We start from the raw sequence: 56,548 nt of genomic DNA, 5'->3' as shown, positions 1-56,548 counted from the left end.
GACCGGCACGGCTGCGTCCTGGTCTTCGACGAGATGATCACCGGCTTCCGCTGGTCCGAGGCCGGCGCCCAGGGCCTCTACGGCGTCGTCCCCGACCTGTCCACGTTCGGCAAGGCGCTCGGCAACGGGTTCGCCGTCTCCGCGCTGGCCGGGCGCCGCGAGCTGATGGAGCGCGGCGGACTGCGCGACTCCGGCGACCGGGTGTTCCTGCTGTCCACCACGCACGGCGCGGAGACCCACTCGCTGGCGGCCGCGATGGCCGTGCAGGCCACCTACGTCGAGGAGGGCGTCACCGCGCGCCTGCACACCCTCGGCGAGCGGCTGGCCGCCGGTGTCCGCGACGCCGCGGCCGCCATGGGCCTCGGCGACCACGTCGTCGTCCGGGGCCGGGCCAGCAACCTGGTCTTCGCCACGCTCGACGAGGACCTGCGGCCCTCGCAGCAGTACCGCACGCTGTTCCTGCGCCGGCTCCTCGCCGGCGGAGTGCTCGCCCCGTCGTTCGTGGTGAGCAGCGCGCTCGAGGACGCGGACATCGACCGCACCGTCGACGTGGTGGCCGAGGCCTGTGCGGTGTACCGGAAGGCGCTGGACACCGGCAACCCCGCCGCCTGGCTGGGCGGGCGACCGGTGAAGCCGGTGTTCCGCCGCCTGGCGTGACGTGACGTCAGAGTGCGGTGCCGGGCCTGCGCGCGGCGCTCCGGTCGACCGTCCGGTCGACCAGCCACGCGGTCGCCGGTGTCACCACCAGCGCGGTGCACCAGCCGCCGAGGGCGTCGGTCGGGTAGTGGGCGCCCAGGCCGACCTCGGCCCAGCCCATGGTGGCGCCGGCGGCCAGCGCCGCGGCGAGCACGAGTGACAGGCCGGCCGCCCTGCCGAGGCCGAGCCGGCCTGCCGCGGGCAGCGCCACCATGAGGGCGAGCGCGGTGAAGAAGGCCGTGTGCCCGCTCGGGTAGGACAGGTTGCCCGGACCGTGGATGGTGCGTCCCACCACGTGCTTGAGCAGCGTGGTCGTCCCCACGGTCAGGCCGGAGCCGACGGCGACGAGCACCGCGGCGCGGGGCCGCCGCACCAGCAGGCAGCCCGCCACCCCGGCCACGATCACCAGCGCCGACCCCACGGGTTCCCCCAGGAAGTCCAGGGCCAGGGCGACCTGTCGCCACGGCCCCCGCACGCTGTCCGCCGTCGGCCGGACCAGCCACCGGTCCACCCCGCCCGGCTCGCTGTGCCCGGCGTACCGCACCCCGAGGACGACGACCACCAGGGCGGCGGCCGCCGAAATCGGCCCCAGCCACACGCGCAGCGACCGGGGCACCAGCGCGCGCGACGCGGACCCGGCCGGACCGATCTCCAGCTCCGCTCCTGCCGGCCGATCCAACGTGAGCCCCCCGTCATGTCCGAACGCCCCCTCAGCGACCATAGCCGCCCGGCGCCGAACCGGTGGCCGGACCGGGGGCACGGTTCAAGCCGGTCGGGTCCGAGGCACGGCCGCCGGCGTCGGCCGTCCCGATCACGGTGCCGCCGCACCCGCCGGTGGCGAGGTCCAGCGCGCCGCCCCGGACCCAGTACAGCGCCGCCGGCCGGGCCGGTTCGCGTCGAGCCGCACCCATGCGTCGCCGAACCTCGGCAGCCTGCGCGGCCCCGTGCCCCCACTCCCCATGTGCGGCCTCCGCGCCGGCACGTTCGGGCGTCCGGCGGGGCGCCCGCCACCCGACCGACGCCGCCCGGCTCTCCGCCGGGCCGCGCCGACAGCCTTATGCCCAGCAGCCGTTGACCGTGGCCGCCAGGCCGTCGAGGGCGTCCTTGGTGGCGGCCGGGTCGGCGGTGGAGTTGTTCTCGATGAAGGAGAAGACCTTCCAGCGGCCGTCCTCGGCCTTGGTCAGCCCGCTCAGCGCGATCGCGCCGGTGAGCGTGCCCGTCTTCGCCCGGACCTTGCCGACGGCGCACCGCGAGTCCGCGGTGTCGAAGCGTCCCCATTCGGGCCCCAGGGTGGAGCCCGCCTCTCCGGCGACGGGCAGGCCCTCGATGATGTACGCGAGGGTCCGGGCGTTGCGCGCGTCGTCGGCGACATCGAGGATGGCGGCGACGGCCTGTGCCGGGATGCGGTTGGCGCGGGACAGACCGCTGCCGTCGTGGATCTCGTAGTTGTCCAGCGAGATGCCGTACCCGCGGAGCACCTCGCGTACGACCGCGGTGCCGTCCTCGAAGGTCGGCTGTCGGCCGGCACCGATCGCGGTCATCCGCAGCAGGGTCTCGGCGATGTCGTTGTCACTCACCTTGAGCATGTGCTCCACGATGGCGGACAGGCGGTCGGACCGGTGCTGGGCGACCGGCACGTCGCCCGGGCCGGCCGTGCCGCGGGTGACACCGCCCGTGACGGTGACGCCTTGCTGGGCGAGGAACCCGGCGAAGACCCGGCCCGCGTCCAGGGACGTGTCCGTGACCTGGTGTCCGTCGACCACCAGTGCCCGTACCGGTGCCACGGAGTCCGGGTAGTAGCCGTCGTTCCAGCCGGTCGCGAGCGTGGGCTCGGGGAAGAGGCTGTCGTCGACCCGGACCTTGACCGAGGTGAGACCCGCGCTCCTGAGTCCCGCGACGGCGGTCGTCGCCAGCGCCTGGAGGTCGGCGCCGGTCAGGGTGCGGTCGCCGCCGCCGACGAGGGTGAGCGTGCCGGCGCCGTAGACGGCTCTGGTGGTGAACCGGTGGTCGGGGCCGAGCACCGTCAGCGCGGCGGTGGCGGTGCCGAGTTTGGTGTTGGACGCGGGCATCAGCGCGGTGGTCGCGTCGTGGCCCCAGACGGTCTTGTCGGACGTGGCGTCGATGACGACGCCGCTCAGCGTGGAGCCGAGACGGCTGTCCTGGACACGGGTGCCGAGATTGTCCGCGATCTTCTGTTCGGCGGGGTCGAGTGCCGTGGCCGTGGCCGGGGAGACGGTCTCGTCGGCGGCGAAGGCGCTCGTGCCGAAGAGGAGCGTCCCGGCGATGGGCGCGGTCACGGCGACGACGGCGACCCGGCGGAGCACGGCGTGGCGGGTTCCGGCCCTGCCGCGACAGTCGGCCGGGAGGGCGGAGAATGGGGGGTTGGACATGCGGACCTCGTTGAAGTGCTTGCGGAACAAGGGGAGTTGGCAGAAGTCTTCGGAGTTCTCAGAAGAGAAAGCTACAGCCGTGATCCGGTTCCTCCGCCGCAACACGAAGGGCACCCCGCCTCGTGGCGAGACGGGGTGCCCTTCGTCCTCCCGCTTGAACGGCGCACCTGGCCGGCGATCCCGGCCGGCCGTCAGGGACAGTCGTACGAGAAGCGGGCGGCGGTCACCCGGTGACCGGGAGACAGGATGCGCAGTTCCGCCCGTGCCGCACGGTGGCCCGGTCCCTGGTAGGTCCATCGAAGGTGCAGGCGCGCGTGTCGCTCTCCCCGGGCCAGCACTTCGTGCAGGACGCCGGACGCGGTGCCGTCGCTTCGGACCCATCGGTAGGAGAGGGTGCCGGGACGGCCGTTGGTGGTGACCAGACCGACGATGTCCGCGGTGCCGTCGCAACCCAGCGCCGTCGGCCTCGCCGTGACGGCAACCTGGGTGACCGCCACGGGCTGCCCGAACCGCTGCCAGGCCAGGAGGACGAGGACGGCCACCACCAGCAGCGCCGGCAGAGCGTTCTTGCGCAGCCGCCGCCGACCGGAGGGGGCGGGAGCCGACGACGTGGCGGCAAGTGCCGGGACGGTGCGGTGCGCGACGGCGGCCGTGACACCGGGTCCGAAACGCAGCACGCTGCCCTCGACACGGTCGGGCCGGGTCGGGGAAGCGCTCGCCGGGACCGGTTCGACGAGAGTGTGGTCCGTTTCGGGTCGCTGGATCCAGTGGCTGTCCAGCACGGTGGCGCTGTACTCGCTGTCGGGGCCGGCGGTCCGGTCGTCGGGGACGTGGCCTTCGGTGGGTCCCGGACGGAGTGTGGGGCTGTGCGCGTCGGCGGGTGCGAGCGCCCGCGTGGGCTCCTCGTCCTTCGCCGACGGCGTGGGCGTGTTGTCGCTCTGAGCGGTCATCCGATCTCACACTGCCTGGTCAGGATCTGCTGCGAGGCGTCGCCGGAAGCCGGCGCCGGAGTGGTCGTGGCCCGGACCGTCCAGTAGCAGCCGTCGTTCTGGACGGTGTGGTCGACGGTGAGCGTGTACTGGGTGGCTCCGCTGCGCTCGAAGGTCTGGGACGCACCGTCGGGGGAGCCGGCCACTCCGCCCGTCGTGCCCGTGAACCACGAGACGGTGACGGAGATCGGCCCGCTGCCGTCCGTGGTGACGGTGATGGTCGCGCTGGAGGTCGTGGGGCCCGTCTGCCGGAAGGCCGATACCGCGACGTTCTTGACGGCGGGAGCGACAGGCGGGGTGGAAGAGGCGGCCGTCGGTGTGGCCGACGTGGAGGAGGCCGGCTCGCTGGGCGTCGCCGACTGCGTGGGTGAGCCGGTGGCGGAGGCGGAAGGCTGGGCGGTCGGGGTGGCAGACGGGCCCGAGGGGGAGACACCGGGTGCCGGGGAGACTCCGGGGGTCGGCGACACGTCACCTGACGGGGTGGGCGCCGTGGGCGGGGAGGTGGGCGGCGCCGCCTCGGCGCCGGCCCGGGCCGTGGTGGTGGCCACGGCCTCGGCGGTCCGCTCCGCGGCGCCCGCCGAGGCGTGCCGCATTCCGTAGGTGAGCAGGAGGCCCAGGAGTACGGCGGCGGCCGCGACGAGCATGCCGGGCCGGCCGGGTCGCCATGACCGGGCCCAGCCGTGGCGTGGTGCCTGGCCGAGGACCGTACGTGCGGTGTCCGTGGTGGAGGACCGGGAGGAGCGGGCCGAGGGCAGCAGCAGCGCCAGAAGGGCCACCAGGGCGGCGAGCCGGGCGCGGCCGCGTTCCTCCCAGTCGGCCCCGTAGGCGGCGCCGGCGATCGCCTCCAGTTCCGTCACGAACGCCTCGGCCTGTGCCGGCCGCCGGTCCGGTTCCTTGGCCAGACCGCGACGGACCAGCTCGCGCACCGCCGCGGGGACCTCCTCCACGGGGACGGGGGCGTCGACGTGCTGCAGGGCCAGTTCGGCGATGTTGTCGCCCGAGTACGGCTTGTGCCCCGTCAGGCACTCGAAGAAGGTGGCCGTGGCCGCGTACACGTCCGCGGCGCAGGAGGCGGGGGCGCCGGTCCACTGCTCGGGGGCCATGTAGGACGGGGTCCCGGCCACACCCGCGCTGGTGCCGGCGTCCACCGCGATGCCGAAGTCGACGAGCTTGGACGAGCCGTCCGTCTCGACCAGGACGTTCTCCGGCTTGTAGTCGCGGTGGACGACGCCGACGCGGTGTGCGTCGGCGAGACCGAGCAGCGATCCCTTGAGAAGGACGAGCGCGGCCTCGGGACCGAGCGGTCCCTGACGGCTCAGCAGCGTCCGCAACGAGACACCGTCCACCAGTTCCATGACGATGGCGGCGCCCTGCGGGCTCTCCACGTACTCGTACAGGCCGGCCACGTACAGGCTCCGCAGTCCGCCGAGCAGGCGCGCCTCCGCCCGGAAGTCGTGCACGAAACCAGGCCGCGTGCGCAGGGAATCGCTGAGGTACTTCACCGCGACCCGTACGCCGGTGTCCGCGTGCACGGCCAGCACGACGCGACCGCTCGCACCCGCCCCGAGCTCCAGAGACTCGGTGTATCCGGGCACCACCCATGTGCTCACGTCATCCCCCCAGACGCCGTGCCGCCGTACCTGACCAACTCCAGAAGCGGCTGGACCACGCGTTGAGAGACACATTTTCAGCCGCGGCGGTTGCGGGACAGGACGATGCCGGCCACCCGTCGCCGGCGTGAGCGTTCCAGTCTGCCGATGGCGACAGCGCGGTCATACCGAGGGCGCTCGCCACTCGTCCCCATTGATGACCCGTACCGCTTCGCCGACCGGACGACCCGCACCGCATCGCCGACCTGACGACCCGTACCGCTCGCCGACCCTTGTCGCGCATCGCATCGGCCAACCCAGCCCCCCACCACCACGAAAGAGGCCTGCATGCTCCGCATCCACTTCACGCCGCAGGACTTACAGAGCATCCGCGTGGCCCGGCGTCCCGATCCGCTGTGGGAACTCGTCTGCGCCGCCTGCCGGCTGGGCACCCGTCAGGGGCCGCTCGAGTTCGGGGCATGGCGCCGCGGCGTCCTCGAGCGGACGGCACAGGACCTGGAGGCGCGCCGTGCGCTGCGCCTGCTGGGGACGCTCGTCCCGCCCGTCGGCTACATCCCCGACTTCCTCACCCCGTCCGTTTTGGACGGGGGCCTGCCCGCCGGGCTCGCACAGGTACGCGCGACGCCCCGCGGCCGTCTGCAGCGGGAGTTGGGCGTCCTCGCCCAGGCCCGCCCTCTCCCGGCGTGGACGACGGCGCTCGGCAGGCCGGGAGACCGCGGAATGGGATCGCTGGTCAGGGCGTTGGAGATCTCCTCCCGAACTCTGCTCGAACCGCGGTGGGGGCAGATTCGCAGGGCCGTGCAGGACGAGGTCGACCTGCGCGCCCGCACCCTCCTGGACGGCGGTGTCCGCGCTCTGCTGGAGAGCCTGCCGTTCGCCCGCTGGCATGCCCCGGTGCTGGAGGTGGACTACCCCGTCGATCGGGACCTGCACCTGGAGGGCCGGGGTCTGCTGCTCCTGCCCTCCTACTTCTGCTGGCGCAGGCCCACCGCGCTCGCCGACCCCGCCCTCGGGCCGGTCCTCGTCCATCCGGTCACCGCACGGCCGTTGGAGACGGCGGTCCCCGAGGGCGGCGGACTGGAGCGGTTACTGGGCCGTACCCGGGCCACCGTGCTGGTCCAGGTGGCACGTGGCCGTACCCGCACCACGTCCGAAGTCGCGCAGGCCGTGGGCATCGCCCTGCCCAGTGCCAGCTACCAGCTCGCCGTCCTGCGGGACGGAGGACTGGTGGCGAGCCACCGGGAGGGCCAGTTCGTACGGCACTCGGTGACGTCCACGGGCCACCGGCTGCTGGGCGCGGACACCGGACGGCGGACGGAGACCGATCCGGCCTGTCGTCCCTGAGCCCCGCTCTGTGCGCTGGGCCGCGGAGGCCGTCCGGCTCGGCAGCCGGCCGTCCGGCTCAGCAGTTGCGGATCGAGTACACCGGCGACCAGTTGACGGCGTAGACCGCGTTGTCGGCCGGGACGGTCTGCAGCAGACCGCCTCCGGAGCCGTAGAGACTCGCGACGGCACCTCCGGTCTGGCTGTTCTGGGCCTCGGCCCAGTCGATCCAGTTCGAGAGGGTGTAGCGGGTGCAGGAGTAGAAGAAGAAGATCTTGAACTTGCCGGCCGTCGGATCCCAGACGGAGGCGCAGAAGTAGCCGCTCTGGCAGTACACGCCCCCGCCGGCACCGGCGTAGGCCGTACGGACGGCCGGAGAGGTGGAGGGGGCCACGGCCAGGAGCGGCGCGGGGCGGGCCGCCTTCGGCGCCGCGGGCATGGTCATGACGTGTCCGTGGCGGGTGCCGGGCGAGGCCGGGACGGCCTGCGCGGTTCCGGTGCTGAGGAGGGCGGCCCCCATCGCGAGAGCGGCGCACAGTCCGACAAGTGAGCGCTTGACAGGCACGGTTCGGTAGTCTCCCGTCCGGCATGGCGGTGTCCGCGCATGCTCGTGTCATGGTTGTCCCCGGTCCGACGGCCGTGTGCGGGTCGCGCACGGCCACCATGTGTGGCTGGACCACGGTGGCGTCCGGTACGGGCGACGTCAACGACGCCCATGGGCCGTAGCGATGCCGTCCAGTGGGCCTGTCGCGCCCTCAACGGGCTTGCGACCTGCGACAGTCGGCCGTCCGTGGACGTGATGCGGCCGTGCCCGGGGGCAGCGGCCTTTCGAGGACGTTCGAAAGGCTTCTGCCGGGCCCGCGCGATCGGCGATCGTCGCCGTCAGGGCACGTTCCGTGCCGCTGTCCCAGCTGTCCCGCTGCCGTCTCGACGGAGGTCTCATCCATGCGCGCGAAGCGCTCGCTGCTCGGCATCATCGGCGTGGTGGTCTGCCTGCTGATGGCCGCCCTCGCCACCGGTCCGGCACAGGCGGCAACCGCCTCCGGCCCTCGTACCAGTGCCTCTGCACAGGTCGCGGCCGCCGTCTCCCCGACGATCTCTCCCGCCACCACCGTCAGCTACCGCACGGACGACCAGACGTTCACCTGTGGGGCGGGGAACCTCTGCCTCGAGGTGCGGGATCCGACCGTGTCCAAGTGGAAGATCTTCTACCTCTACAACTGCAACCGCTACTACCTGTCCAACTGGTACGGCAACGGCTACTACCTCAACAAGCAGACCGGGTCGGTCACTTCCTACCTCTACGACGCCAACGGGAACGTGCTGCGCGCCTTCTCCCCGCCGCAGGTGGGCGACCAGGACTGGAACCCCGTCTGGTCCGTCCGCAACTGCTGACACACATGCCGGGGCCGGCCCCTCCGACGGTGGCCGGCCCCGACTCGTGCCTCTTCGGCTCCGTCCGAACCGACGGACGTGTCCCTCGTGCAGCCCCGCTCGCCGTCGCCGGCTTCCCCGTGTGCCCTCGGCGGCCGTCTACCAGCAGGCCGGCAGCGTGTTGGTCTCGCTGCTGATGGCGGTGTCCTTCATCCAGCCCCACTGGCCGTTGTCGGCCTCGGTCCACTCCCAGCGGTATGGGTGTGGTCCACCCACATACTCCTCGGGCAGACCGCCGTCGTAGCGGAAGTCGAACCAGCTGGGGTTGGAGTACATGTACCCGACGATGCGGCTGGAGTCGGGGTAGAGGCGGGCGAGGTCCTTGTAGCCGTAGACCGGCGCTCCCACGCGGTTGTTGCACCACCAGTGGCTGCCGCTGTACCAGCAGCCTGATGCCGCCGAGGCGCCGGGCGCGGTGGTGGTACCGAGCCCCAGCACCAGTGCCGTGGCGCCGAACAGGGCAGCAAGGGTGTTCCGTGTACGCATGTGACGGGGCTCCAGGGTGCGTTGCAGGAGTGGACCATGGAAAAGCAGCCGGTGGCGCCGCGCGGCCGTCCCCGATCACCCGTAGCAGTCGGGGAGCGGGTCCGTCTCGCTGGAGATCGCGGTGTCCTTCATGAAGCCGAGCCGGCCGTTGTCCGCGACCGTCATCTCCCAGCGTGTGGAATGCGGCCCGCCCACCCACGCCTGGTCGTCCTCCTTGCACCAGAACCAGCTCGGGTTGGAGTACATGTAGCCGACGACGGTGTTCGGGTCCGGGTAGATGTGGTTGTCCCCGACCGTGCCGTACACCCGGGCGCCGGAGACGTTGTTGCACCACCACTTGGTGGAGCCGTCGTTCCAACACGGGCTGGCGGCAGCCGCGGAGGGCGCGGTCGCCACCGCGACTCCCACGGTGAGCGCCGTGGCCGCCAGCAGAGCGCCCACCCTCGTGGCCTTCATGCCCCTGCCCGGCCGGTTTTCCTTGCGCATGTGCTCCCCCTCGGTTTCACAGGCTGAGTCCGTTCGTCCGAGTCTGGAGCGGTCACCGCACTCCGGTCACACCTTTCGAACACGGTCGAAAGGCTCGCCGGGCACCATCACGGCGGGCGGCGCGCAGTCAAGGACCCCCGCCCGGTTCCCGCGCTGCCCGAACAATGGCCGAAAACGCCGCCTGACGGGAGACTCCCCAGCTCAGGCCCTTCTCGGCGCCTCCGCAAGCGAGGGCACGGACCGGGGGCGCCTTGGGACGGAGGTTCTCGGGCACGGCGCACTTCTGCCCGGCGACTTATGCCATGTGGTAGCCTCACGTGTTTGCGCGGTCGTCGCGGTGGGCAATTCTGCCTGTTCCGGTCGTCCTGTGCGCGGGCTGTTCACACCTGCCGGGCCTTCCTCGGTACGTCCCCCTGCGGAAGGCTGTTCATGAAGCATCCCGATGACTCCGGCATCGCTCACGGCGGTCCCGCCCAGCCCGAGGCAACGGCCCCGGCGCTGCTCCCGGCCGTCACCTTCGCCGGTCTGGAACTGCCGACGGCGGTGCTGCGGACACTGAGCGAACTCGGGGTGCGCGATCCCTTTCCGATCCAGGCCGCCACACTGCCCGATGCCCTGAAGGGGCGCGACATCCTGGGACGCGGGCGCACCGGATCAGGCAAGACGCTCGCCTTCGGCCTGCCGCTGCTGACACGTACAGCCGGGCGGCGCGCCGAACCGAAGCAACCCCTCGCTCTGATCCTTGTGCCCACCCGGGAGCTGGCCCAGCAGGTCACCGAGGCGCTGGCGCCGTACGCCGAGGCACTGCGGTTGCGGATCGCCACGGTCGTCGGCGGAACGTCGATCGGCCGGCAGATCGCCGCGCTGCGCCAGGGAGCCGAGGTGGTCATCGCCACCCCCGGACGCCTGCACGACCTGATCGAGCGCAACGCCTGTCGCCTGGGACGGGTGCGAATCACCGTGCTGGACGAGGCCGACCAGATGTGCGACCTGGGGTTCCTGCCGCAGGTCACCGACGTGCTCGACCAGGTGCATCCGGACGGTCAGCGGATGCTCTTCTCGGCCACTCTCGATCGCGACGTCGATCAACTGGTCCGCCGCTACCTCCACGACCCCGTCGTCCACTCGGTCGACCCGGCCGCGGGCACGGTCACGACGATGGAGCACCACCTTCTGGTCGTCCACGGCCCTGACCGCTACGCCGTCACCACGGAAATCGCCGCCCGCGACGGCCGCGTACTGCTGTTCCTCGACACCAAGCACGCCGTCGACCTGCTCACCCGGCATCTGCGGGCCAGCGGGGTGCAGGCCGGGGCCCTGCACAGCGGCAAGTCCCAGCCACAGCGCACCCGGACCCTGGCGCAGTTCAAGAACAGCCAGATCACCGTTCTGGTGGCGACCAATGTCGCGGCCCGTGGCCTGCACGTCGACGACCTCGATCTCGTGGTCAACGTCGACCCGCCCACCGACGCCAAGGACTATGTGCACCGGGCGGGCCGCACCGCCCGCGCCGGTGAGTCCGGCAGCGTGGTCACGCTCGTGCTGGCGGGCCAGCGCCGCGAGACGAGCCGCATGCTGGCCGGGGCCGGCATCGAGCCGACCGTCACCAAGGTGCGCTCGGGCGAGGCGGAGCTGAGCCGGATCACCGGCGCCAAGACTCCCTCCGGGATCCCGCTCGACGGCGGGCCCGCCGTCCCCCGACCCAAGAACACCAACGCTCCCTTCCGCGGCCTCGGCACCAGCAAGGGCACCTCCCGCGGCGCCGGCGGCAAGTCTCCGAAGGCCGCCGAGGCCCGCAAGCTCGCCGAGGCCCGCAGGGCCGCCCTCGTGCGTCGCAACGGCTGAGAGCCGTTGCCCCGGCAGCCTGGCCACGGGATCGACAACCCCCGGCCCGGCCGAAGAGGGATACCCGCCGAAACGGAGCGGGATGACGTTGCCGGCGCCTCGCACTGCGCCCGGCATGACAAGCTGTGCTTGCCCACCCCCGAACCCAGGAGGTCACCATGACCGCAGAGCCCGCATCGACGGAAGGTTCGGAGCCGGCTGCCCCCGAGACACCCCCTCTGGAGCCGGACAGCGAAGGCAACTACGACCTCAAGCGCAAGTTCCGCGAAGCCCTGGCGCGCAAGCGCGGTGCGCAGGCGGACGCCGCTGATGTTGCCGCCAAGTCCGATGCGTCGAAGGTACGTTCGGCGCACGGCCCGGCCGCGAGCCAGCGGTCGTTCAGGCGCAAGAGCGGCGGCTGAGTCGAGGAGTCCCGCGATCTGACCGCTTCACCGGCCCGCGCGCCATCCACGCGCGCGTCCTGTGCAGTGGCCCGCGACGTGCGCGCGCCTGTGCGCGCGTCGCGGGCGGGGCGTAGCCGGCGGACTCGCCCGGGGGAATGGCCCAGATGCGGTTGGCTCGGGGCGGTGGCGCCGTCGAACCGGCATTCCGGGATGAGAGCACCGCCTTGTCCAAGGGCGCGCGGCCCGTGTTGCGCGCCTTGCTCCCTCGCGGACCTGCCGGCCGCCCACGGCGAGGCGATCCGCCTCGCCGTGGGCGGCGGCTTCGCCGCCGTCCGGTCCGGGCGTGCCGGAGCTCGATGCTCGCGGGGCCGCCACCGGAACCGGGACCGTGCCGCCCGGCCGTGGCTCAGGCGTCGATGATCACGGGGATGATGAGGGGCTTGCGGCGATAGGTGCGGAACGCCCAGTTCGCGACGGCGCGGGCGAGGAGCTGTTCGAGTTGACGCGCGTCCCCGACGCCCTCCTCGGCCGCGGTGGCCAGGGTCTTCTCGATGACCGGGATGACCGGCTCGAAGGTGGCGTCGTCGTGGACGAAGCCGCGGGCCAGGAAGTCGGGGGCCTCCGCGAGGGCGCCGGTGTCCGCGTCGACGATCGCCACCACCGTGACCACGCCTTCGGCGGCGAGGGTGAGGCGGTCCTTGAGGGACGCTTCGGTGGCGCCGCCGACTTCCATGCCGTCGACGTAGACGTTGCCGGCGGGGACCTTGCCGGTGATGGACGCGCGCCCGTCGACCAGGTCGACGACTACGCCGTCCTCGGCGATGACGACCCGTTCGGGGTCGACACCGGTGCGGATGGCGAGGTCGGCGTTGGCCCGCAGGTGGCGCCATTCGCCGTGCACGGGCATGACGTTGCGGGGTTTGACGATGTTGTAGCAGTAGACGAGTTCGCCGGCGCTGGCGTGCCCGGAGACGTGCACCTTGGCGTTGCCCTTGTGGACCACGTGGGCGCCCCACCGGGTGAGTCCGTTGATCACCCGGTAGATGGCGTTCTCGTTGCCGGGGATGAGGGAGCTGGCGAGCAGGACGGTGTCGTCCTTGCCGATGCGGATCATGTGGTCGCGGTTGGCCATCCGTGACAGCGCGGCCATCGGTTCGCCCTGGGAGCCGGTGCACACCAGTGTGATCTTGTGGTCCGGGAGCTTCTCCAGTTCCTTCGTGCTCACGACCAGACCGGAGGGGACTTTCAGATAGCCCAGGTCACGGGCGATGCCCATGTTGCGGACCATCGACCGGCCGACGAAGGCGACCTTGCGGCCGTGCTGGTGGGCGGCGTCCAGGACCTGCTGGATGCGGTGCACGTGGCTGGCGAAGCTGGAGACGATGACGCGGCGCGGCGCGGTGCGCATCACCTGCTCGATCGCCGGGTTCAGCTCTCGCTCGGAGGTGGTGAAGCCGGGCACCTCGGCGTTGGTGGAGTCGGTGAGGAACAGGTCCACGCCCTCCTCGCCGAGGCGGGCGAAGGCGCGCAGATCGGTGATGCGGTCGTCGAGAGGGAACTGGTCCATCTTGAAGTCGCCGGTGTGCAGCACCATCCCGGCCCGGGTGCGGATCGCGACCGCGAGGCTGTCGGGGATGGAGTGGTTGACCGCCACGAACTCGCAGTCGAAGGGCCCGAAACCGCGCCGGTCGCCCTCCCGCACCCGCACCGTGCGCGGCCGGATGCCGTGTTCCTTGAGCTTGGCCTCCAGGAACGCCAGGGTCAGCTTGGAGCCGACGACGGGAATGTCGGACCGCTCCCGCAGCAGGTACGGCACGCCGCCGATGTGGTCCTCGTGGCCGTGGGTGAGGACAACGGCCACGATGTCGTCCAGCCGGTCCCGGATCGAGGTGAAGTCCGGCAGGATCACGTCCACGCCTGGCTGGGTCTCCTCGGGGAACAGTACGCCGCAGTCGACGACGAGCAGCTTGCCCGCGTGCTCGAAGACGGTCATGTTGCGGCCGATCTCACCCAGGCCGCCCAGGGCGATGACCCGCAGCCCTCCTTCGGGAAGGGGCGGCGCGGCTTTCAGCTCGGGGTGTGGATGACTCATACCCTGACGGTACCCGGAGATCGGGACGGGATGATCCATTGCCTGTGGGATCTCCGCTTCCCGACGGAGCGGAATACCCGCAGCGGGTGCCTCGGCACGATCGCGTCACGCCGACGGCCGGAACAGGCGGGGGGTGAAAGCGGTGCCCACCTTCCGGTGGCTCGTGGCGTGATGTCGTTCGGCGCCGTTCGTTCCACGACTGCTCCGGGCGAGACTCCCTTGGGCGTCGGAAAGCAGCGCGAAGGCTCGATCGTCGACCAGCGAAAATTGACCCGATCGAAGCGGGGACCGGCCAGCCGAAGGGCCCGGAAGCGGTCCGGATCTTGATCGAGAGCCGGCGCCTACGGATGCACTCGTCCCGGCCGCATCCGACGTCCTGGGAGTTCGTGCCTACCACGTGGGAGGAGACGAGCCCCGGCCCAGGCGGTCGGGGGCTTTGACTCCCATTGCTCGGCCACGTACGTTTCATGACAAGTCGACCGGTCGCTTAGTCGGTCGCGGTGCCCTCGGCGCGAAGGCGGAACACGCCGGGCGCAGCACTACTCCGGGCGCCGTGACGACGCCTCCCTTCCGCCTCCGTCGCCCGCCGTCGCCGCCCGTCTGCCCGGCTCCGGTCGGTTCCTCCGACGGCACCATGAGAGGGGAACAACGCAACATGAGCACGTTCACCGGGATCGCCCACATCGCCATCGTGGTGCGCTCCATGGACACCAGCGTCGACTGGTACGAGCGCGTACTGGGATTCGAGCCCGTCGGCGGGGTGCGGCCCGGGCCTGCCGAGGCAGGACATCCCCGGCAGCTCATGCGGCACGCCGACAGTGGGCTCGCCCTGGCCGTCCACGAACCCCTGCGACGCAGTGGCGACATGTTCGATCCTTCCCGCACCGGACTCGACCACTTCTCGCTCGCCGTCACCGACCGGACCGCCCTGGACGACTGGGCCCGACGCCTGGACGACCTCGGAGTATCCCGTTCGCGTGTACGGGACGCCGGCTACGCGGAGTTCATCTCCGTGACCGACCCCGACGGCATCGCCTGGGAGCTGTGGGCCCCGAGACATGTGCAAGGCGCCGCCTCTCAGCAGTGAGAAAACAGGTCGTAGGTGTGCGGTCGCCTGTCATGACAACGTTCACGCGAGGTGCACGGGGGGCGAGCCCGTCGAAGTGCGTGCCTGGGGCGGGCTTCAGGGTGCGCGCCGGTAACACGTGGAAATGCGCGGGGGAATTGACGAATTGACGACCGCACAGATCTCCGGCTGCTCCGACCTGTTCGACGTCAAGGACGGTCCGGAATCGCTGCAGGAGCTCAAGAGTCTGTTCGCCGAGACGCCGCTGTTCCAGTGAGGGCACGGTGGAGTCCCGCTGCTTCGTCATGCTAGCCGAGCGGCACGGACAGGTGGTGGGCGACCGTACGCGATGCGGATCTCCCCGACGTCCTCCACGGCACCGCCCGCGAGGCCGGTCGCCGACCGAGCGCCGCGGCGTCGGCGGTCTGGCTGCCGGACGAGCGCCGGGGCGATCTCCGCCTCGCACTGGCGGGTGGACACCCGCCGTCGATCTTCATGTTCCCCGGGTGGACGGCTCTGGACGGCCCGTCGGCCTCGGCACGAGCGCTGAGATCGACGGGTCCGGCTTTCCTGGTGGATCCTGACCCCGCAGCTCCCGGCCAGACCTGCGCGCTGCGTTGTCCGTGAACCGCCTGCTCGGGCCTCGCCATCGCCAGGGACCGGCGTTTCGGCGCCCACAGCCTGCCGCGGGCTGGAGATCGACGGCAGGTCCTCGACCACCGAGTGGTCGGCGCGGAAGGACATCGGGGAGCGCCCGTGTCCCATGAGTCCCAGAACCCTGGTCGGCCCCCGTTCTCCGATACCAGCACCACGGCTCTGCCGCCCAGCCGGGACCTGATGCCCCCGGAACCGGTCCGGGAACGCGGTGTCCAGCCACCGGCCGCTGCATGCCCGGGCGCCGGTAGCGGCCCGTTCACCGAGCAGTTCGCCGTACGAGCAGGCCGCCCGCGACTCGCCCGAGCGGGCTGCTTCCCCGGCGTGTTGCGCTGCCTGCCGTCAGCTCCGGCCGGCCGTGCGGCGCCCGCGCGCGACGGACACCGCGCAAGTGGCCACGTACGCACCGCCCGACGCGGCGATCACGTTCTCATGCACGGCCACCCTCCGCACCGGGGCGCTGCTTCTGGGCGTCGACGACAGCTCGCTCCAGCACGGCGGTGGATTCGGTGACCGTGCCGGGCTCGACGCCGTCTGCCTGCTCCACCTGGACGGCACGACTGCCGAGGTAGGCGTACGTCTCGGGGTCGAAGATCCACTCGGTGCGCTCGCCGGTCTTCTGGTCGACGTGGGCCAGGGCGATGCCCTCGCGTCCCGCGGCGTCCTTGGCATGCTTCACCACGACTACCCCGGGGATCCTGCCCGCGGCCCGGTACAGCGCCGCGTTCAGCTTCGCCGGTGCGAGCTGTTCGTCGAGGAGGTCGCCGACCGTGGAAAACGCCTGCTGGTCCGGGGAGTTCCCCTGGCCCCTGGTCTCCTTGTAGATCTTCTTCAGCAGGGCGTCCGGGTCGGTGGGCAGGGTCTTGAGGTAGTCGTAGGAGGGAGCGGTCAAGCTGTTCTCGACGGCGCTGTCGATGGTGGTGCCGCCCTTGGCCTGGTAGCCGGGCTCGTCCAGCCAGCCGTGCTTGCCGTCGGGGGATTTCCAGACCTCGCGGATGTGCAGGGGCTGGACCCAGGCCTTGGAGTCGTCCGTGTCGGTGTGGGAGACGGTCAGGTAGGAGACCTCGCTCTTCACGTAGACGTACTGGCCCGGCCCGGGTTCGGGCATCGTGCGGGCCGTCGCGGCGGCCGCGATGTGCTCGACGGTGGAGGCGAGCTGGGCCGTGCTGCCGGGCTCGACGCGGACGACCGGCGCCGCGACCGGGGGCGGGGTGGCCGCGGCCGGATCACCGCCCCCGGAGTTGGTCAGCGCGGTGAACGCGAACGCGCCGGCCAGGGTGGCCGCGGTGGCCGGGACACCGATCACCAGGACACGGCGTGCGGGGCGGCGGGAGGGCGCCGGGACGGCCGCGGTGGGCTGGATCTCGTTCATCAGGTGCTCCTCGAGAAGCAGATGACGGTCGAGCGACAGGTGTGGGTCTCCCGGTGCCGGCAGCAAACGGGCCAGCTCCGCGTAGTCCAGCGGCCCCTCGGGCCGTGACTTCTTGCGGATCATTCGGACCTCTCCTCGTACGACTCGTGTGACCGGGCCGCGGAACCGCGGCCGCCCTGTACTTGTCCGTTGCGCGGCGGCGGTTCCCTGCGTCTCCTCAGCTCCTCCTCGGCCAGCCTGCTCAGCCGTCTGCGAGCCCGGGACAGGCGCGAGCGCACGGTGCCGACCGGGACGCCGAGCGCGGCCGCAGCTTCCGCGTAGCCGAGTCCGGACCACACACAGAGCGTGAAGACCTCGCGCTCACTCCGGTTCATCTTCCTCAGCGCGCGCTGGGCTGCGGCCAGTTCGTCGGCATCGGCCATACGGCCGACGAGTGCGTCGGCGAAGTCCGGGACCGTTTCCCTGGCCGGCAGGCGCTGCAGGGCCCGCTGATGGCGGCGCGCGGCGCGGGTGGTGTTGCGCAGTACGTTCACGGCGATGCCCATCAACCAGGGGCGCGGGCTGTCGCCCTCGTCCCGCAGTTTGGCGCGCAGTCGCCATGCCTCCAAGAAGGTCAGCGAGACGATGTCCTCGGCGCCGCTCCAGTCCCCGGTCACGCGTACCGCGTGCCGGTGAACCAGTCGGGCGTGGTCACGGAAGAGCTCGCGGAACGCCTCGGGGTCGCCAGCCCGTATCCGGGTGTGCAATGAGTAGTCCACGTGAGGCTTTGTCCAATCGGCGGGGCAGGTTCCCATGGCGTGCGTCACACGGAGGGGGGACGTGCGTCTTCGTGGCCGGCTCGCCCATCGCCGTTCCGGCCCGGCCTCCCCACCCGGTTCCGGTGCGTCCCCCATAGTCCTGGGAGCGTCTCGCCGGTCGTGCCGCGGTGGGGTGGGTGCGCTGACCGATGTGTGCCACGGGGTGTGGTGAACGTCGCACGACGCGGTGACCTCGGAGTCGTTTCATCCGTGCCGTGCGTTCACCTTTCACACGTACGAGAAAAACGTGACGGTGCCACGTTTTCGGTGACGACTTGGTTCCCCGCCTTCTTGCGGTGTGATGCGAACGCAATCGTCACCGCCTTGACTGGTGACGCACTCGGGTGCAGCCTTGTGGTCACCGGGCCGCGCGAAGCGGTTCGACGTGACGAGAGCGAGGACACCGTGGCAAACGACTCAGCGACGGACGCGGCAGCGGCGGCGCGGCTCGCCAGGTTCGGCAAGCTGCCGGAACGTGTCCGGTTCCAGGAGATGGTCGAGGAGAAGAAGGCCGCACCGAGCGGCGCGGAGATCGTCTCCTACAACGCCGAGGGCTCCTGGAACCACTTCTCCTGCCTGGCGTTGGATCTCGGGTTGTGACGAGACGGACGGCGGGAGCCGTCCGCTCGGCCGCTGTCGGTATGGAATCACACCATGCACGTTCCGTGGAAGTGTGACCAGAACGACTACGGCGGTGGTCGAGCGCTCCAGACTTCACCCTAAGGATGAGAGAAACCGCAGGTGGCGGCCGGTGTGCAGGGTTGTCGGACCGGGCGGGGGCCACCGTGCCAACCAGTCGGTCGGCATGGAGTGTGTGACCGTGCCGTTAAACTTGCGGCGTCAATCAACTTGGTCGACAGTCGACAGGGGCAGCACTGCTTGCTCGCCGTCCGCGGCCGCTCCGGTGACGAGACCGTCATGTCGGCGGCGGCGCCGCGAAGCGCCCCGCAGGACCGGGAACGGTGCCAGGTCATGTGAGGGCGGCATCGTTGTCCCCCGGACGTCGGCCGAACACCCCCAGATGGAGCGTCTACACCATGGGAACGACTGCCACGGACCTCGCCGCGGGACTCTTCAAAGTGCTTGAGACAGGGGATCCCGCGCTGGCCGTCCGAGTAGTGCACGAGGAATTCCACAACCGCGAGGCGTCCGTGGCCCCCGCGGCGTGCCGCATCGCCGGCCCCGCGGGTGTGCTGGCATCGAGCGCGTGGATGCGGTCCGCGTTCGAGGAACTGCGGCTGCCCTTCCTGGAGACGATCCACAATGACGACCAGGTGTGGGTCCGGCTGCGGATGCAGGGCCGTCACAGCGGCGCCTTCGTCCTGTTCAAGGACGGTGCGGTGGACCAGGTGGTGCCGCCCACCGGCCGGGAGATCGACTTCGAGCAGATTCATGTCCTCGACCTGCGGGACGGCAAGGTCATCCGGCACGAGGCGGTACGCGACGACATCGCGATGCTCGGTCAGCTGGGGGTCTTTCCCCCCACACCGGCGGCGGGGATGAGCATGCTCGCCTGGAAGGTCACGGGGCGGGCCTCCCGGGCGGCCGCGGAAGTGACGACCAAGGCGGCTCAGGCGGCTCAGGCGGCCGCCACGACGGCGACCGTGCCGACTGCGTGAGATCGCACCGCCGGTTGACCGCCGCCGCATGTCGGGCGGCGCTCGCACACACGCACACGCGGGGGGGGGTCCGCGCCCTACGCGTGTAACGAGCCAATCGAAACAGTCGCCCTCGTGGTGATGCCGCCTCGGCGGTACGCCGCGGGCAGCGGGCCGGCGCGCTCCCGCGGGTCGGCCAGTGGCCGGGTCGGCCTGGGGCGACGCCGAGTCAGGAAGTCCCCACCGTGCGCATTCTCTTCTTCAGCACCCCTCTCCGCAGACGTCTCCTGCCGATGTTGCCGCTGGCCCGAGAGCTGATCCGGCAAGGTCACGAGGTCGCCTTCTCGACTGCCGCGGAGGCGGCCCCCTGGCTTGAACCGGAGGGCTTCGAGGTGATGTCCCTCGGGCCGGGTTCAGATGAGTTGACCGCCGAGGTCGCCCGACGGCTCGGCGCCGACATCCTGTTCAGCTCGGACAGGGAGCTCACGGTGGAGCTCTTCGCCGGAGCGCGGGTGGATCTCATGGCGGACGAGGCGGTGGATCGGGCGCATGGCTGGGCGCCCGACCTGATCATCTGCGAAGACCGCGACTTCGTGGGCCCGTTGGTCGCGAGCGTGCTCGGCGTGCTGTGCGCGGTGGCGGTCACGGGTCCTGTGCCGGACCCGGAAGAACTCGACGCCCTCACGGCAGCGGTACGCCCGCGCTATGCCGATCGCGGTCTTCGACCGCCCTCCCGGGTGCCCGCCGGGCACCGGTTGCTGGATCTGTGCCCGCCGAGCCTGCAGCGCGAGGGGTGGCAGCATCCCCCTGACCGCATCGCGCTGAGACCCGAACCCGCCCTGAGGCCGGCCGGGAGCCCGCTGAAGCACCCACGCGCCGCCACCGGACGGCCACTGGTGCTGGTCGGCCTCGGTGCGGAGGCCGAGACGTCGCTGGAACTCGGTTCGGTGGTCCGTTCGTTGCGCACGCTGCAGGTCGACCTGGCGGTGGTCGCGGGGGACAGGCGGGCCGAGGAGCTCGGTGCGGAACACGGCCGGATACGGCTGTGCGGCGGCTTCCCGGCCGACGACGACTGGGAGGCCGTCCGCGCGGTGGTCCACGACGGCGGCCCGGAGATCACGCTGGCCGCTGTTGCCCGCGGTATCCCCGCTGTCGTCGTCGCGGAGTCGCCCGAGCAGCGGGAGCGGGCGGCGCGCCTCGCTTCGGCCGGGGCGGGGATCGTGTTCCCGGCCCGGACCGCGGACCCCGCGATGATCGCGTCGGGGATCGAGCTGCTGCTGTCCGAACCACGGTTCGCCGCCGCGGCGGCCCGCATCCAGGACGACATCGTTGTCATGCCGTCGGCGGCAGAGGTGGCCCGACAGCTGGTGGCGTGGGTACACGGGGAACGCGAGCGCCGGGCGCGGACGAGTGTGACGGACCGAGCCTCGTGAGTCTTCCGGCATACCCGAGAGGCTCCGTCGGCGTGCTGACCGTCAGCTGGGCGCTATGCGGTCCAGGACCTTGGCGGCAGCGGCGACGTCACAGCCTTCCAAGCGTGAGAAGACGTGACGTCGTACGCTCGCGAGGTTGGTGGGCCATGCCTGCTTCAACTGCGTCCATCCGGCATCGGTCAGGACGGCCAGCCACGCCCTGCCGTCGTCCGGCGCCTTGCGCCGGGTCACCAGCGACTGCGACTCCAGCCGGGTCACCACCCTGGTCATACCGCTCAGTGACAGTCCGCACATGCCGGCGAGCTCACTCATCCGCATCTGGTTGTGCGGCGCCTCCGAGAGGTGCACCAGAACCATATACTCGGTACCGGTGACCGAATGTTCTGCGAGCATGTCCGCGTCGACTACGCGGGGCAGGAGCGTCATCACTCTGCCCAGGGCTCGCAGGAACGCCTCCTCGTCACTGTTGAGGGGTTCGATGGTCGTCACGTCTGCCATGAGCACAGCCTAAATGGCGCACGCACGTTACAGCCGCCGTGTGTACGGCTTGAGTGACGCCGAAGGGATTCCCGCATTGAGTCGTTACATGGTTGCAGGGCGAACTTGGTGCTGGTGCGTGCTGATGTGCCCCGCACGCGTTCTGCCCGCCGACCGCATGATCTGACCTGGTGCGTCGGTCCGCCCGGTCAGCCGGCGTCCGCGCCGGTCCCGGAGGCGACGCGCTCTTCGGGCTCGCGAGGGGTGTACAACACCGAGCGCTTCTGGCGGTGCCGACGGACGCGTCCTTTTGCCACCAGTGACTCGAGGGTGTTCCGCACCACCTGGGGTGTCGGAGACCGGTCCGGGTGTTTCTCCAGGAGCTCGTCCCGCAGCTCTTTGGCCAGGCGTGGTTCGTCATGGCCACGCAGCAGGTCCATGAGGATGTCTCCGAGCAAGGGGTGACGCGACTTCTCCTCCGTGCCGGACCCGGTCGCGCCCACGGCCTTCCGCCTGCCGGCTGACCCGGACATCCGCTCCGGTGCCCCGCCTGGCGCACCGGGGACGGCGCCGCTCACATGCCTTCCCTGGCCGGGCACCGACTCGCTCTGTGTCTCCTCGGGCGGTCGCGACGAGTCCGACAGGCCTTCGTATCGTTCGGCGAGAGACAGGATGTCCATCAGCAGGGCCTCTTCCTGCTGCAACGCCGTGATTTTCTCGGTCAATTCCCGTTGCCGTCGGCGATTTTCCGCAAGATCCGACACGGCCTGGTCGACATATCGCGACCGGAGCGTGGCGGCCGATTGGCTCGTCACAACCGTTCACTCCCTCTCATCGATGACGCTGCGCATGCTACCTACAGCTGTGGGTGGCGGCATACCGAGCGGTCGGCCGATCATGCCCGTGACGACGGCGATCGTCGAGGTGCTCGTGTGTGGGCCGGAAGACACCTCCAGTGTCGGCCGTCCTTCCCGACGGCGGGAGGCGTCTTCCGCCGCCGACCCCGAGGAGTATGCTCCTTCCGCTCCGGCGGTCTTGGCCGCGAGACCGGCGGACCCGCACGGGTCCGGCGGGCGCGTCGAGATGCACACGTGTCTCAGGACGCCCGGCTGACACGTCCCGTGCGCGACCGCTGCTCGGCGGCCGGACATGTCTTCGGCAGAGGTCGCCACCACCCGCCCGCGGCGCGGGTTCCGACAGCACAGAGTTTGGGGAGAGTTCTGGTGTTCAGCATTACCGTCCGTGACCACATGATGATCGCCCACAGCTTCCGGGGCGAGGTCTTCGGGCCTGCCCAGCGGCTGCACGGGGCGACGTTCGTCGTGGACGCCACATTTCGCCGCCCTGAACTGGACGACGACAACATCGTCGTCGACATGGGCCTGGCCGGAGCGGAGCTCCGGGCGGTGATAGGTGATCTCAACTACCGCAACCTCGACGACCAGGCGGAGTTCAAGGGGATCAACACGTCCACGGAGTACCTGGCGGCGCTGATCGCCGACCGTCTCGTCGACCGGATCCACGCGGGCGCGCTGGGCAGGAGTGCGCTCGGCATCTCCCAGGTCGCGGTGACCCTCCACGAGTCGCACGTGGCCTGGGCCTGCTACGAGCGCCCCGTGTGACGGGGTGCCGACGTCCATGGAGGTCGGCACCCCTCGGCATGCCGATGCCCGCCGTGCGGGGGCCGGCCCGATCGGCGATTCACAAGCTCACCTTCTACCGGTTAGCGTCATACGTGTGCCGAGCTGGAGACCGGCGCCGATGCCCTGGGAGGCACCGGCGATGACGGCGGCCTTCTTCGAGGGGGTGCTCGCGATGATTCTCCAGACGGTGAGCGTCACACGTGTGAGCTGTGCTGGGAACCGGTGAGTCTCAGCCTGGAGCGGTTCGGACCTCCCGGCCTGCCGAGCGCGAAGGGCGGGGCAGGTGTCCCGGTAGGAGAGAAGCCCCCAGGGGACGCATTTCGAGTGCTCGCCTTTTGACACGTGACGACCGGCCGCCTAACGTAGGCGACCGGTCGTCTACTTCGCGGCTCCTGGCCGGCCTGGGCCGCCGCGTGACGGGCGGCCATGTGTCGGCCGGTGTTCGCGCGGAGCGCCCCCGGCACCCGAGACGGCTCGCCGTCCGGTGACGACGAGCCGACCATGCAGGTCCCCGGGCCGGAACCAGCCGCGGGGCATGGCGACGGATTCCGGGCCCGGCTGAAGCCCTCGCCCCGGGACCGGTCCGAGAGGAGACGAGGTCATGAAGGAATTCCTGGTCGAGATCACCACCACGGTGCCCGAGGGCACCGATCAATCCGAGGTCGACCGGATCCGGGCCGCCGAGGCGGTGCGGGCGAAGGAACTCGCAGCCCAGGGGCACCTGTACCGGTTGTGGCGCCCGGTCGGAGAACTGCGGAGCATCGGGGTGTGGTGCGCCGACGACGAGGCGGAGCTGCGGGAGAAGGTCCTCGGAAGCCTGCCCCTGTGGTCCTGGATGACCGCGGTGGTCACCCCCCTGCAGCCCCACCCCAACGACCCGGGCCGCGCGAGCTGATGCCCTGGTCGGCTGTCCGGGTCGGTCCTACGTGGGCCACGGGGCGTCGGCTGCCATGGGCGACGGCCGGTGCGGGCCACTGCCGCCGTGCGTGCGGCCGCCGTTCAGCCGGCGGCGGCCCGCGGCGAGGTCTTCTTGCGGGCACGGTACGCGGCGGCCTTGAACTTGTTGCCGCAGGACTCCATGCCGCACCACTGGCGGCGCATCCCCCGGGAGCGGTCGATGTAGACACGGGTGCACTCGGGGTTTTCGCACTCCTTCATCAGGGGGACGTCCGGCCCGCCGAGCAGTTCCACGGCATGCCGCGCGACCGTGGACAGCGCTTGTTCGGCGGTCGCCTCGGTACGGCGCCCGGTGCGGGTGAGCTGCGGTGTCGCCGGAGGCATGCCGGCGGCCCGGTTGAGCCTGCGCAGCATTCCCTCGTCGTACTTCTGCCCGAGGTGGCGGGCGGTCACGAGGGCGTAGATCGCCTCCCGCACCTCTTTGGCCTGTTCGACGTCGGCCTCGTCGGCGGGCGCGATCTCGTCGACGAGCCCGGACTCGAGGAACCAGGCGTCCAGCCGGTCCGGGGTGGCGAACATCTCGTACCGCACCGTGCGCCGGGCACGCAGAGTCGCGGCGAAGTCGAGGGCCGGGTTGCCGCAGACGAAAGCATGCTCGTAATTCACGTCACCATTTTGACAGGTGATTGTTGGTGGGAGCAAGCGCCGCAGCTCATGCGGGGCCCGGCATGGCGGACCCACCCTCGCCCCGCGGTCGATGCGCGCCGTCGACACGTTGACACCCTTCGCGAAGCCGTGCCACTATCGTCACCACTTAAGCCGGTGACGAATTGACACCCGGGGGTCGAGAGGCCCAGCCGGCCGGTCCGATCCGAGGTTGCACACCCCCGGTGCGCACTTCAGGACCCCCGTGCGACGAAACCCCGCCACGTCCTGCCATGCGGCGGCGCGGCGACGCCTCGGAAGGCGACGGACGGCCCCTCCGCGGTCCGTGCTCGACCGTCACCGATGAGATGTGCCGGCCGAGTGGCCGGCCACCGTGACGAAGGACTGAACATGGCGGGACAGCCGAGACGGAACGCCGACGGCGCACCGGTGGGACGACGTGCGCTGCTGGGCATGCTGGCCACGGGCGCGGTCGGCCTCGCCGCCGCCCCCTATCTGCAACGCGGCTGGCAGAGCGCCCTGGACGCCGCCTCCCGGGTCGACGCGACGGGGCTGACCGGTCTGCTCCCCAACCCCGGCGGCTTCCGCTACTACAGCGTCGTCGGTTCGGTGCCGCGCAAGACCGAGTCCGACTACGAGCTGAGGATCGACGGGCTGGTCGACCGACCGAAGACCTACACGCTGCCCGAGCTGCGTGCCCTGCCCCAGACGCGTGTCGTGCACGACGTGCTCTGCACGGACGGGTGGCGGGTGGACGACACGCCCTTCGAGGGCGTGCGGCTGGCGGACCTGCTCGACGCGGCCGGTGTGCGTTCCGAGGGCGCGGCCCTCCGGTTCACCTGCTTCGACGGCGCCTACACCGAGAGCCTCACTCTCGGGCAGGCGCGACGCTCGGACGTCTTGGTGGCACTCACCATGCAGGACAAGCCGATCACCCACGAGCACGGGGGACCGGTGCGCCTCTACGTGGCTCCCATGTACTTCTACAAGTCGGCCAAGTGGCTGTCCGGCATCACGGTGACCGACAAGGTCGTCCCCGGTTTCTGGGAGGAGCGCGGTTATGCGGTCGACGGCTGGCTCGACGGTGCGGACCGGAGCGATGGAGCGGCGTGACCCGTCCGGGCAGGTCCGCCGGTTCAGCCGGGCGGAACGGTTGGTCCACCGGGCGACCGGCTGGCTCATGCTGCTGTGCCTGGCGACCGCGGCCTGCCTGTACTTCGGCCCGCTGGCCGAGCTGGTCGGCCGCCGCCACCTCGTGGCCGCCGTCCACGAGTGGTCGGGCATCTGCCTGCCGGGCCCGTTCCTGCTGGGACTGCTCTCCGCGGACTTCCGCGCGGACCTGCGCAGGCTGAACCGCTTCGCGGTCTACGACCGGCAGTGGCTGAGGGCCGTCCGCAGGCGGCGGACACAGCCGCAGGCGCGACCTGCCGGGAAGTTCAACGCGGGGCAGAAGGTCTATGCGGGATGGATCGCCGGCGCGGTGCTGGTGATGATGTTCACCGGCCTGCTCATGTGGTTCCTCGGCTTCCTGCCGTTCATCTCGCGCACCAGCGCCATCTTCGTGCACGACTGCCTCGCCTGGACGATCGCCGCCGTCGTGCTCGGGCACCTGCGCATGGCGTACCGGGACCCCGAGGCCAGGCGTGGGATGCGAACGGGATACGTGAGCAGGTCCTGGGCCGCGCGGCACCACTCCCGGTGGCGGCCGGCATCGGGTCGAAGGACCCCGGGGGCTTGATCTCAGAAGTGGTCCACGTCGACGACCGCCTGGGAGAAGGCGGTGGGGGCCTCCTGCGGCAGGTTGTGGCCGATGCCGGTCAGCGTGCGATGGGCGTACGCACCCGTGAACCGGTCCCGGTACGCCGCCCCGTTGCCGGGCGCGGTGAACGGGTCGCGCTCGGGGTCCAGAGTGATGGTGGGCACCTCGATGACGGGCCGGGTGGCGAGTTGCCTCTCATAGCGGTCGTAGCGGCGTTCGCCGTCGGCGAGCCCAAGGCGCCAGCGGTAGTTGTGGATCACGATGGCCGGGTAGTCGGGGTTCTCGAACGCGGTCGCCGTCCGCTCGAAGGTGGCGTCGTCGAAGTGCCAGGTGGGGGAGACGGTGTCCCAGACGAGCCGGCACAGATCGTGCCGGTCCGTCTTGTCCTCCATGGCGAGACGGCCCCGCTCGGTGCTGAAGTAGTACTGGTACCACCAGGCGTATTCGGCCTTCGGGGGCAGCGGCTTCTTCTGTGCCTCGACGTTGGTGATGAGGTACCCGCTCACGGAGACCAACCCCTTGACGCGTTCGGGCCACAGGGCCGCGATGATGTCGGCGGTGCGGGAGCCCCAGTCGAAGCCGGCGAGCAGCGCCTTGTCGATCTTGAGGACGTCCATGAGGGCAATGATGTCCAGGGCGACCGCCGACTGCTGGGCGTTGCGGAACGTCCGGGAGGAGAGGAACCGCGTCGTGCCGTGGCCGCGGAGGTACGGGACGATGACCCGGTAGCCCTGCGCGGCGAGCAGTGGGGCGACGTCGACGTAGCTGTGGATGTCGTAGGGCCAGCCGTGCAGGCAGATGACGACCGGGCCGTGCCTGGGGCCGTCCTCGGCGTAGCCGACGTCCAGCGCACCGGCCCTGACCTGCTTCAGCCGGGCGAAAGAGGTGTGCGTACCGGGGGTCACCGTGGGCACAGTCGGCGTCGGGGCGTCCAGCCGCCGACGGCGACCGGGCGAGGCCTCCGCGTCTGTCCGGAACCCGGCCAGTGAGGCCGCGGCCGCTCCTGTGCCGATGCCCGCGGCCTTGCTGAAGGTACGTCTGTTGATCATGAGGGGCCTCCGTCATACGTACATACGTAGTGAGCGCGGGATGACTGTTCCACGGTATCCGTCACCGGTCAAGCAGGTGACGTATGGAGATCGGTGCACCGCTGGACGGAGTGGGCGCGAGGATGAGGTGACGTCAGCTGTCGACACACATGTCGGCGGAGGCGCGACCGGGCGCCCGACACGTGTCGACCACCGGCCGTCCCGGTCGTTCGGGAGGACGTCGGTCAACCGGGCGGCGCGTGCGGTCCGGCCCTGCTCGTCGGGTCACGGCGACATGTGCGACGGGCGACTGCCGGAGCCCGCGGCGAGGGACAGGTGCTGGTAAGGGCGCCGTGGTCGGGCGTGGGCCGCGGCGATCCGGCCCTGGACGCCCTGATCGCCGGTGAGAGTGTCTGCGAGGTCGGCCGGAACACCGGCGCGGCCTGTCACAGCCCAGCCGTGGGCACCGTCGTGCACGACGGTGCGCCGGTGCCCACGGCCGGGTCAGGCGTGCGCCGGAACCTGCTGATCCTGTACGCCCAGCAGGGCGCGGCAGTTCGGCCAGAGCGTGCCGAGCTGAGCGGGGTCGTTGTGCAGCTTGGCGAAGAGCACCTGGCCCTCGGTCAGGGCGACCATGGAGCGGGCGACGGCGTGCGCGTCGGCCACGGTCACCTCGCCCCGCTGCTGGGCCTCGACGACGACCGAAGCGACCAGTTCCACCTGGGTCTCGAAGATCTCCTGCAGGCGTCGGCGCACGGCCTCGGCGTGATTGCTCATCTCCAGGGAGAGATTCCCGAACATGCACCCGAGGACCGATCCGCAGCCGTCCTGCCCGGCCTGCTGCTGCGTCTCCATGGACTCGAAGAGCCGCCGCAGCCGCTGCAGGGGCTCGGCGTCGCCGTCCAGCGCGCACTCCCACTCGCGCTGCTCGTCGGCCCAGTGCTGGTCGATCACGGCGAGGGCCAGGGTTTCCTTGGAGTCGAAGAAGTAGTAGAAACTGCCCTTGGGTACGTCAGCAGTCTTGCAGATCTCGGCGACGCCCAGCGCTGAGTAGCCCCGCTGCTCCATCAGTGACCGAGCGGCGGTAAGGATCTTGTTCCTGGCATCACTCGTCCGTCCCATGCCAGAAGTATACGACCGATCGACTACTTCTCCCGGCCGGTCGGCAGCAACCGTTCGGCCCGCGTGCGCGCCGGTCACGAGGCCGCCCCGGCCGGTGGGAGACCGAGGTTCGCAGCAGCGAGGAAACAGGTCGTGGATTTCGCCGGACCGCCGTGCACACGCTGTCCCCATGGCAAGTAGGCGAAACACCGGCTCCACGGTTCCCGGCACCGGCCGCGAACCGGTCACCGTAGCCCTGCGCGACACGTCCTCCGCCGCGAGGGACGTGCCGCGGTCACCGTGGCCCCACGTCCTGCAGGCCGCGGCCGCGCTGGCGACGGGAATGGGCGTCGGCCGCTTCGTGTACACCCCCATCCTTCCGCTGATGCACGCCCAGGCGGGACTGTCGACCGGTGCCGGAGCGAACCTGGCGACCGCGAACTACGTGGGCTACCTGCTCGGGGCACTGGCGGGCACCCTCGCCCCCCGGCTGATGCGCTCTGCCGCGGTACTGCGCGGCAGTCTGCTGGCACTGGTGGCCACGCTGGCCGGGATGGCGCTCACACACAGCACCACCGTCTGGCTGCTCCTGCGGCTCGGCGCGGGCGTCTTCAGCGCGATGGTCTTCGTGATCGCCGCCGGCTCCCTGCTCAGCCATCTGCGGGAGCACCCGGCCCACCTGCCAGGCTGGGCCTTCGGCGGAGTCGGGGCGGGCATCGCGCTGTCCGGCGCGCTCGTCCTCGTGCTGCGCACGGTCGGCAACTGGCAGGCCGCGTGGTGGGCCTCGGCAGCACTGGCCGCGGTGCTCACCCTCGGTGCGTGGGGCCTGCGCCCCGAGCCCGCTCCCCGGCCGGCTCCCTCGGCACCGGCTGCCCGGGCCGGGGCGACGGGGCCGCGGACCCACCGCTGGTTCGGTGCCCTGTTCGCGTCCTACACGCTGGAGGGAATCGGCTACATCATCGCCGGCACCTTCCTGGTCGCAGCCATCAACCAGAGATCGCCCGGCTGGATCGGCAGCGGCGCGTGGGTGCTGGTGGGGCTGGCGGCCATCCCCTCCGCCGCCCTCTGGGCCGGTCTGGGACGCCGCTGGTCGCGGCCGGACCTGCTGCTCGCCGCGCTCGGAGTCCAGGCCGTGGGCATCGCCCTGCCCGCGCTGGTGGGGGGAGTCGCGCCCGCGCTGATCTCCGCGGTGCTGTTCGGCGCCACCTTCATCGGCGTGAGCACCCTGGCCCTGGGGGCGGGGGCACATCTGCGGTTCCCGCGTGCCGTCGCCCTGCTGACCGCCGGGTACTCGGTGGGTCAGATCCTCGGCCCACTGGTGGCGGCGCCGCTCCTGCACGACGGCTACCACCGCGCCCTGCTCCTGGCCGCCGGCATCGTCCTGGCCGCGGCGCTGGCCGCCCTGGCGCTGCGCGTCAGGTTCCCGCACGCCATGCCGACACCGAACGCTGTGCCGCGCACCGGACCCACATCCGGCCACGAGCAACTCCCGGTCACGGCGGAGGCGGCTTCCGAGGCCTGAAGCGACCTTCCCGGAGGGCACCTGTGCGTCGCGGGGTGCTGTCCGACCCGGCGTCCGAGTTCGCCTCGCCCGGTAGGCATACATACTTGAGTGTGCAATAAGAGAGGCATTGCGCCGCCTTGCGTATTCTTATGGTCGTGATGCCGGGAATGCCCGGCCAGGCGCGTCAGGCCGCTCGTCCCCAGGCGGCGGGAGCCGGACTGGCGCTCCCCGCGGGGGAGCAGGGGCCGGAATCGGTCATCTCCGCCGTCGGCAGGCTGCTGACCGAGCCTGCCTTTACCGCCGCCGCGCGTCGCCCGCGCGACGAGATAGCCGCCATGCCGTCTGCCACGGAGGTGGCGGCGCGGCCGGTCGCCTCGACCGGCGCGCAGACGACGAGGGAGGCACCCGCCCGCGGGCGGCCGTCCGGAGCCGCGCCTACCCTGTAGGGCGTTGCGACCGGATATCGGGCCGAGGCTCGCACTTCCGCACACGACGGGCACAGGACGGTGCGACCCCGGTCGGGTGGAGAGTACGGAGACGAGCAATGCCTCACTCTGCCGATCCCTACGACGCGCTGCCCCCGGTGCCGGCATTCACGCTGTGCAGCGACGACATCGCCGACGGGAAGACCCTGGACGTGGCGCAGCGCAGCGCCATCTTCGGCCGTCCTGGCGGGGACCGCTCCCCGCATCTGGAGTGGAGCGGGTATCCGTCCGGCACGAGGAGCTTCGCCGTCACATGTTTCGACTCGGACGCGCTGACGGTCAGTGGTTTCTGGCACTGGGCCGTGCACGACATCCCCGCGTCGGTGCACGGACTTGCCGCCGGTGCGGGAGACGTCGACGGAGCGAGCCTGCCCGCCGGGGCGCGGGCGCTGACCAACGACGCCGGCCGGCGCGGGTTCCTCGGCGCCGCACCTGCGCCGGGGGAAGAGCCTCACCGGTACATGTTCGTCGTTCACGCGCTCGACGTGCCCGCTCTCGACGACGTGACGACGACGGCGAGCCCCGCCTGGCTCGGCTTCCGACTCGTGGCCCACGGTCTGGCGCGGGCGAGGCTCACACCGGTGTACGGCATCCCCGGCGGGTCGGGCTGATGACGTCGGGGGGGTGTGAGCGCGGCCATCCGGCGACTTCAGCCGTCACCGGAAGCCGTGGGGCACGCGCGTCAGCTGAAGTCGGGACCGCCGGTGCGCGTGCGCTTGATCTCGTAGAAGCTGGGCGCGGAGGCCACGGCGAGCACGCCGTCCCAGAGCCGGGCCGCGTCCTCGCCCTTGGGGGCGGGGTTCACGACGGGTCCGAAGAAGGCGACCGGATCGCCGACCGGGTCGGTGCCCGGCACGGCGATGATCGGGCTGCCGACGTCCTGGCCGACGAGGGTGATTCCGTTGGCGTGCGAAGCGCGCAGCTCCTCGTCGTAACGGTCCGTGTCGCCGGCGCCCGCCAGTTCGGCTGGCAGCCCCGCGTCCCGCAGGGCCGCTTCGAGCGTGGCCCGGTTCTTCGGCTGCTGCTCCAGGTGGTACCGGGCGCCCAGGGCGGTGTACAGCGGTTCCAGCACCTCGGATCCGTGGTGGAGGCGGGCGGCGGTCAGCACACGTACCGGCGCCCAGGCATCGCCCATGAGCACGCGGATGCGCTCGGGCAGTTCGTCCAGCCGGTTCTCGTTCAGGATGGAGAGGCTCATGACGTGCCAGGACACCTGCAGAGGGCGCCGGGCGGCGACATCGAGGAGCCAACGGGACGTCAGCCAGGTCCACGGGCAGACGGGGTCGAACCAGAAGTCCACGGGGGTCGGGGATTCGGGGGAGGCGGGCGCGGTCATGGGAACTCCTCTTGCCGATGCCGGGGGTGTTGTTGTGGGCGCAGGGAGAGTCGGTCGTCGGCGCGGAAGCCGGTGGCGGCCAACAGCTCGGTCCGGGCGGCCGGTTGCCGCTGCCTCTGCTCCACCGGACGCACGGTGTCACTGCCGAGTACGAGACGGTCGGCGACCTGTCGGTCGAAATATTAGACCGGTCGACTATTACGTTATGTGACCACTTCACCAGTGTCAAAGGTGAGTGCACGCCCGATGGTGCGCGGCGCGTCACCTCCGGCGGTCGCCCCTTTCGCGTGTCGCGTCCGCTGGGCGGGGTCCGCGGTGGGAGGCGGGGCGGTACGCGGCAGGGCCCGGGTCGCCGCCGAGTTGCCCGGCCCTGGGGCCGGACGTGCAATGAGAGAACCGGCTCGCATGCCTGGTCGGGCATGAGCCCCGAGCTGAATCCCACGCATCCTCCGGCTCGTTCGAGCAGTTCCGAGGATTAGGAGGTCAGGTGCCATGGCGAGAGTCCTCTTCATAGTGAGTGGGGCGACGTACTGGGTGCTCAAGGACGGCACCAGGTATGCGACGGGGTACTGGGCGGAAGAGTTCGCGATGCCCTACAAGGCGATCACGGAAGCCGGCCATGATGTCGTGGTCGCGACGCCCGGCGGTGTGGTCCCGAACGTCGACATGATGAGCCTGCGGCCTTCGATGGCCGGTGGTGAGGAGGGGGCCCTGGAGCTTGAGGCCATCATCCGCTCCGCCGAGGTGATGCGGCGGCCGCTCAAGCTGTCGGACGTGCGCCTGGAGGACTACGACGCGGTGTACCTGCCCGGCGGTCACGGTCCGATGTCCGACCTGGCCTTCGACGCCGACGCCGGCCGGCTGCTGACGGCACAGTTGGCCTCGGGCAGGCCACTCGCCATCGTGTGCCACGCCCCGGCCGCGATGCTGGCCACCAGGATCCACGGCGAGTCCCCGTTCAAGGGCTACCGGGTCACGTGCTTCACGGACGAGGAGGAAGAGGGTGTCGGCCTGGCCTCACGGGCGCCGTGGCTGCTGGAGACCGACCTGAAGGCGAAGGTCGGCGTCGACTTCAGCCGGGGCCCGATCTGGGAGCCGTACATGGTGGAGGACCGCAACCTCATCACCGGGCAGAACCCTCACTCGGCGGCCGTCCTCGCCGACCGGCTCCTCGGGGTCCTCAAGTGACCGTGTAGCTCAACCGTGCAGCGGGAAGCGGGGGTGGGTCGGTGGGTACCCCGAGGTTAGTAGACGTCCGGTCGTCTATTATGGCTGACCGGTCGGCTGTCCTGCCTGTCAGGTGGTCGACGCATCACAAACGGCCAACGGACGACGGGATATGTCGAACATGCGTGTCGAAATATGGACTGACATCGCCTGCCCCTGGTGCTACGTCGCAACGGCGCGCTTCGATCGGGGTCTTGCCGCCTTCGCTCACCGTGACCAGGTGGAGGTGGTGCACCGGTCGTTCGAGCTGAACCCGCGGGCGGAGAACGGCTCGGTGCCGATCATCGACGCGGTCGCCGCGCAGTACGGGCGCACCCGTGAGCAGCAGGTCGCCAGAGAAGAGCAGGCTGCGGCCCTGGCCCGGGAAGTCGGTCTGGCATTCCGCGTCGGTGGGCGCGTCTTCGGGAACACCTTCGACCTGCACCGGCTCATTCACCTCGCCAAGTCCCGTGGCAGGCAGGCCGAGCTCATGGGCCTCGCCTTCCAGGCGAACTTCGCGGAAGAGCGTTCGGTCTACGACCGGGAGACCCAGGTCGCTCTCGCCGTCGAAGCGGGGCTGGACGCGGATGAGGCGCGCGCGGTGCTCGACGACCCTGACGCGTTCGCCGCCGAGGTGCGGGCCGACGAGCGACGGGCGGCCGACCTCGGCGTCACCGGCGTGCCCTTCTTCGTGCTGAACCGGCGGTACGGGGTGGGCGGTGTGCAGTCGCCGGACGCGTTCACGCAGGCGCTGGACCAGGCCTGGGCGGACCGGTGAATCGTCGGCGGACGTGCTCGGCGGACAGGTGCCGTCGTCAGTTCGCCGACCCACGACCCCGGCAGGTGCCGGACCGGCCGGCCCGTCGTCCCCGGCGGCGACGCCGCTCGTGCCCTGGCGGGCGTCCGCGTTCCGTCCACCACCGGCACTCGGCCTCGTCGGCGGTGTACCGCGCCGGCCTGACCGGGCAGTGCGCGCACCTCGGCAGGTCCGGTCAGCGCCGTCCCGGTTCGCGGCGCTGGTCAGGAGAGGGCATGTCGACACGGTCGACGGACTCGGGGGCGTGCTGGGTGCCGAGCATGTCGAGCAGGAGCATCGCGTCGTGGTCGGGTGTCGCGGGGTCGGCGTAGTAGGCGACGAGACGGTGCCCCGGGGTGCCTTCGAGCTGCATGGTCTGGTAGCCCAGGGTGAGGTCGCCGACCTGGGGGTGGCGGAAGTGCTTGGTGCCGGGGCGGTGCGGACGGACGTCGTAACGCTCCCACAGACGGGCGAAGTCCCCGCTCTTGAGGAGGAGTTCGCCGACGAACTGGGCGAGGTCGGGGCGTCGGGGTCGGTGCCGGCGTAGAGGTGCAGGCCGCCGGGGTTGGCGGCGAGTTTGTCGAGGGTGCGGCTGAGGGCGTAGGCGGGGCTCGGCCGCGGGTGCTCCAGCAGCAGGCGGACGCCCGGCCGCACGGTGCGGCCGGGGCGGCGGTCCGGGCGGCCAGATTGCGCAGATGCTCGTGCTCCTCCTCCTGCAACCGCAGTGCGCGGGCGAGGGAGTCGACGACCGAGGACTGGGCCGCGTTTCCCTGCCGCGTTCGAGGCGGGCGTAGTAGTCGATGCTGACCCAAGGGGGTGACGAGTTCCGTCAAGGTGTAACCGTCCACGACCCACCGCAGGCCGGTCATGCCGCCGCCGACCCCACGCCCGATGGCAGAGTCACGTTGACGATCAGCGCGTCCAGCGTCATTACGAACGTGCCCAGCAGAGCGGCAGCCATGGCCGCTCGCGACCCTCCAGGCGTGGTGGTGGCATCGTCCGGCGCCACAGCGGAGCGGACGGGAGTGAAACCGGGCACGGCGGATCTCCTGGGAACGGAACTCCAGGGAGTCGCGTTCCGGGGAACGACAGGGCCCCTCACTCACGCGGGCCGCCCCAGCCCGTCGCCCGCCGGTCCAGGGGGTTGGTCCGGCTGTCAGGCATCGGTCTCTCGATCCGAATAAATTGCAGGATCAAGTATATTTGTCGGTGTGACCAGCGTCCGAACCTGTCAGGAACCCGGGACGACAGGGGGACGTGGCCTGCTCGCAGCGCACGCAACCAAGGAGGACCCGAGTGCCCGGCAACCCGCGCAGCCCCTACGGCTTCTGGTACCGGCTGGCAGCCGCCATCGTGAAACCGGTGCTGGCCTTGTTCGTCAAACACCATTGGCGCGGGCACGAACACATACCGGCGGAGGGCGGCTTCATCACTGTGGTCAACCACATCTCGTACTTCGATCCGCTCACCTACGGGCACTTCCAGTACGACAGCGGCCGGCCGCCACGGTTGCTCGCGAAAGCCTCGCTGTTCACCATTCCCTTCGTCGGCATGATGCTGCGCAGGACGGGCCAGATCCCGGTCCACCGCGGAACCGCCGACGCCGCGCTCGCGCTCCGCGCCGCGGTGGACGCCGTCAACAACGGGGACTGCGTCGCCGTCTACCCCGAGGGCACCGTCACCCGGGACCCCCGGATGTGGCCGATGACCGGCAGGTCCGGTGCGGCACGGATCGCTCTGGCGACCGGTGCGCCCGTCATCCCGGTCGCCCAGTGGGGTGCCCACCGGATCGCCCCGCCCTATGCGCGGGGCGGCCGTGGCGACCGGCGACTGCGGCCGGTCCTCCGTCAGCCCGTCCATGTGGTGGCCGGACCGCCCGTCGACCTGAGCCGGTATGCGGGCAAGGCTCTCACTTCTGATGTGCTCAAAGACGCCACCGAAGACATCATGGCCGCCATCACCGCACTCCTCGCCGACATCCGCGACGAACAACCCCCCGCGGAACGCCACACCGTGCGCCGCCCCGCACGCGAACGGACCCGGTGAGCTCCGTACCGGCCGTCAGCGGCGGGTGGTGGGCTCCCGTGCTGTGACGGCGGGTCCCGCGTGCGGTGTGGTCATGATGAGCGTGCCCCTGTTCTCTCCGGGTGCAAGGGTCGTCTCGGTGCACCCCGTCAGCGGTGCGGACCCTCGCCCGCACCACTGACGGGGGAGCGGCCGCCGCCGTCCTGCTCAACCGTGGCCGGGACTCGGCGAAACGGGGGAGCGGTCCCGTCGCCGTGGATGTGGTCGGTACCCCTTCGCCGCGTCCCGATGCGCCGACCCGGAGGCGCGGGCCGCCCAGTCACTCATCCCATGTGTCACGTGTTTGACCGGTGACTCATCGACTGTCATCATCTCACCGGTTAGACCGGTGACGCCGTGACGGTAGGCGTCCGTCCGCGGAAGAGAGAAGGCACAGATGGATCTGAAACTCGAAGTAGTCGTGCTTCCCGTCTCCGATGTCGACCGGGCCAAGGCCTTCTACGAGAAGGCCGGATTCCGGCTGGACGTGGACCATGTCGCCGACGACGGCTACCGGGTGGTGCATCTGACGCCCCCCGGCTCGCAGTGCTCGATTCTCTTCGGTACCGGGGTCACCACGGCGGCACCGGGTTCAGTGCAGGGCCTGCACCTCATCGTCTCCGACATCGAGGCGGCCCGCGCCGAACTCGTCGGCCGTGGCGTCGAGGTGGGCGAGATCTTCCACGACGCCGGCGGGGTCTTCCACCGCGGCACGCAGGAGGGACGGCTCAACGGCCCGGATCCGAAGCGCACCAGCTACGGCTCGTTCGCGGCTTTCCACGACCCGGACGGCAACGGGTGGGCCCTGCAGGAGGTCACGACCCGCCTTCCCGGCCGGTGACCAGGTCCCAGCGCAGTGGCAGTCCTCCGCACAGCTCGACGATCTCCTCGGCGGCGGCGCATTCGGCCCCAACCCGCGCCGTGCCCAGTCGGCGTCCGAGGATCCGGAGCCCCTCCCGCCTGGTCATCGGGTTCAGTGTGACGACGCAGGAGCCGGGCCAGTTCATCGAGGGTGTCAAGAGTCAGGCGCCACGTCTTCCGGTGCCGACCTCCTGAGGCATCCAGGTCTTCTTCCGCCACTACGCGAAGTTCCTGGTCCGGACCAGATGCGAGGCGCTGGCGTACCGGCGGGAAAATCTGGAGCAAAGTATCTTTTCGCTTTGCTGATTGAACAGTTGTGGAGAAGGGCGCCTGATGGGGAGTTTCCCAGTTCAGGCGCCCTTTTTCGTGCCTCTAGAAGAAGCCCAGCTTCTTCGGCGAGTACGACACCAGAAGATTCTTGGTCTGCTGGTGGTATAGCGCTTGCGAGCCCCTGAACTGCAGTGATGGTGTAGGAGGTGGCCGTTGCGGCTCGGTTGGTCCGCCTATGGTCCGGATCTTTCCTGTCTCGTGGCTTCGTGTGCGGTACTACATGGCACAGGTTGTAAAGACCGTCTTCGGGCGTCCACGTCAGTCCAGGGCGGGTGCGTAGTCGCAGGTCAGGCATCGCAGTCCGGGGGAGTCGGCGTAGTTGGTGACAGACGTGTGACAACGCCTGTGAGAGAGGCGTTCGACGGCAAGCCCCTGCAGACGCGGTCGGAGGGTGCTTCCGAGCGGGTGTGCTGCAGTTCCGGCGGTGGCACCGCACCCCCTGGGTTCTCCTCCAGCGAGCACTTGACGCGAGGGCGTAGTGATGACATACGCCTGCGGTAGATGCGGCCCGGGGCCCTTGCGACCAACAGGTCGTAGCCTTCGCGTCTGCAAATTCGAATGCCCTTGGAGGGTCTGAGGCGATGCCTGCCCCCACCAAGGGGCGCACGGGCTTCTCGTCTGCGGGCTGTTCATGGTCGCGTAAGCCTGCCAACATCTCTTTGTTCCGGTGCGGAGATTGGGGGTCTCGCGTGGTGTCGGTGCAGAGCAATGATCAGCGGCTGCTGGAGCGCATCTTGGAGGACCAGCATCGTAAGCTCGCGCCGGACAAGAGCCGGGACGACTTCTTCACGTTCTTCGCCGCGGACAAGGCGCTGCAGGACTGGGACCTGGACAACGACGAGATCACGGACGGCATCGTCGACGGTGCGCACGACTGCGGAATTGACGGTATCTGGACGTTCGTGGACGAGCGCTACATCACCGCCGACGCGCATCAGTTCCTTCTGCCACGTGCTGGCAAGATCGAGCTGGTCATCCTGCAGGCGAAGAACTCGTCGGGTTACCAGGAGTCTGTGATCGAGAAGCTTCACTTCCATCTGCCGGCTCTGCTGGATATGGGCCGGGAGGAGGAGGATCTGGTTCCGCACACCAATGCCAAACTGCTTGAGCGTACGCGCCGCTTCCTGTACATCCTCGAGGAACTGGCGTCTTCGTTCCCGCAGGTTCACATCAAGGTGATCTATGCGAACAAGTCGGCAGAGACGCCGCACCCCAACGTAAAGGCCAAGGGTGACCGGCTCAGGCGGGAACTTGCGAAGATCACGTCCGATACGCGTGCTGACTTGGAGTACCTCAACGCTGCTGACTTGCGCGAGCGGACTGCCCGTGGAGCAAAAGCCGTCGCACAACTGGTGTTCACCGAAACGCCGATGAGCACGTCGCTCGGCGAGGGATACGTATGTCTGGCGCGGCTGGATGAGTACTACCGCTTCATCACGTCCGACAACCAGGCGTTGCGCCTGGAGTTGTTCGAGTCAAACGTGCGCGACTACGCGGGATCCACCGCCGTCAACAACGCCATCGGTGAGACCCTGAGGTCCGGTACCGGCGAGGACTTCTGGTGGTTTAACAACGGCGTCACCGTCGTCGCGGACGCCGCCCAGATCGCCGGCAAGAAGATCGTGGTCAGGGAGCCTCAGATCGTCAACGGGCTACAGACCAGCCACGAGATCTACAGCTAATTCCAGAACGGCGGCCAGCACCGCGATCGGTCCCTCCTGGTGAAGATCGTGGTCGCTCCTGAGAACGGCACGGCTCGCGACCGCATCATCCGGGCGACCAACAGCCAGACCCAACTGCCCGCCGGCGCATTGCGCGCCACAGAGTCCATCCAGAAGGACATCGAGGAGAGCCTCGGCCACGCGGGCGGCTACTACTACGAGCGCCGGGCCAGCTACTACCGCAACCTCGGGTTCCCACTGGACCGGGTCGTCAGCATGGCCCGGCTCGCCCGCGAGTTCACCGCCTTCATACTGCGCGAACCGCACACCGCGCTGCGGCACTCCGACGCGCTGCTGCTCGACGACCAGCACTAGTAGGGCTTGGTCAGGTTCATTTGTGGATGGCGTGTCCGTTGGTCGGTGGGTGTCGTTGAGGTGGTGTGACACCTGAGGAGATGGTCGGGGTCCGGGAGGCCCTGGAGGCGTTCACGGCGGAGTTGTTCGACGGCTTCTTCCGTGCTGACCAGCGGCGATGGGGACAGGTTTATGTGCGGGGACTGTTGCTGAACGGTCGGCGCAAGTCGGTGGAGCCGATGGCGGCCCGCCTCGGCGAGGACGGCAACCGGCAGGCACTGGCCCACTTCGTGACGACCAGCCCGTGGAATCCGGCGCACGTGCAGGCCCGCCTGGCCTGGAAGATGCAGGACGCGATCCGGCCGGAAGCGCTGATCGTCGACGACACCGGGTTCCTCAAGGACGGGGACGCCTCGGCGTGCGTGTCCCGGCAGTACACCGGAACCGCGGGCAAGGTCACCAACTGCCAGGTGGGAGTGTCGCTGCACCTGGCCACCGACCGTGCCTCGGCCGCGATCGACTGGCGGCTGTTCATGCCGGCCGGCTGGGACCCGGCCTCGCCCGAGGCAGATGCGGCCAAGGTCGCCCGCCGCACCCGCTGCGGCATCCCCGCCCAGACGGGACACGTGGAGAAGTGGCAGCTGGCCCTGGACATGATCGACGAAGCACGGTCGTGGGGCATCGACGTTCCCCTCGTCGTCGCGGACGCCGGATACGGCGACGCCGCCGCCTTCCGCAGCGGCCTGGAAGAACGCAATCTGCCCTATGCGGTGGGCATCTCCGGCCGCCACACCGCTCACCCTGCCGATGCCCGGCCCGTCCAGCCCGCCTACGCGGGCACCGGCCGGCCGTCGAAGATGCAGTACCCCGACCCGCCGCAGAGCGTGAAGGACCTGGTCATCGCGGCCGGCCGGACGGCCGCTCGGCCGGTGTCCTGGCGAGAGGGATCCCGGCCGGGCAACAGCCGAAGCGGCTTCAGGCGCATGTACTCGCGGTTCGTCGCCCTGCGCATCCGTCCCGCCGGACGCGGCATCCGCAAGCCGGCCGACGAACCGGAACTGCCCGAGCGCTGGCTGCTTGCCGAATGGCCAGCCGACGAGAGCGAACCGGTGCAGTTCTGGCTGTCCAGCCTGCCCTCCGGCATGCCTTTGGCCACCCTGGTGCGGCTGGCCAAGCTCCGCTGGCGCATCGAGCACGACTACCGCGAGATGAAACAAGCCCTGGGACTGGCCCACTTCGAGGGCCGCACCTGGAACGGCTGGCACCACCACGTCACCCTCGTCTCCGCCGCCCACGCCTTCTGCACACTCCAACGGCTGGCACGAGACCCAAAAGACACGGCGCAGGACTGAGCCTCTACCAGACCGTCCGCGAGCTGCAAACACTCCTCGCCCTCTGGACCGGCGCCTGCCCCACCTGCCACCACGACATACCCACCCCAATACGAACCTGACCAAGCCCTACTAGGCCCAGATCTTCTCGCCGCGGCACGATCTGGACATCTACCGGCTGTGTCTCGACGTGCACACCAGGCTGCGCATGTTCCTCACTCGGTACGCCGAAGACCGTCCCTTGCTGGGGGATTCGCTCGAGAACTGGCTGTACCCGCTGGCGGCCATGTCCGCCTACACCCTCACACGGCTACGGCAGCCGTCGCCGCGGGACCTCCTCAACATCGATCTTGACCATCTCAGCGACGACTTGATGTTCCGAATGACAGGAACGCTGGAGCAGAACTTCAAGAGCGTCCTGCGTCGTAACAAGGCCGGCGGCGTCGACCGGATCGCCCGTACGGCCGACTTCACCACCAAGATCCGCCAAGCCGTCGTGTCTCAGAGCCGCTATCACATCGAGGGCTGAGCGTTCCGGCGATCCCCCCGCCCGCCGGTCATGATCCGAGCCGCGCATCTCGCACCTGTGCCCCCGGCGGAGGCCAAACCGGCCGGTGGGCTTCCTCGGGGACATGATGCCGTAGCTGAAGTCGTTGTCCTTGCCGATCACTGTTTCTGACGGAGCGTGGAGTGGTCGTCCTGGATCAGGTAGCGCGGGTCGATCGGCTTGTCGGGCTCAACCCGTTGAGCAGCGGGTCGGGGCTGTTTTTGGGCTCGGGCTATACGGCGACAGGTCTCGGGTTGACGTGTGCTGATTGCGCTGGCTTCGTTACCCTGTGTCGTGGGGAGTGTCGAGGTATGCGGGGGACAGGGATGACCACGGGGGATGCGGTGCGTCGAACAGATGCAGTGGAGCGGGGAATTGCGTCCGCCGATGCGCTCTTCTCCATGGAGGGCATCCCAGAAGGAGCCGTCGTACCGGAGCCGGAGGGTGAGGCGGCGACTGAGGCGGCGGTCGAGCGACTCGGCAGCCGGTTCGCGCGACTGGACGGTCAAGTACGGCACGCGCTGAGACGTACCCGAGACCACGCGGGGAATCTGTCGAGCGACCGTCTCCAGGGACTCTCGGAGATCGTGCAGAACGCCGAGGACCTCGGCGCCACGGACGTACGCATTCTGACGAGGGAACAGGAACTCATCGTCGCCCACAACGGCAGTCCCGTACGGTTGCCGGACGTTCTGGCCCTGGCGATGCCCTGGCTGACGAGCAAGGCAGAGCAGGCGGAATCCACCGGTAGGTTCGGGATCGGCCTGATGACCCTACAGTCCCTCTCCCCGCATCTGGAGGTTCACTGCGGGCATTACCGGTTCCGGGTCGGCGATCCTGACATCGCCGTGGCCAGGCCGTTCCCGTTGCCTGACTGGTTCGCGGGCGACGCCTGGACGGTTCTACGGGTTCCTCTGGAGCCGGGCGTGCTCGGCGCGGGCGAGGTGGACGCGTGGCTTGCCGAGTGGGGGGACAGCGCGCTGCTTTTCCTCGGCAGTGTCGGCAGCGTCACGCACCTGGACGAACAAGGTCGTGTCCGGCACCGGCTGGCGCTCGACCGTGAGACCGGCGAGCCGTTCAAGGCCGTGGTGGGCGGTCAGAGCGCCGACGTGGAGACCGGCGAGGCACGCGCCGGCGATGGGTCCCGGTGGCTGATCTGCCGTACGACCGTTCCCAGCCCCTCCGGGATCACCCGGTCTCACAAGGCGGTGGGGTCCACCACCGCAATCGCTGTGGCTCTTCCTCTCGGACCCGATGACGCCGGGCGGATCTACGCCGGTCTTCCGGTCGCGGACACCGCTCTGTCCCTCTGTATCAGCGCCCAGTTCGATCCGATCGCCAGCCGTCAGGCGCTCGACGACACCCCGTGGAACCGCGCACTGAATGAACTGGTGGGTGACCTGTGGACGGCCGCCGCCCTGTGGCAGTTCCGGTGGGATCCGGCACGGGCCTGGCGCGCCGTGCCGCTCCCCGACGACATGCGCGACTCCCGCGACCCGGTCGCCGCGCTGGAGCGACTACTCCTCGACCGTGCCAGGGCGGGCGTGTCCCACGGTCTCGTCCTGGACGTCCCGGGCTACGGGCCGCTCGGCCTGGATGATCTCGCGGTGGAGGACGAGACGCTGGTGGGCGTGGTCACCGAAGAAGAGATCTCCCGCGTCGCCGAGCGGACCGCCGTGCTGCCCAAGGTGGCGCGGGACGAGGACGGTCGATGGCGCGAGGTGCTGGCGGACTGGGAGAACCACGACAGTGCGGTTCCCGCGACGGTGGACCTTTACGACGCGCTACGCCTCCTCGACGACGAAACCCGGTCGCCGCAGGCGAACATCCGCCTCGCCGCGGTGGGACTTGCCTCGAATATCTACTCCTCCTTGCTGTCGAGCCGCTGGCTCGTGGACAGCTCAGGGAGCCGTCACCGTGTGCCCCGGCCCGCGGAGCCAGCGGTGTTCACCGACGCCCCGCGGGGCCTCGGCGCCAGTCTCGGATTCTCCCGGGAAATCCATCCGGCATTCCTCGCCGACACCGACGAGGCGCGGTCGGTGAGGACATGGCTCCGTACGCGGGAGGCGCTGCTGACCGACGCGGACGCGGTGGCCGTGATCCGGCGCCTCGCGGCCATCGGCGCGGCGGGGAGCAGCGGCCCGAACGTACTGCGGCTGACAGATGACCAGCTCATCGAACTGCGCGACGGATTCGCACGCGTGCCGGACCACGAGCGTGAGACCTTGGGGCGCGACGTGGGCCACGCAATCTGGCTGCAGGGGCATCGCTACGACCGCGCCGGAAAGCGTGAAGACATCGACGTCGCTCCCGCCCGGGCGTACCTACCCGCCCGACTGGACAGTTCGGAACGCGAGGAGAGCTTCGCCTTCGCCGCCGGTCGCACGGCCGGGCTGGTGTGGCTGCGGCCTCGGTACGCCGAGGTCCTGCAGCGCGGCGGCGCCGGGATGGGCGCCCGTAAGTTCCTGAGGCTCCTGGGCGCGGAGACCGCGCCCAGGTTGCGCAGGCACCCGGGGGCGCGGGAACGCTTCACGCAGAGCCCGAAGGGGCTGCCGGCGGAAGTCATTTCGGGACCTCGAGCACGCACTGATGCCCTGCGCGTTCTGGAAGCGACCTTCACGCTCGACGACTACGAAAGCCCCGACCTACGTGCCGTCGCCTCTGGCATAGCGGCGGAGCAGGACCCGCAGCTCCGCAGGCGCAGGGCGGCAGCGCTGTTTCACGTCCTCGGGCGGGCATGGAGCCGCTTCTCCGACCACGACGAGGTGGATGCCGTCTACGACTACTACGCATGGCAGAATCGAGGCAGAACCGCAGCTTTCTGGCTCTGGCAGTTGCGCGACACACCATGGCTGGACGCCGGTAACGGCGCACTGTCTGCCCCGGCTCGACTCCGCATGCGGACCACCGGCACGGTCGCGGTGTACGGGGCGGACGACGAGCGATTCCTCCATCCCGAGATCCAGCAACTGGTCGGCAGACGCAGTGATGTGCTGCGCGCCCTGGGCATTTCTGCAGAGGCCCGCACGGAGGACCTCGTGGAATGTCTGCGGCGCCTGCGCCGACGGGAGGAAGAGGGCGGCGACAGGGATGTGCCCGCGGCGCTGATCCTCTACCAAGCCCTGGCAGAGCGCGTCTTTGGCCGTGGCGAGAGAGCCTCGGGGGAGATGTCCCTGGGCTCGGTCCTTCGGGCATTCGGCGATGGGAGCGGCCTCGTCCTCACGGACTCCGGCTGGCGCCGGCCGAGCCAGTGCCTGCGCGGAGCGCCGCTCTTCGGTCCGCTCCGTGCGTTCGCTCCCACGTTTCCAGGCAGCGAGGAGTTCTGGCAGCGGCTCGCAGTGCGCCTGCCGACTGTGGACGACGCCACGGCCGTGATCAAGGAGCTGGCACAGCAGGACCGGAAGCAGGGTCGGGACGATCCGGACGGGACGACCCAGTCCATCGTCCTGGAGACCTTGAAGATGCTCGCCGCTCTGGGCCGTACTCATCCCGGCGCGTTGACGGCCAAGCGCCTGGGACGCCTCCCTCTTTGGACGAGCCAGGGCTGGCGAAGCAAGCGGCCCGTGTACGCCGTCGAAGACCCGGTTGTAGCCGAGGCGCTGGGCCGGGAACGTGCGGTGTGGTGCCCGGGAGCCGAATTGGAGCAGTTCCGGCCGTTGATCGGAGCCCTGCGCGTGAGCGAGCTCGCCGCAGAGCATGTCACCGTGTACAGCCCTGGCCCGGCCCTGGCGGACCCGGACGCCACAGCGCTGGTCCGGTCAGCCGTCACCCACCTCCGCGAGGACCTGCAGCGCAACGCCGCGAGCGTTGCGCAGTCCCTGGACTGCTCGTGGGACCAGCTGGCTGACCTGACTGTATGCATCGCCCCTCACCTGGCCTGCTGCCTCGATCTTCCGGACACGGGCGAGACGGTGCACGTGCCCGTGGACGCCGGGATCGACTGGTCCTCGGGCACGTTGTACGTGCGTGACACTGCCGCTCTGACACGCACATCCGGGGTGGGCCGGTCGATCGCCGCCCGGTTTCCGGGCAGCCGCCGCGAGGTGGCCCTCGCCTGGGGAGCAGCGTGTGACCAGGCCGAGAAGGGCCGTACGGCCGTACAACTGAGCCTTGCCGACGATCAGGTGCGGCGCGACCGGGAAGCGGCGGAGGCCGAACGCGAACGACGGCTCCGGGAACTCGGAAGCGAGGTGGACCAACGGCGTACCGCAACCAAGGCGCAGGCCGGCACGGCAGCCGGTACCTCACGCACGGCGGTGATCCTCCCGCTTGTCCCCGGCGGACCGCCGCCCGCGACGGGGCCGTCAGCCCCGCCTGCGGCTCCCGCCGCTCCACCGCGCAAGCTCGTCGACCCCGGCAGACTCCGGCTCGTCGACCCGAGCGGCATCATCACGCCACCGAGGTCCTCGGCCGCGGACGCGCCCACCGCACGGCCGAGCGGGTACACATCGGGAACGTCCGGCCTGCCGCAGCCCCGCGCCGGATCAGCGATCCCCCAACAGCACACGCCACCGCGCGCTTACACGAGCCTGGAGCAGGAAAAGGTGGCTCTGGACGTGGTGCGCAAGGCACTCGCCGCCGACGATGACTGGCTGCGCGACCTACGAGCCCAGCGTGGCCTCGGCGCCGACGCGGTGGACGCACTGTCGAGGTTCTACGAACTAAAGGCATACAAAGACACCGAGCCGGACACGGTGCTGCTGACGCCCGCGGAATTCCAGCGAGCAGTGGAGAGTGACGACTTCTTCCTCGTCGTCGTCTCCGGACTGGAGTCCGGGGCCGGCCCCGTCTCTGTACGCATCATCCCGCAGCCGCTCCAGCAGCTGACTTGCCGTCCGAGCAGCAGTGTGACGGTTACGGGCGTCAGAGGGGCGCACAGCCGGGTGTACCAACTCGAGGAGGATAGATAGGCAGCCAGCCGTGGTGCTCCTAGATGGGGCGCCGGAGGCGATCACATCCGCCAAGAGCCGCGTGTGCAGCCCGGCGACGGCTTGCGATCTGGTGTGTCGGCGCCCAGCCCTTGAATCGGAGATGGTGCTGTTGAACAGGGATTGACGGGCGATGGTTGCGAGCCCGGCGGACAGCCTGTTGCCCTTCGGACGAGCTAGCTCTCTGACGCCGTGGGCATTCAGTTTCTGTACTCTCGTCGCACGCCTCTAAGCCCACCACTCCGTAGGCATCTCCCGCACGAGGTAGCTCCACGGATCGTTCCGAAGAGCCGGTGGTGGGTTTTCCTCGTACAGCAGGCGAGAGACCTCCTGGCAGACGAACTGCGTGAGGCCACGGAGGGTCACCCGCAGGTGCTCCCAGCCATGCGTGTCCTCGACGACTTTCACGAACCGTTCTGGACGACGCGCATCGTCCGTGACGTGTGACAGGGCGTTCCGGCGCGCCCCGAAGCGGCTGAAGTGGTTGTTGAGCTGGGAGAAGACTGGCTGCGAGAGCAACGGCCGCGATTCCGCTAGCAGTTCCAGGAGTGCTCGGCCGCCATCCCCGGCCCCCGGTTTCAGTGCCTCTGCGATCCCGTAACCGCGCCAGTAAGTGGACGTCTGCATCATCTCGGGCCACGGCTCGGCCATGCCCTCCAGCGCAAGGACGTGGTTGACGAGCCCGAGGTACGCCGCGACGAGGTTATCGTCGTCAGGCATGCTCGCCGGAGCGACGGGTTCGACTGGGACGTCAGTCGAACTCAGGCTGACGACTGCGCCGAGAGTCCACCCGTATATGACCGGGTTGAGGACCGATGGCAGAGGCATTCTTAGATCTGGGATCTCGCTGACCGCACGCCTATGGACGTTCGCCCTGAGCGCCGAACTCAGCGTGTTGTCGTCGCCTGTGTTGCGAAGGCCGGCCAGTACCCAGGTAGCCAGGAGGGCATGCTCGGCACTCCCGACCGAGATGTTCCCGACGCCTTCCGCACCGGCCAGTTCCAGCTGCATCGCCCAGTACTCGTCGTAGGCGTCGGCAGCGGTACTCAGCCACGCGGGGGCGTACCCGATCTCGCTCAGCCGCTCTTCGATGTCGTCGTACCGCTGCTTGTCCGCGGCAAGCAACCGGTACAGCTCGGCGTAGACGAGGGGCGAAAGCGTGCAGCTCATGCGGTCCACAAGACGTGCTCCAATTGGTCCGCCAACCCCACGTCCGGCTCGACGTTTCCTTCGAACTCGAGGGCTTCTGCTGGGATCGGGAATCTCTCGATATCCGTCCTCCGCAAGGACGGAACCGTCACGCCCCGCAAGAACATGCGCCTCCTGGTCTGCCCCTCGCGCCCGTTCAGGAAGTGCGCGAGCGCAGGTCCTTGTGACTGGTCATGCAGCCGGAGGACGAAGACGCCCGGATCCGCGACGGCCGGGCGTTGCGCGACGGTGGCGTACGAGTACTCGCCCACGCGGGCGATGAGGAGGTCGCCCGGGGCGATGAGGGTGACGGTGGTGGACTGCGGCGCGGCCCATCGCCGGGTCGGACGGCCCCCGAGGACACTCACGTCCACGACCGGAAGCGTGCCCGGCAGTTCCGTCGGCACGTCGAAGCCGCGGGTTGAGCGGGACGGCTTCATCTCCCGTACGAAGGAACCGAGCGGTTCGCCGTCCTCCAGGAGCTCGGGACGAGGAGTGGCGAGCATGATCCCCCAGTCGTCCCGGAGCCGAAGGTCAGCCGTGACCCACCACGTCGACTCCGACGGCTCCTCCTCGCGATGCGTTCCCGCCTCGATCGAAGCCAGCACTCTGTCGAGCCGCTGGACCTCCACAAGGGGCGGCAGGGGCACGCCCATCTCCAGCAGATCCGGCGTCTTCACGGACGCCATAGTGGTACCTGTGGCCAGCGACGCCCGACGGGCCTGTCCCGCCCGCGAGTTCAACACGGCCCAGATCCACCGGGAAAACACCGGATCGAGAGGCCGGAGGGCTGTGAACCGGGATGAGAGGAGCGCACCGTTCAGCCGGTCGTCGACAAGAACGGCCGGCCCGGACGGCGAGGGCGGCACCAGGACATCACCACGCCGAAGGCCGCGCGTTCCGACGGTGAATGCCTTGCCCTGGTACTTGGTGCTCCGCCGCCGAATCGCCCCGGTCCGCGCCACCAGGGCGGCGGGCGTGATGACTGGGGAACCAGCGGTCGCGACACTCCCCGGTCGGACACTGGTAACGAGTGCACGCAATGGGACCACCGGCGCCGCTGTCGGCCAAGCGAAGGTGGAACCAACCAGGCGTCCTGGATCCCAGTCGGCCTCGCCCCGCAGATCAACTGTCAAGAAGCTGCTCATGACCGTCCTGCGGTACGTGGCCGGTCGTCTTCTGCGTCGACGAACTCCAGGACGGCATTCAGCCCGGGACCTTCCGGGCCGAGTTGCGTCTCCCAGTCCTCACCGAGATGGGCGACCAGCGTCTCCGCGGGCTCAGTGCGGTCGATGACGACGAGAACGGAACGGACACCGGTGCCTGTGATCGCTCCTGCCGGAAGACCGATAAGAGCGGCTACGTGGAAGTTCTCGGCCAGGAACCTCCTGTACGCCGCGTACCGGTCCGCGAAGGTGAACGAGTGAGCGATATGCAGGACAGCGCGTCCTCCGGGCTTCAGCGCCCGCACACACTTGTCCAGCGCTGCGACATTGCCGTCGGACGTGGTCGATCCGTCCAGGAGAAGGTGGCGGTCGGCCAGGGAGAGACCGACAGGCGGCGCCGTGACAACGACGTCGGCATCCGCGAGGTCCCTCTGGAAGGAGTCGCCCTTCTCGATCACCACGTGCCTCGGCGCGTCCCGACCGATCCCTGCCGCGAGTTCGGCGAGCTGTGCGTCGAACTCGTAGCCGATGAACTCCGCCGCGACGCCTTGCTCCGCAGCACGGTCCAAGGCCGTCCAGAGGAACGATCCGGTTCCGCAGAACGGATCCAAGACGGTGCCAGCCAGATGCTTCTCAACCAGCGCCGAAACGGCGGAGGCAACCACTCGGGGTGAGCTGAACTCTCGGTGCCTGCCACGAGAGGCGAACTCGGTCAACGCGTCCCGCTTCGCGCGCCAGAGTACGTCTGCCCGAACCGGCACGAACCCACCGTCGGGCAGTTCGATACCCGGCCTCCCATTTCGGGAAGACGTCAGGACGTCCCCGGAAGGAAAGTACCGGTCGGCTGAGACCCCGGAGTTGCGGAGACGGTCCGCCTCGAACCACAGACGTTGCACCAGGAGGGATGTAGCCAGCGACCTGTCGGTGACCAAGCCTTGCGAGCCGTGCTCGGGCGGAGTTGGGCCGTCGACCGGCTGCAAGGACCGGACACCACGGTCGGCCTTGAACCACTGCCCATTGATCACCGCGTAGTGCTCGAGCGTACCCAGCAGGTCCCGGCTGCCCGCCAGGGAGGGAAGGACGAGCTCGGGCTGCCGGAGCTTCTTGGTCTTGCACTCGACAACGGCCCACGGCACGAGTTCCCCGTCGGCATTCGACGCCCACGCCAATACATCCGGCCGAAAGTTCGACAAGTTTTCAAGCCGCGGCTCGACCTGCAGAATCGTGTAGCCGACGGCACGCATCGCGGCACGAACCTCGGCGATGTCGGACCTGTGATTCGGCATGGGGCTCCCCTCCCTTCTGCCGCCTTCCGCAACAAGGCAGCCCGGCAGGCTATCGCGTCTGATCACGCCCTGCCAACAGAGGCGCGACGTGTACGGAGGCCGGTCCGCGCCTTCGACTCGGGCACCAGTGTCGAGGTTGGGGCGCGATTGGACCGTGCGGCCCCGGAGACACGAGGTGACACTGGCGTTCGACCTGCACTCTTCCGGCCGGTACATGATTCACGCGGTGGAACTCGTCTGGACGGTCCGGTCAGGGTGGTGTGCTCAGTAGGTCGACCGTCCGCTTCAGTCGCTGGCAGAAGAGGGCGTCGATCGCCAAGCCGCTTCGGACCTTTTCAAGCGTCAAACGAGAGCAGGCGGCGGCCGTGCCCGCTTGCTCGAAACGGCCTCAGGCAGCGGAGGGGTGGCGCGCGATCAGTGCCCGCGCGAGATGTTCGGCGACTTCATCGGCTCCGGCCTGCAGGGCCGCCAGGGTGACGGACTCGTCGGGTTCGGTACGCAGGGCGAATGGCCGGCCGAAGCCAGCGAGACTGGCTGTGCGCCGTGACTGACGTGGGTCGAAGGTATCGATGCTGGTCATAGCGGGCTCCGACACGCCGGCAGCCACCACGATGCGGTCCTGCCTGATGATGTCCAACGAGCCAGTGAACTTGAGCAGTTCGGCGATCTGCTTGGGCAGGGCATTGGGATCGAGGATCGGCCCCATACTGTCCTGGGGAAGCAGGGCCCGGGTGGAGAGCTGGCCCGTCTTGTACAGGCGGACCTCTACGAGCTGGCCCGGACGGGGCGTGTCCCACGAACGGGGGCGGCTGGCCGGGACGGAGACGGCCATATGGTCCTGCGGTCGGGAAGAGCTGAGGGGGACATCGTCCTCGACCATACCGGTGAGGCGCACACGGCCCGGCAGCGAGTGGCCGAGCGCCTCCAGTTCCCTGGCCGAGTAGCCAGCAGAGTCCAGTGGTAGGACGTGCAGTTCCAGAAGGGTGGTCACGCCAGCGGTCTGCAGGCCGCCTGTACCCTCCTCGAGGGTCCAGTGCAGGGCGGGTGGCTGGGTCAGCTTGGCGAAGGCCAGGGGGGACGGGCCCGACTCCAGCTCCCGGATCTTCCCGGCGACCTTAGGGAGCAGGTCTGCGGCCGTGCGGAAGCTGTCGCGGAATACTCCGGTGGCGTACGCCTCCACTACGCGTACGAACTCGTGCTGACTGGGCTCGAAGGTCACGTTCAGCTTGCGATAGACGAGGCGGGGCAGACCTGCTTGCTGGGCTGCTACCCACTCGTCATGGGTGGCTGACTGCCCTGTCTCGGGGAACACGTGGCCGTAGTTCGGGCCTAGGAGGAAGAGGCACGCGTCGGCGGTCGACAGAGCTTTCAGGCAGGCTTCCCGGCTCGGCGTGGTCTGAGCTGAGAAGTCCTCGAACCGGACCGGGGTGTGACCGAGAGCGCGGACCAGCCCGTCAAGGGCGTCGCGCTCCTCCTCCAGACCCTTGCGGGCACTGCTGATGAAGATCCTCACGTTACGGTGTCTCCACTGCTGAGGGTTCTGCTGTGAGGTGAACCGGGTGGCTGGTGCCAGCATTCAACTGGGGGTTTGATGGCCGAGACATCGGAAGAGGCGATACGCGCCTATTGGAAGGAGCACCGCGAGCAACTGCGGCAGTGTGAGACCCAGCGCTCCACATTGACGAACCTCCTGCTCATCGTCACGGCAGCCCTGAGCGGTCTGATCGTCCAGCAGAAGTTCACGCTGAACGTCCTGCCTTTGTGCCTCTTCGTCGCGACGACTGGAGTCTACGGGGCTGTGGCGGTGGCCAAGTACTACGAGCGGGCCTCCTACCACCTCGCCCAGGCGCGGGCGTTGACCCAAGACCTGGCGGCCCGGGGCGTGCTGGGGTCCGATGAGGGGCTCGCCCGGGCACGCGCGGCGCACTACCGCGAGTTTCCCCGGCTGCACCGCATTCGGCTTCACCGCCTGTGGGTAGGGCTGCACCTCGCGATAGCCCTGTATGGGCTATCCCTCCTTCTCGTCTGTGTGATCGTCGCCTGACGACTCAGGGAGAAGGAGCACAACACACGTGCGGCGCTCTGGTGCGGTCATTTGCCGCCTGAACAGAGGCTGTCGCCCTGCCTGCCTGGATCCTGTGGTCCGCTCCGCTCCTTCGCGGCACCGCCAGGTTGTCTGCACAGCACTCCCTTGCTCTGAATCAGGGACCGCTCGCTAGTGCGGCCATCAGCCGCCGCCCCTCCGCGGCGCTTAGACTCTCACCGTGGTAGGAGAGGACGCCCACTTAGACACCGTTTCCTTTGGTGCTGCTGGGTCGTTGGGTGATTTGTGACAGACCTGGTTGAGCGGCTGGTTCCGGATGACTTGTGGGTGCTGTTCCGGCGAGTGGTGCCACCCATGGAGATCAAGCGTCCGCAGGGCGGTGGACGGCGTCGGGCGGGTGACCGCGAAACGCTGGCCGCCATCATCTTCGTAGCCAATTCAGGCTGTACGTGGCGGCAACTGCCGCCGGTCTTCGGCCCTGCATGGCCTACCGTCTACCGTCGCTTTGCCCAATGGAGTCGGGGGCGCGTCTGGGCCCGACTGCATCGCGTCCTCCTCGACGAGCTCGGTGCCCGAGGCGACCTGGACTGGTCGCGGTGCGCGATCGACTCCGTCAGCCTGAGGGCGTCAAAAGGGGGCTACTGACTGGACCGAATCCGACCGACCGTGGCAAGAGCGGATCGAAAATCCACCTGATCACCGACCGCAACGGCCTGCCCCTGTCGCTGGGCATCTCCGCCGCCAACACCCACGACAGCCTTGGACTCAAGCCGCTCGTGTGTGGCATCCCGCCGATTCGCTCCCGGCGCGGACCACGTCGACGACGGCCGGCGAAACTGCATGCCGACAAGGGATACGACTACGACCACCTGCGCAAATGGCTCCGACAGCGGGGCATTCGTCACCGCATCGCCCGCAAAGGGATTGAGTCCTCACACAGGCTCGGTCGACACCGCTGGGTGGTCGAGCGCACGGTGTCCTGGCTGGCCGGATGCCGCCGCCTACACCGTCGCTACGAGCGCAAGGCCGAGCACTTCCTGGCCTTCGTAGGCATCGCCGCTGCCTTGATCAGCCACCGCAGGCTGGCACGCTCGCCGGCCGCCTAGGCGAGGGCTCTGGCCAGACGGCGATAGCCCAGCTCCTGCGCGCCCAGAACCTGACGAAGCCTATCAAGGCCGCCAGCCTCCAACTCTCGCTGAGCGTCGATCTGACAGGCCCGTTCGTAGGACATCAGGCTGCCGCCAGGGTCAATCTCAAGGCCGATCGAACCCGGCCACAGGGCTGCGGTGCTTCGAGCAAGGGAGTGGATCTCTGGCAAACCGTAATGCTCATCAGGTTGCTCAAGCGCCTGCAAGATTCGCCCCATCAGCATGAAGCCGGCCTGGGTGAATGGTGCGGCACGGTCCACCGAGTAGCTGCTCTGAGCAGCATCCAGGCCGGACCGAGCATGTTGCAGTACATCCTGATCGAGCGTCCGACCTGGTGCGCCCCGCAGACCGGCCCGTAGACCTGCATCGGCAAGGTAGTACGGGTCAGCGAGTCCAGCCCGCTCAGCGAGGATGTACAGGGCCCCTCCGATCCGCAGTCCAGTCGAGCATGCCAGCGCCCGCGCCGACGTGCTGTCCAAGTCTCCGTGCATGATCGGACCAACCTCGCAGACATAGTGGATCAGGGCGGCCCCACCGTACTGCCACCATGAACCCGCACCCTGGCGTGACTACGGCCAAAGGAAACGGTGTCTTAAAGGGAATCTCGGGAGCGAAGAGAGCCAAGCTCTACCTCGAGGGCACGATGCGGATTTGTGGGGCCTTCGCGAACACGGACTCGGACGCCTGGGCGAGGAAACTGACACTCGCCTGGCCGGAGGGCGGACAGACCTTCTCCTTCGACCTGGGCGGGTCGATGCGGGGCGCCCCGTACCATGGCGACCAGTTCTGCGCGGAGGTCAAGCACTATCAGGGGCCGGCGGACCAGGGCACTCACTTCGTCGAGTTCCTCGCCAAGTGCTACGTCGCGCACCAGGAGAAGTACCTCTTCGGTGATCACTACATGTGGATCACCTGGGCCCCCTTCAATGTGAACAGTTGGTCGCAACTACACGAGCCGCAAAGGATCGAGTCCGCTGTCGTCCAACACCGGCAACGCATCTTCGGTGACGTCTCCGAGGACGAGGCCAGGAAGAGGATCGACGCGAACGCGGTCCAGAGCGTGTCCGAGCGTGTGTGGCGGATCGTCCTGTCAGAGAAGCAGGAGGGTTTGCTGCCCCTCACCGAGTGGCGGGCCATCCTGGCGCACGAGCTGACCCTAAAGGGGGAGTGGTGAACGCCGTCGCATCGTCGATCGCGGAGGCACTCGAGGCGGACGACCCGTACCGCTCGTTCGCCGAAATCAAACGAGTCCTCGAACAGCACCTTCGGCAGATCAATCCGCAGATCCGGACCAGGCGCACCGGATATTACAACCACACCCACATGCCGGACCTGGTCATGCGATGGCCGCACGACGACGACCTCAGCGACCGATACGTCTACCTGCGCAGCACGACGGACGCGGACGAGCTCGGGTTCGACATCAGGCGCCTTGCTCGCCAGGACCGGCCCATTATTCTGGCGCTCGGCGCTCTCCGCCCGTCCTTCGATGCCCGCGCCCTGGATTCGCTCGCGATCGACCACCACACCCTGGTCTTGGACTTGGCGGCTTTCGCGGAGCTGACCGCTGGCGAGTCGGCCGACGCTGCGTTGAGGCGTCTGATCGCGAACACCGTCATTGAAGGGGGCCAGGGCCTCCTTGACGAGCGCTCCGTGTCCCGGCTGGCCCGTGCCATGACGACCGGCGCGCAGGCAGCCCGCCGCGGTGAGCGTGAGGGGACTGAGGACGCGCTGGCGTTTGCCTCGGACACGCTGTCCCCACCGATCGCGCGCCGCCTGACGGCCTTCTTGGGTACCTTATGGCGCGCTAGTGGTGCAACGGTAGCCGCACTCGAACGCGTGCCCAAATATCCGCAGCAACTGGACGAGTCGTCGCTCGATTACCTCCTCGAAGGCCAGGAGATCCCTGATGGGAACTTCTGGAGCCGTATCGCCCGTGAGATCACTCTGACCGATCTGCTGCGACACGGCAGGATCACCGCCACCGACAATCTCCAGCACCTTATGCGCGCCGCGCTGAGCACATGGAACGCCCGGGTTTGCGGCGTAGCCCCTTCCTCTGTCGCCGCTCGCCGTGGCGCAGCCCCCCTGCACTGGACTACGGGCGAGGGAGTCCTGAGCTTCGACGCGCCCGGCTTCGTTCTCACGCTCGCACAGAAGGTCGAGCACCTGACATCGTCGGCGGCACGAGCGGCGTACGAACTGCCGGCCCTCGACGAGGTCGGCAATCGTCTGCCGCTCCTAGGGTTGAGCCTCAAGGCCATCACACTGGTCAACGGTGGTGGGAAGGTGGCGTACGAAGGAGAGGTGGGCGCTTTGCATGGGGACCGGCTCCGCCACCTCAGCGAATCCCTCGGACCAGGAACCCTGGTCAAGAATCTCGAAGCCCTACCGCCAAGTGGCGTACCGGTGAGGTACAACTTCTCCACCCGGACCGCCTCGGTGAAGCCGCCTCGCGGCAGTGTCCCCCTGCTGGAGCTCGTGAACACGTCCATCCGACTCTTCACGGATCTATCCCGCGCGGAGGAGGAACGCCTCGTCGAGGTGATCCCATCGGGCGGCCGCACCCTGCATGCCGGAATCGAGCACGACATGCCGGAGGCAGAGTCACCCGCCGACTGACCCGCGGTGGGTCCACTCCAGAGGACCAGCCTCAGTCCTACTGGGATTCCTCGGAACCGTCTTCGCTCGCTCCAGCGATCTTGCCGCCGACGAATACCACGCCCAGCCCGAGGGCGGCTGCACCGGCGGCTGCCACCACCTTCATCCCCGCCCCCAGAAACTGCTTGCTCTCGCTGTCCTTCTCGCCTACCCGCTGCACGTTTTGGTCGAGGCGGTCGTGAAGGGCCTCCCGTTGCGCCCAGCTGAGGTCGTCCCGACCGAGGTCGGACTGCAGAGCGTCCCGCTGGTCCTGCGAAGCCTTGTAGAAGTGGTTCTGACTGTTCTCGTTGGCTGCGAGAGTGGACTTGTGTGCCTCTGTGACCGCATCGATGTCGGCCTTGCCCAAGTCCTTGAAGGCGGGGAACTGCTCGATGAGCTTGAGCCGCACCTCGGTGGCCATCTCGGGCATCGCTGCCGCGAACTTGAGCACCTTGGCCTTGGACAGGCTCCGCCAGTTCGGGATACCCAACTTCCGCTTGAGCGCTGCTTCGTTCACGTAGCCCATTCCCTGACTCCGTCCGTCGTCCCGTGAGGCATCCTGGATAGTAGCGGTGCCCACCGACAAGCCCCTCTTCGACGTCCTCGGCCTGTTCGCCATGTCTCTGTGAGCCGTATTCGGGGGGCAGGTGCACCCACTGCGTCAGTCAACGGCACGACCTGACCGACGGTCGCATGGTCGGGACGGCACGACCGCAGGAATCAGCTCATCTCCGATGGCCGGTCAAGGTCGAGCACCGGGGCCGGCCCCAGGTCGAATCCGCAGATCTTCATCCCGGCGAACGAGGCATGATCCCCGTCCAAATGAAGCCACACGCGAGGCTCCTCGTCGTCGAGAATGACCTAGGCGGCGCCCGTTGCGCGGCCAGCTCCTCCATGACCGTCCACGGGACGGCGACGCCTTGCGCCCCGTTGCCTGTATGGGCTTGAGCAGGTCGACGCTGCCGTTGTCAGGGGAGACACCCCACAGCATGTTCGTGTCCAGGATGATCAAAATAGGCGGCTCCGTCCCCGGGTGGCGTGCAACAGGCGGGACAAGCCTCCCCGGTCCGGAGCGGCCCGTCAGCGAACTTCGATCACACTGCCCCTTCGACGGCGGGCCTCTCGTACGCACTGGGCGCGCCGACGCGACTCTAACGGCGTGAGCCTCCGTACCGGTGGAGTCGCTGCGTACTACGGGAAGCCATGATGTGCCAGAGTTCCGGTGCCGAACCGACGTAGGGCCGTGACGCTCATTTGACGCTCCGGGCTCCCGGCGGCCCTCATCCGGGACCCAAAATCATCTCTGACCTGCTGCTTTCCTGCCTGCGTCCAGGCCGACATCTTCCGATGACCCACCAGGTCGGTGTGCCGCGATTGAACCGGTCGCGAAGAGCTCCTGAACCGCGGTTGTGGGCGCACCATGCGCGGTGCGGGCGTTCAGTAGGTGG

General features: G+C 69.4%; 52 protein-coding genes and 2 pseudogenes (2 of these 54 running past the window's edge). 28 read left to right on the top strand and 26 right to left on the bottom strand.

Going from position 1 to position 56,548, the window contains the following annotated elements:
- Positions 1–657, top strand: the 3' end of a protein-coding gene (locus tag BLW82_RS05285) for a glutamate-1-semialdehyde 2,1-aminomutase (RefSeq protein ID WP_177232844.1). Its footprint begins 678 nt before the window's first position; the window shows 657 of its 1,335 coding nt (coding positions 679–1,335); its start codon lies off the left edge, out of view; the stop codon is at positions 655–657.
- Between the two features lie 7 nt (positions 658–664).
- Here BLW82_RS05285 and BLW82_RS05280 read toward each other — a convergent pair whose 3' ends face one another.
- From BLW82_RS05280 to BLW82_RS05260, 5 genes are all read right to left on the bottom strand, one after another.
- A complete protein-coding gene (locus BLW82_RS05280) occupies positions 665–1,345 on the bottom strand; it encodes a phosphatase PAP2 family protein (RefSeq protein WP_371131476.1) in 681 nt (226 codons plus the stop codon).
- A gap of 61 nt (positions 1,346–1,406) precedes the next feature.
- Complete coding sequence (locus BLW82_RS05275) at positions 1,407–1,607, bottom strand: hypothetical protein (RefSeq protein WP_093497691.1); 201 nt, start codon at positions 1,605–1,607, stop codon at positions 1,407–1,409.
- A 144-nt stretch (positions 1,608–1,751) separates the two neighbouring features.
- Positions 1,752–3,086, bottom strand: coding sequence for a D-alanyl-D-alanine carboxypeptidase/D-alanyl-D-alanine endopeptidase (gene dacB / locus BLW82_RS05270; RefSeq protein WP_093507873.1), 1,335 nt, complete (start codon positions 3,084–3,086; stop codon positions 1,752–1,754).
- 191 nt (positions 3,087–3,277) lie between these two features.
- Entirely contained in the window at positions 3,278–4,036 is a 759-nt protein-coding gene (locus BLW82_RS05265; RefSeq protein WP_093497690.1) for a hypothetical protein, read from the bottom strand.
- Complete coding sequence (locus BLW82_RS05260; RefSeq protein ID WP_093497689.1) at positions 4,033–5,685, bottom strand: serine/threonine-protein kinase; 1,653 nt, start codon at positions 5,683–5,685, stop codon at positions 4,033–4,035. Before BLW82_RS05260 ends, BLW82_RS05265 begins: the two co-directional genes overlap by 4 nt.
- Before the next feature lie 327 nt (positions 5,686–6,012).
- Between BLW82_RS05260 and BLW82_RS05255 the strand changes: the two genes are divergently transcribed.
- Complete coding sequence (locus BLW82_RS05255; RefSeq protein ID WP_093497688.1) at positions 6,013–7,029, top strand: ArsR/SmtB family transcription factor; 1,017 nt, start codon at positions 6,013–6,015, stop codon at positions 7,027–7,029.
- A gap of 58 nt (positions 7,030–7,087) precedes the next feature.
- Here the strand turns inward: BLW82_RS05255 and BLW82_RS05250 are convergent, their stop codons facing one another.
- Complete coding sequence (locus tag BLW82_RS05250; RefSeq protein WP_143063644.1) at positions 7,088–7,573, bottom strand: hypothetical protein; 486 nt, start codon at positions 7,571–7,573, stop codon at positions 7,088–7,090.
- Between the two features lie 380 nt (positions 7,574–7,953).
- Between BLW82_RS05250 and BLW82_RS05245 the strand changes: the two genes are divergently transcribed.
- Positions 7,954–8,403 carry a hypothetical protein gene (locus BLW82_RS05245; RefSeq protein ID WP_093497686.1) on the top strand — a complete coding sequence of 150 codons (450 nt, stop codon included), beginning with the start codon at positions 7,954–7,956 and terminating at the stop codon, positions 8,401–8,403.
- A gap of 138 nt (positions 8,404–8,541) precedes the next feature.
- On the opposite strand, the gene BLW82_RS05240 is transcribed toward BLW82_RS05245, so the two are convergent.
- Both BLW82_RS05240 and BLW82_RS05235 read right to left on the bottom strand, forming a co-directional pair.
- Complete coding sequence (locus BLW82_RS05240; RefSeq protein WP_093497685.1) at positions 8,542–8,928, bottom strand: hypothetical protein; 387 nt, start codon at positions 8,926–8,928, stop codon at positions 8,542–8,544.
- A gap of 75 nt (positions 8,929–9,003) precedes the next feature.
- Positions 9,004–9,414, bottom strand: a complete 411-nt coding sequence (locus tag BLW82_RS05235; RefSeq protein WP_256215651.1) for a hypothetical protein — start codon at positions 9,412–9,414, stop codon at positions 9,004–9,006.
- Between the two features lie 429 nt (positions 9,415–9,843).
- Between BLW82_RS05235 and BLW82_RS05230 the strand changes: the two genes are divergently transcribed.
- Together BLW82_RS05230 and BLW82_RS05225 are read left to right on the top strand one after the other, a co-directional pair.
- Entirely contained in the window at positions 9,844–11,259 is a 1,416-nt protein-coding gene (locus tag BLW82_RS05230; protein ID WP_093497684.1) for a DEAD/DEAH box helicase, read from the top strand.
- A 158-nt stretch (positions 11,260–11,417) separates the two neighbouring features.
- Complete coding sequence (locus BLW82_RS05225) at positions 11,418–11,660, top strand: DUF5302 domain-containing protein (protein ID WP_093497683.1); 243 nt, start codon at positions 11,418–11,420, stop codon at positions 11,658–11,660.
- A 388-nt stretch (positions 11,661–12,048) separates the two neighbouring features.
- Here BLW82_RS05225 and BLW82_RS05220 read toward each other — a convergent pair whose 3' ends face one another.
- Entirely contained in the window at positions 12,049–13,734 is a 1,686-nt protein-coding gene (locus BLW82_RS05220) for a ribonuclease J (RefSeq protein ID WP_093497682.1), read from the bottom strand.
- 655 nt (positions 13,735–14,389) lie between these two features.
- Here BLW82_RS05220 and BLW82_RS05215 point away from each other — a divergent pair.
- On the top strand, positions 14,390–14,821 hold the full coding sequence (locus tag BLW82_RS05215) for a VOC family protein (RefSeq protein WP_177232843.1): 432 nt from the start codon (positions 14,390–14,392) through the stop codon (positions 14,819–14,821).
- Positions 14,822–15,884: 1,063 nt separating this feature from the next.
- On the opposite strand, the gene BLW82_RS05210 is transcribed toward BLW82_RS05215, so the two are convergent.
- Positions 15,885–16,949 carry a CU044_5270 family protein gene (locus BLW82_RS05210; RefSeq protein WP_093497680.1) on the bottom strand — a complete coding sequence of 355 codons (1,065 nt, stop codon included), beginning with the start codon at positions 16,947–16,949 and terminating at the stop codon, positions 15,885–15,887.
- Complete coding sequence (locus BLW82_RS05205) at positions 16,946–17,584, bottom strand: RNA polymerase sigma factor (protein ID WP_218162353.1); 639 nt, start codon at positions 17,582–17,584, stop codon at positions 16,946–16,948. Before BLW82_RS05205 ends, BLW82_RS05210 begins: the two co-directional genes overlap by 4 nt.
- A 444-nt stretch (positions 17,585–18,028) precedes the next feature.
- Here BLW82_RS05205 and BLW82_RS05200 point away from each other — a divergent pair, with 444 nt between their 5' ends.
- The 3 genes from BLW82_RS05200 to BLW82_RS05190 all read left to right on the top strand — a co-directional run bounded on the left by BLW82_RS05200 (position 18,029) and on the right by BLW82_RS05190 (position 20,654).
- Complete coding sequence (locus tag BLW82_RS05200; RefSeq protein WP_093507870.1) at positions 18,029–18,223, top strand: hypothetical protein; 195 nt, start codon at positions 18,029–18,031, stop codon at positions 18,221–18,223.
- 437 nt (positions 18,224–18,660) lie between these two features.
- On the top strand, positions 18,661–19,242 hold the full coding sequence (locus BLW82_RS05195; RefSeq protein WP_093497679.1) for an ester cyclase: 582 nt from the start codon (positions 18,661–18,663) through the stop codon (positions 19,240–19,242).
- A 224-nt stretch (positions 19,243–19,466) separates the two neighbouring features.
- Entirely contained in the window at positions 19,467–20,654 is a 1,188-nt protein-coding gene (locus tag BLW82_RS05190) for a glycosyltransferase (protein ID WP_093497678.1), read from the top strand.
- A gap of 42 nt (positions 20,655–20,696) precedes the next feature.
- Here the strand turns inward: BLW82_RS05190 and BLW82_RS05185 are convergent, their stop codons facing one another.
- The gene (locus BLW82_RS05185) at positions 20,697–21,152 is read right to left on the bottom strand and encodes a MarR family winged helix-turn-helix transcriptional regulator (protein WP_093507869.1); all 456 of its coding nucleotides are present in this window, start codon (positions 21,150–21,152) and stop codon (positions 20,697–20,699) included.
- Between the two features lie 188 nt (positions 21,153–21,340).
- The gene (locus BLW82_RS05180) at positions 21,341–21,946 is read right to left on the bottom strand and encodes a BlaI/MecI/CopY family transcriptional regulator (protein WP_093497677.1); all 606 of its coding nucleotides are present in this window, start codon (positions 21,944–21,946) and stop codon (positions 21,341–21,343) included.
- A gap of 408 nt (positions 21,947–22,354) precedes the next feature.
- On the opposite strand from BLW82_RS05180, the gene BLW82_RS05175 reads away from it, so the two are divergent.
- Positions 22,355–22,753: a 6-pyruvoyl trahydropterin synthase family protein gene (locus BLW82_RS05175; RefSeq protein ID WP_093497676.1), complete on the top strand. Its 399-nt coding sequence runs from the start codon at positions 22,355–22,357 to the stop codon at positions 22,751–22,753.
- A gap of 622 nt (positions 22,754–23,375) precedes the next feature.
- Positions 23,376–23,669, top strand: a complete 294-nt coding sequence (locus BLW82_RS05170) for a muconolactone Delta-isomerase family protein (RefSeq protein ID WP_093497675.1) — start codon at positions 23,376–23,378, stop codon at positions 23,667–23,669.
- A 104-nt stretch (positions 23,670–23,773) separates the two neighbouring features.
- On the opposite strand, the gene BLW82_RS05165 is transcribed toward BLW82_RS05170, so the two are convergent.
- A complete protein-coding gene (locus BLW82_RS05165) occupies positions 23,774–24,337 on the bottom strand; it encodes a CGNR zinc finger domain-containing protein (protein WP_093497674.1) in 564 nt (187 codons plus the stop codon).
- 390 nt (positions 24,338–24,727) lie between these two features.
- Here BLW82_RS05165 and BLW82_RS05160 point away from each other — a divergent pair, with 390 nt between their 5' ends.
- Positions 24,728–25,450 carry a molybdopterin-dependent oxidoreductase gene (locus tag BLW82_RS05160; RefSeq protein WP_177232842.1) on the top strand — a complete coding sequence of 241 codons (723 nt, stop codon included), beginning with the start codon at positions 24,728–24,730 and terminating at the stop codon, positions 25,448–25,450.
- The gene (locus BLW82_RS05155; protein WP_093497673.1) at positions 25,398–26,075 is read left to right on the top strand and encodes a cytochrome b/b6 domain-containing protein; all 678 of its coding nucleotides are present in this window, start codon (positions 25,398–25,400) and stop codon (positions 26,073–26,075) included. Before BLW82_RS05160 ends, BLW82_RS05155 begins: the two co-directional genes overlap by 53 nt.
- Positions 26,076–26,077: 2 nt before the next feature.
- Here BLW82_RS05155 and BLW82_RS05150 read toward each other — a convergent pair whose 3' ends face one another.
- On the bottom strand, positions 26,078–27,145 hold the full coding sequence (locus BLW82_RS05150) for an alpha/beta fold hydrolase (RefSeq protein ID WP_093497672.1): 1,068 nt from the start codon (positions 27,143–27,145) through the stop codon (positions 26,078–26,080).
- 483 nt (positions 27,146–27,628) lie between these two features.
- Complete coding sequence (locus BLW82_RS05145; protein ID WP_093497671.1) at positions 27,629–28,246, bottom strand: TetR/AcrR family transcriptional regulator; 618 nt, start codon at positions 28,244–28,246, stop codon at positions 27,629–27,631.
- A gap of 322 nt (positions 28,247–28,568) precedes the next feature.
- Here BLW82_RS05145 and BLW82_RS05140 point away from each other — a divergent pair, with 322 nt between their 5' ends.
- The 3 genes from BLW82_RS05140 to BLW82_RS05130 all read left to right on the top strand — a co-directional run bounded on the left by BLW82_RS05140 (position 28,569) and on the right by BLW82_RS05130 (position 30,825).
- Positions 28,569–29,747 (top strand): YbfB/YjiJ family MFS transporter, encoded by a 1,179-nt coding sequence (locus BLW82_RS05140; protein ID WP_093507867.1) that lies wholly within the window; start codon positions 28,569–28,571, stop codon positions 29,745–29,747.
- A 131-nt stretch (positions 29,748–29,878) separates the two neighbouring features.
- A complete protein-coding gene (locus BLW82_RS46205; protein ID WP_093497670.1) occupies positions 29,879–30,175 on the top strand; it encodes a nucleotide disphospho-sugar-binding domain-containing protein in 297 nt (98 codons plus the stop codon).
- Between the two features lie 98 nt (positions 30,176–30,273).
- Positions 30,274–30,825 (top strand): YbhB/YbcL family Raf kinase inhibitor-like protein, encoded by a 552-nt coding sequence (locus tag BLW82_RS05130; RefSeq protein ID WP_093497669.1) that lies wholly within the window; start codon positions 30,274–30,276, stop codon positions 30,823–30,825.
- A gap of 71 nt (positions 30,826–30,896) precedes the next feature.
- Here BLW82_RS05130 and BLW82_RS05125 read toward each other — a convergent pair whose 3' ends face one another.
- Positions 30,897–31,550 carry a mycothiol-dependent nitroreductase Rv2466c family protein gene (locus BLW82_RS05125; protein ID WP_093497668.1) on the bottom strand — a complete coding sequence of 218 codons (654 nt, stop codon included), beginning with the start codon at positions 31,548–31,550 and terminating at the stop codon, positions 30,897–30,899.
- 492 nt (positions 31,551–32,042) lie between these two features.
- Between BLW82_RS05125 and BLW82_RS05120 the strand changes: the two genes are divergently transcribed.
- Complete coding sequence (locus BLW82_RS05120) at positions 32,043–32,738, top strand: type 1 glutamine amidotransferase domain-containing protein (RefSeq protein WP_093497667.1); 696 nt, start codon at positions 32,043–32,045, stop codon at positions 32,736–32,738.
- 160 nt (positions 32,739–32,898) lie between these two features.
- Positions 32,899–33,534, top strand: a complete 636-nt coding sequence (locus BLW82_RS05115; RefSeq protein WP_093507866.1) for a DsbA family oxidoreductase — start codon at positions 32,899–32,901, stop codon at positions 33,532–33,534.
- Positions 33,535–33,748: 214 nt separating this feature from the next.
- Here BLW82_RS05115 and BLW82_RS44245 read toward each other — a convergent pair.
- A pseudogene (locus BLW82_RS44245) lies at positions 33,749–34,360 on the bottom strand (helix-turn-helix transcriptional regulator); the annotation flags it as partial.
- A gap of 488 nt (positions 34,361–34,848) precedes the next feature.
- Here BLW82_RS44245 and BLW82_RS05105 point away from each other — a divergent pair.
- Both BLW82_RS05105 and BLW82_RS05100 read left to right on the top strand, forming a co-directional pair.
- A complete protein-coding gene (locus BLW82_RS05105) occupies positions 34,849–35,598 on the top strand; it encodes a lysophospholipid acyltransferase family protein (protein ID WP_093497666.1) in 750 nt (249 codons plus the stop codon).
- A 415-nt stretch (positions 35,599–36,013) separates the two neighbouring features.
- Entirely contained in the window at positions 36,014–36,457 is a 444-nt protein-coding gene (locus BLW82_RS05100; protein ID WP_093497665.1) for a VOC family protein, read from the top strand.
- On the opposite strand, the gene BLW82_RS44240 is transcribed toward BLW82_RS05100, so the two are convergent.
- Positions 36,432–36,584, bottom strand: coding sequence for a hypothetical protein (locus BLW82_RS44240; protein ID WP_177232841.1), 153 nt, complete (start codon positions 36,582–36,584; stop codon positions 36,432–36,434). The genes BLW82_RS05100 and BLW82_RS44240 overlap by 26 nt on opposite strands.
- Before the next feature lie 804 nt (positions 36,585–37,388).
- On the opposite strand from BLW82_RS44240, the pseudogene BLW82_RS46200 reads away from it, so the two are divergent.
- The 4 genes and pseudogenes from BLW82_RS46200 to BLW82_RS05075 all read left to right on the top strand — a co-directional run bounded on the left by BLW82_RS46200 (position 37,389) and on the right by BLW82_RS05075 (position 45,610).
- A pseudogene (locus BLW82_RS46200) lies at positions 37,389–38,843 on the top strand (AIPR family protein).
- A 65-nt stretch (positions 38,844–38,908) separates the two neighbouring features.
- Positions 38,909–40,174 (top strand): IS701 family transposase, encoded by a 1,266-nt coding sequence (locus BLW82_RS05085; protein WP_371131302.1) that lies wholly within the window; start codon positions 38,909–38,911, stop codon positions 40,172–40,174.
- A gap of 169 nt (positions 40,175–40,343) precedes the next feature.
- Positions 40,344–40,682, top strand: a complete 339-nt coding sequence (locus BLW82_RS05080) for a hypothetical protein (RefSeq protein ID WP_256215650.1) — start codon at positions 40,344–40,346, stop codon at positions 40,680–40,682.
- Positions 40,683–41,287: 605 nt separating this feature from the next.
- The gene (locus BLW82_RS05075) at positions 41,288–45,610 is read left to right on the top strand and encodes a sacsin N-terminal ATP-binding-like domain-containing protein (RefSeq protein WP_256215649.1); all 4,323 of its coding nucleotides are present in this window, start codon (positions 41,288–41,290) and stop codon (positions 45,608–45,610) included.
- Between the two features lie 246 nt (positions 45,611–45,856).
- On the opposite strand, the gene BLW82_RS05070 is transcribed toward BLW82_RS05075, so the two are convergent.
- From BLW82_RS05070 to BLW82_RS05055, 4 genes are all read right to left on the bottom strand, one after another.
- Positions 45,857–46,798, bottom strand: coding sequence for a hypothetical protein (locus tag BLW82_RS05070; RefSeq protein ID WP_143063642.1), 942 nt, complete (start codon positions 46,796–46,798; stop codon positions 45,857–45,859).
- Positions 46,795–47,964 (bottom strand): restriction endonuclease subunit S domain-containing protein, encoded by a 1,170-nt coding sequence (locus BLW82_RS43850; RefSeq protein WP_143063641.1) that lies wholly within the window; start codon positions 47,962–47,964, stop codon positions 46,795–46,797. Before BLW82_RS43850 ends, BLW82_RS05070 begins: the two co-directional genes overlap by 4 nt.
- Entirely contained in the window at positions 47,961–49,268 is a 1,308-nt protein-coding gene (locus BLW82_RS05060; protein WP_177232840.1) for an HsdM family class I SAM-dependent methyltransferase, read from the bottom strand. The genes BLW82_RS43850 and BLW82_RS05060 overlap by 4 nt, the downstream gene beginning before the upstream one ends.
- 388 nt (positions 49,269–49,656) lie before the next feature.
- Positions 49,657–50,781: a DUF4062 domain-containing protein gene (locus BLW82_RS05055; protein ID WP_093497659.1), complete on the bottom strand. Its 1,125-nt coding sequence runs from the start codon at positions 50,779–50,781 to the stop codon at positions 49,657–49,659.
- 78 nt (positions 50,782–50,859) lie between these two features.
- Here BLW82_RS05055 and BLW82_RS05050 point away from each other — a divergent pair, with 78 nt between their 5' ends.
- A complete protein-coding gene (locus BLW82_RS05050; protein ID WP_093497658.1) occupies positions 50,860–51,312 on the top strand; it encodes a hypothetical protein in 453 nt (150 codons plus the stop codon).
- Positions 51,313–51,666: 354 nt separating this feature from the next.
- Positions 51,667–52,418 (top strand): IS5 family transposase gene (locus BLW82_RS05045; RefSeq protein WP_371131269.1). Its coding sequence is split into 2 segments (ribosomal slippage): positions 51,667–51,955 and positions 51,955–52,418, totalling 753 coding nucleotides; the frame shifts between segments, so codons are not numbered across the junction.
- On the opposite strand, the gene BLW82_RS43845 is transcribed toward BLW82_RS05045, so the two are convergent.
- Positions 52,415–52,939, bottom strand: coding sequence for a hypothetical protein (locus tag BLW82_RS43845; protein WP_143063620.1), 525 nt, complete (start codon positions 52,937–52,939; stop codon positions 52,415–52,417). The two genes, BLW82_RS05045 and BLW82_RS43845, sit on opposite strands and share 4 nt — an antisense overlap.
- Positions 52,940–53,007: 68 nt before the next feature.
- Between BLW82_RS43845 and BLW82_RS05035 the strand changes: the two genes are divergently transcribed.
- Both BLW82_RS05035 and BLW82_RS05030 read left to right on the top strand, forming a co-directional pair.
- On the top strand, positions 53,008–53,634 hold the full coding sequence (locus BLW82_RS05035; RefSeq protein ID WP_143063640.1) for a hypothetical protein: 627 nt from the start codon (positions 53,008–53,010) through the stop codon (positions 53,632–53,634).
- A complete protein-coding gene (locus BLW82_RS05030; RefSeq protein WP_143063639.1) occupies positions 53,631–55,082 on the top strand; it encodes a hypothetical protein in 1,452 nt (483 codons plus the stop codon). Before BLW82_RS05035 ends, BLW82_RS05030 begins: the two co-directional genes overlap by 4 nt.
- 37 nt (positions 55,083–55,119) lie before the next feature.
- On the opposite strand, the gene BLW82_RS05025 is transcribed toward BLW82_RS05030, so the two are convergent.
- Entirely contained in the window at positions 55,120–55,626 is a 507-nt protein-coding gene (locus tag BLW82_RS05025; protein WP_093497656.1) for a hypothetical protein, read from the bottom strand.
- A 911-nt stretch (positions 55,627–56,537) separates the two neighbouring features.
- Positions 56,538–56,548 carry the end of a hypothetical protein gene (locus BLW82_RS45155; RefSeq protein WP_256215648.1) on the bottom strand. The gene runs 1,078 nt beyond the window's last position, so only the last 11 of its 1,089 coding nucleotides appear in the window; the start codon falls outside the window, past its right edge; the stop codon is at positions 56,538–56,540.

The organism is Streptomyces sp. Ag109_O5-10 (genome assembly GCF_900105755.1).
Lineage (GTDB): Bacteria > Actinomycetota > Actinomycetes > Streptomycetales > Streptomycetaceae > Streptomyces.
Note: the sequence above shows the minus strand (reverse complement) of the source record. Positions and strands in the feature narration are given on the sequence as shown.

Bases quoted from the DNA above. Each gene is read 5' to 3' on its own strand.
- BLW82_RS05275 (WP_093497691.1), bottom strand. From the start codon at position 1,607: ATGGGTGCGGCTCGACGCGAACCGGCCCGGCCGGCGGCGCTGTACTGG.
- dacB (WP_093507873.1), bottom strand. From the start codon at position 3,086: ATGTCCAACCCCCCATTCTCCGCCCTCCCGGCCGACTGTCGCGGCAGG.
- BLW82_RS05265 (WP_093497690.1), bottom strand. From the start codon at position 4,036: ATGACCGCTCAGAGCGACAACACGCCCACGCCGTCGGCGAAGGACGAG.
- BLW82_RS05255 (WP_093497688.1), top strand. From the start codon at position 6,013: ATGCTCCGCATCCACTTCACGCCGCAGGACTTACAGAGCATCCGCGTG.
- BLW82_RS05245 (WP_093497686.1), top strand. From the start codon at position 7,954: ATGCGCGCGAAGCGCTCGCTGCTCGGCATCATCGGCGTGGTGGTCTGC.
- BLW82_RS05240 (WP_093497685.1), bottom strand. From the start codon at position 8,928: ATGCGTACACGGAACACCCTTGCTGCCCTGTTCGGCGCCACGGCACTG.
- BLW82_RS05235 (WP_256215651.1), bottom strand. From the start codon at position 9,414: ATGCGCAAGGAAAACCGGCCGGGCAGGGGCATGAAGGCCACGAGGGTG.
- BLW82_RS05230 (WP_093497684.1), top strand. From the start codon at position 9,844: ATGAAGCATCCCGATGACTCCGGCATCGCTCACGGCGGTCCCGCCCAG.
- BLW82_RS05225 (WP_093497683.1), top strand. From the start codon at position 11,418: ATGACCGCAGAGCCCGCATCGACGGAAGGTTCGGAGCCGGCTGCCCCC.
- BLW82_RS05220 (WP_093497682.1), bottom strand. From the start codon at position 13,734: ATGAGTCATCCACACCCCGAGCTGAAAGCCGCGCCGCCCCTTCCCGAA.
- BLW82_RS05215 (WP_177232843.1), top strand. From the start codon at position 14,390: ATGAGCACGTTCACCGGGATCGCCCACATCGCCATCGTGGTGCGCTCC.
- BLW82_RS05210 (WP_093497680.1), bottom strand. From the start codon at position 16,949: ATGATCCGCAAGAAGTCACGGCCCGAGGGGCCGCTGGACTACGCGGAG.
- BLW82_RS05195 (WP_093497679.1), top strand. From the start codon at position 18,661: ATGGGAACGACTGCCACGGACCTCGCCGCGGGACTCTTCAAAGTGCTT.
- BLW82_RS05185 (WP_093507869.1), bottom strand. From the start codon at position 21,152: ATGGCAGACGTGACGACCATCGAACCCCTCAACAGTGACGAGGAGGCG.
- BLW82_RS05170 (WP_093497675.1), top strand. From the start codon at position 23,376: ATGAAGGAATTCCTGGTCGAGATCACCACCACGGTGCCCGAGGGCACC.
- BLW82_RS05160 (WP_177232842.1), top strand. From the start codon at position 24,728: ATGGCGGGACAGCCGAGACGGAACGCCGACGGCGCACCGGTGGGACGA.
- BLW82_RS05155 (WP_093497673.1), top strand. From the start codon at position 25,398: ATGCGGTCGACGGCTGGCTCGACGGTGCGGACCGGAGCGATGGAGCGG.
- BLW82_RS05150 (WP_093497672.1), bottom strand. From the start codon at position 27,145: ATGATCAACAGACGTACCTTCAGCAAGGCCGCGGGCATCGGCACAGGA.
- BLW82_RS05145 (WP_093497671.1), bottom strand. From the start codon at position 28,246: ATGGGACGGACGAGTGATGCCAGGAACAAGATCCTTACCGCCGCTCGG.
- BLW82_RS05140 (WP_093507867.1), top strand. From the start codon at position 28,569: ATGGGCGTCGGCCGCTTCGTGTACACCCCCATCCTTCCGCTGATGCAC.
- BLW82_RS46205 (WP_093497670.1), top strand. From the start codon at position 29,879: ATGGTCGTGATGCCGGGAATGCCCGGCCAGGCGCGTCAGGCCGCTCGT.
- BLW82_RS05130 (WP_093497669.1), top strand. From the start codon at position 30,274: ATGCCTCACTCTGCCGATCCCTACGACGCGCTGCCCCCGGTGCCGGCA.
- BLW82_RS05125 (WP_093497668.1), bottom strand. From the start codon at position 31,550: ATGACCGCGCCCGCCTCCCCCGAATCCCCGACCCCCGTGGACTTCTGG.
- BLW82_RS05120 (WP_093497667.1), top strand. From the start codon at position 32,043: ATGGCGAGAGTCCTCTTCATAGTGAGTGGGGCGACGTACTGGGTGCTC.
- BLW82_RS05115 (WP_093507866.1), top strand. From the start codon at position 32,899: ATGCGTGTCGAAATATGGACTGACATCGCCTGCCCCTGGTGCTACGTC.
- BLW82_RS05100 (WP_093497665.1), top strand. From the start codon at position 36,014: ATGGATCTGAAACTCGAAGTAGTCGTGCTTCCCGTCTCCGATGTCGAC.
- BLW82_RS44240 (WP_177232841.1), bottom strand. From the start codon at position 36,584: ATGACCAGGCGGGAGGGGCTCCGGATCCTCGGACGCCGACTGGGCACG.
- BLW82_RS05070 (WP_143063642.1), bottom strand. From the start codon at position 46,798: ATGAGCTGCACGCTTTCGCCCCTCGTCTACGCCGAGCTGTACCGGTTG.
- BLW82_RS43850 (WP_143063641.1), bottom strand. From the start codon at position 47,964: ATGAGCAGCTTCTTGACAGTTGATCTGCGGGGCGAGGCCGACTGGGAT.
- BLW82_RS05060 (WP_177232840.1), bottom strand. From the start codon at position 49,268: ATGCCGAATCACAGGTCCGACATCGCCGAGGTTCGTGCCGCGATGCGT.
- BLW82_RS05050 (WP_093497658.1), top strand. From the start codon at position 50,860: ATGGCCGAGACATCGGAAGAGGCGATACGCGCCTATTGGAAGGAGCAC.
- BLW82_RS05035 (WP_143063640.1), top strand. From the start codon at position 53,008: ATGAACCCGCACCCTGGCGTGACTACGGCCAAAGGAAACGGTGTCTTA.
- BLW82_RS05025 (WP_093497656.1), bottom strand. From the start codon at position 55,626: ATGGGCTACGTGAACGAAGCAGCGCTCAAGCGGAAGTTGGGTATCCCG.